This window comes from Rhodococcus sp. NPDC056960 (assembly GCF_042674125.1).
Classification (GTDB): domain Bacteria; phylum Actinomycetota; class Actinomycetes; order Mycobacteriales; family Mycobacteriaceae; genus Rhodococcus_F.
Window position 1 is genome coordinate 55,867 of sequence record NZ_JBHURF010000025.1, and the last position, 57,299, is coordinate 113,165.

Consider the following 57,299-nt stretch of genomic DNA (forward strand, 5'->3'; position numbering starts at 1 on the left):
CGGTGTTCCAGGACTGTGTCGAGGAGATGTCGGACGCGGGAAAGACGATCCTGCTGTCGAGTCACATCCTGGCCGAGGTCGAGGCGCTGTGCGATCGGGTGAGCATCATCCGCGAGGGCCGGACGGTGGAGACCGGCACGCTCGCCGAACTGCGTCACCTCACGCGGACGTCGATCACCGCCGAGACGCAGCGGCCGGTGACCGGACTCGACGCCGTCGAGGGTGTGCACGACGTGCGGGTCGACGGCCTGCACACCCGCTGTGAGGTGGACACCAGTGCGATCGACGGGGTGCTCCGGCAGCTGCTGCCGTTCGGTGTCCTGTCGCTGACGTCGACGCCGCCCACACTCGAGGAGTTGTTCCTCCGGCACTACGGCGACGAACTGGCCCGGGAGGGCGAGAATCACCGGCGGGCCGAATCCGGGACGCGGACACCATGAGCACCCGGACGGCACCGGCACCGGCACCGCCCTCCGAGTCGACGGGGCGGGGTCGGTACGCGGGCACTGCCCGGCTCGTGCGACTCGCCCTGCGCCGCGATCGCGTCCAGTTGCCGGTATGGCTGCTCGCCCTCACCGCGCTGCAGGTGTTCTCGGCCTCGAGCGTGCTCGGTCTGTATCCCACGGAGGCCGACCTGAGCAGCTTCGCGATCGCCACCGCGGCGTCGCCCGTCGCCCTGGCCACCAACGGTCTCGTCTCCGGCTACAGCGCCGGGGCCGTGCTCGCGTGTCAGATCGTCATGCCGCTGTCGCTGGCCGCCGCCTTGATGACCACGCTGCTGGTCGTGCGGCACACCCGCCAGAACGAGGAGACGGGCCGCGCCGAACTCGTCGAGGCCGCCGTGGTCGGACGCGCGGCACTGCTCACCGCCGCTCTGGTGGTCGCCGTCGGGGCCAACCTGGTGCTCGGACTCTTCAACGTCGTCGTCCTGGTGGCGCAGGGCCTGCCGCTCGACGGGTCCCTGGCGCTCGGCGCGGCGGTGGCGGGGGTCGGCATCGCGTTCGCGGCGATCGCCGCAGTCACGGCACAGGTGACGGACAGCGCCCGGACCGCGAACGGCCTGGCCGGTGCCGCGCTCGGGGTGGCGTTCCTGTTGCGCGCGGTAGGCGACATGACGGGCACGGTGACGGAGGACGGCACCCGGGTGACCAGCGGCTGGCCGACGTGGATGTCGCCGATCGGCTGGGCCGAGCAGATCCGGCCGTACGACGACAACGCCTGGTGGGTCCTGGCGTTGCCCGTCGTGTTCGCGCTGGTGGTCGGGTCCGGCGCATTCGCCCTCACCGAGCACCGGGACGTCGGCTCGGGACTGGTCCCGACCCGACCGGGGCCGGCCCGGGCGCCCCGTTCGCTGCCGACGGCGGTCGGATCAGCGTGGCGGATGCAGCGGACGATCCTGTTCTGGTGGGCGTTCGGCATCGCCGTGCTCGCGGTGGTGTACGGGGCGATCGGCAACCAGATCGACGACTTCCTCGGCGAGGGCGACCAGGTGGCCGACATGATGGAGCAGCTGGGCGGCGGCACCACGGACATGGTCGACGCCTACTTCGCCGCGATCTTCGGCATCATGGCGATCGCGGTCGCCGGCTACGCCGTGCAGGCGCTGCTGCGGATGCGTGCCGAGGAGACCGCCGGTCGGCTCGAACCCGTTCTCGCGACGGCGGTCTCGCGCCCGCGGTGGATGCTCGCGCACACCGGCCTGGTCGTGACCGGCATCGTCGTCCTGCAGATGGTCACCGGCGTCGCGAGCGGACTCGCCTACGGTCTGGTGACCGAGGACGTGCCCGGGAATATCGTGAGTCTCACGGGGGCGGCCCTCGTCTTCGTACCGGCGATCGCCGTGGTCGCGGCCCTGGTCGTGCTGCTGTTCGGAGGTGTCCCGGCCTGGTCGGCGGGGCTTTCCTGGGGCGTGCTCGCAGCCTGCTTGATCTTCGGATTCTTCGGGCCACTGCTGGGGCTACCCCAGACGATCCGGGACCTGTCCCCCTTCACCCACGTCCCCGCGGTGCCGGCCGCGGACGTGACCGCCACCCCGCTGGTGTGGCTCACGGCGCTCGCACTCGGCGTCGGTGCCACCGGGGTCATGTTGTTCCGCCGACGCGACCTCACGACCTCCTGACGGATCAGTGCATGTGGCTTCCGCCGTTGATGTCGATGGTCGTACCTGTCAGGTAGGCGGCATCTTCCGAGGACAGGAAGGTGATGACGGAGGCAACTTCGCGTGTGGTCGCGGTGCGTCCGAGGGGAATGCCCTGTGCGATGGCGGTTTCCTGTTCCTCGGTGCTGCCGACGCGGATGTTCGTGTCCACCGCTCCCGGTGTGACGGCGTTGATGGTCACACCGGTGTCCTCGAGTTCGCGAGCGAGTGACTTCGTGAAACCGAGAACCGCGGCCTTGGCCGACGAGTACGGAACCTTGCCGAATACTCCCCCGCCGCGCTGCGCGGACACCGAGGACATCGTCACGATGCGGCCCCAGCCCTGGGCGATCATGTCCGGCAGGAAGGCCTTGGTCACCAGGTAGGTCCCGGTTGCGTTCACGGCGAAGACCTTGTTCCACAGCTCGAGGGTGGTCTCGAGGAACGGGACCGGCGAGGTGATCCCTGCGATGTTGGCAAGCGCCCCGACCGGCGGCAAGGATCCGGCATCGACCTCGGCCTTGGTCGCAGCGTAGGCCGCCTGAACCGATGCTTCGTCGGAGACGTCGATGGCGTGACCGAATGCCGGCACGTCGTAGGCGCTGCCGATCTCGGCGGCAACCTTCGCCGACCGTTCCCCGTCGAGATCGAGAATGACTACGGCCCAGCCGTCTTCGGCGTAGCGTTCGGCCGTGGCGCGGCCGATTCCCTTCTCGGAAGTGGCGCCGGTGACGACTGCGGTGCGGATCGTGGTGCTCATGTGTGTCTCCTGGTGTCGTGATCAGTTGTCGTGGTTGAGAAGTGCCGTGATGGTGCGTGCGGCGTCAGCGGTCGCCGCGGGTCGTTCGTCGTCGGGGACGTCGCGGGTTTCGAGTTCGAGGGTGTAGTGCCCGGTGAAACCCGCGGCGTGCAGCGCATCGATGCCGGCGCCGAACGCGACGGCGCCGCGCCCGACACTGCAGTTGATGTTGCCCGGTTCGTCAACGACGCAGTCTCGGTCGAGAACGACCCGGCCGGGTGTGGCGTCCCTGATGTGGACGTGGGAGATGCGCTCGGCGAAAGTGTCGACGAATCGCACCGGGTCGCCGCCGGAGGCCACGATGTGACTGAAATCCATGACGATCCCGATTTCCGGATCCAACCGGGACGTCAGCTCCGCCGCCCGGTCCAGGTTGCAGCACAACCGGAACACGTGCAGCGATTCGGTCCACACGTCGAGGCCGTAGGGCTGGGCTCGCCCGAGGACGTAGGCCAGGTTGTCGGCGACGCGGTCCAAGTCCGCGTCGAGCCCCGCGATGGGTGCGTGGTCGAGTGCACCGTTCGGCAACACGAGCGCCCGTGCTGCCGTCGCCGCAGCCAGTTCCAGCAACCCGGTGAGGTGGCCGGACGTCGGAACGTCGACTCGCGGATCGTTCAGGTCGCCGACATCGCAGTTGATGGACCGGACGGTGAGACCGGACCGTTTCACCAGGTCCGCGACCTGGTCGACGTCGGACATGGTGAGCTCGATCGGAACGTGGTTGCAGACGCCCGGTAGGGAACCCAGGTCGATTTCACCGAAACCGAGTCGGCTGATCTCGGACAGCGCGCTTCCCAGGTCCAGGTGCCGGAACGAGATCGTCGAGCACCCGAGTCGAGCACCGATCATCGCCGTTCTCCTTCCGTCTCATCAGTGATGCGGCCCACAGTAGGTTCCATTCGGCCAACAGTCAACCGGCGACGGTTGACTGTTGACAGTGAAAGTGCAGTGGGTCACAATGGTTACTGTTGACAGTCGACGGTCACGCTGGACGAGTTGTTATCACTACCTCTGGAGGAGGGTTCCCAATGGGCGAAAACGCTCTCGAGATGCGCGGACCGGTCCACGGCACCAAGGACGCCAAGCGCGTCGCCGTCGGGTCCTCGGTCGGTGCCGTCATCGAAACCTACGATTTCATCGGCTTCGGCACCGCCGCCGCACTGTATTTCGGTACGGCGTTCTTTCCCGGCGAGAACTCGGTGACCGGCACCCTGGCCGCGTTCGCCACCCTCGGCGTCGGGTTCGCGGCCCGGCCACTCGGTGGCATCGTCGGAGGACACCTCGGCGACAAGGTCGGCCGCAAGCCGGTGCTCGTCGGATCACTGATTCTCATGGGAATCGCCACGTTCGCGATCGGTCTGCTCCCGACCTACGCCCAGGTGGGCATCATCGCCCCAGCCCTGCTCGTCGCCGTCCGCATCATCCAGGGCCTCGCTTTCGGCGCCGAGTGGGGCGGGGCGATCCTGATGAGCTACGAACACGCTCCCTGGCGTAAGAAGGGCAGATTCACCGGCATCGTGCAGGCCGGGTTCCCCGTGGGCCTGCTGCTGGCGAACCTCGTCTTCCTCGGCAGCGTCCACCTCGGCGGCGACTGGGCCTGGCGGGTTCCGTTCCTGTTCAGCATCGTCCTCGTCGCGGTCGGGCTGATCATCCGCTCCAAGGTCCCCGAATCCCCCGTCTTCGACGACGTCAAGGAAGCCGGCGTCACCGCCTCCCCCATCAAGGAAGCGATCAAGCACGACTGGCAAAACATTCTGCGGGGCATCGGTCTTCGCGTTGCCGAAACAGCGGGATACGCAGTGTCGGTCACCTACATGATCTCCTACCTGCACACCCAGAGCCTGGCATCGACCTCGGAGACGATCACCGCCCTGTGCATCGCATCCGGCATCGGCATCTTCGCCACGGTGGGGTGGGCAGCACTCACCGACCGCATCGGCCGTCGACCCCTCTACATCGGGATCTGCACATTCTCCGCGCTGTTCGGCGTTCCGATGTTCCTGCTCGTGAACACCGGCCTGTTCTTCTTCGTCATCGCGACGATCGTCCTGTCCTACGCGGTCTGCCAGAACGCACTCGCCGGCGCCCAGGGCGCCTGGTTCCCCGAACTGTTCACCGCATCCCGGCGCGCATCGGGCGCCTCGCTCGCCTACCAGATCTCGGCCATGGTCTCCGGTTTCACCCCGTTCGTCACCACACTGCTGTTCGTCTGGCTCGGATGGCTGGGACCGGCGCTGCTCTTCATCGTCTACGCGCTGATCGGACTCGTATCCGCACTCGCCACCAAGGAAACCTGGGGCCCGACCGAACGCCGGCTCGCCGAGGTAGCCGAACGCGGCGCCCCTAAGCCCTCCGTCGTCCCCACACGTGAAATGGAACATCTGTGACCACCACAACCGCCCCTGTTCGGAACCCGCAGGCTCGGATCGAGAACGCAGCCCGCTTCGCCTACCGCATGCGCCATCACGTCATCGACATGGGCGAAGCCCAAGGTCAGGGATACGTCGGGCAGGCACTCGGCGCGGCCGACATCTTCGCTGCCGTCTACGCCGACCGGCTGAACTACCGGCCCGAAAACCCGCACTGGGACGGACGCGACCGCTTCCTGCTCTCCACCGGGCACTACGCCATCGGCCTCTACGCCGCGCTTGCCGAAGCCGGCATCGTCGACGCCTCCGAACTCGACACCTACGGCTCCGACGACTCCCGGCTCCCGATGTCCGGAATGGCCAGTTACACGCCGGGGATGGAGATCTCCGGCGGATCCCTCGGCCACGGACTCACCGTCGCCGTCGGCATGGCACTCGGCCTGCGGTTGCAGAATTCGTCGTCCCGCGTCTTCAACTTTCTCTCCGACGGCGAACTCGACGAGGGTTCGACCTGGGAAGCGGCCATGGGCGCCCACCATCACCGCCTCGGCAACCTGATCGCCATGGTCGACATGAACGCGCTCCAAGCCGACGGTCCCACCGAAGGTGTGCTGGGCATCGAACCCGTTCACGACAAGTGGGCCGCCGCCGGATGGAACGTGCACCGCGTCGACGGCAACGACCCCGCGGCACTGGATCGGGCATTCGACTCCGCCTGTGCGTCCGCGGCACCCGTCGGCACCCCCTCGGTGATCATCTGCGACACCAAGATCGGATTCGGCGTCCCGTTGCTGGAGACCCGCGAGAAGGCACACTTCATGCGCATCGACGAGCACGAGTGGGCCATCTGCCGCGACCAACTGACGAACCGCTTGACCGACACCGCACACCCGCAGGAAAACGAGGTCCAGGCATGACCACCACCACTCCCCCGAAACTCAAGACCTCGGCGATGATCGCCTCCTTCGTCGACCCGGGCCAGCGCACCGCCACTGCACCGTTCGGGCACGCGTTGGTCAAGGCCGCCGAGGACAACGACAAGATCGTCGGATTGAGCGCGGACCTCGCGAAATACACCGACATGCACATCTTCGCGCAGGCCTTCCCGGACCGGTTCTTCCAGATGGGCATGGCCGAGCAACTCCTACTGGGCGCTGCCGCCGGGATGGCCGAAACCGGCCTGATCCCGTTCGCGTCCACCTATTCGGTGTTCGCCGCGCGCCGCGCCTACGACTTCCTGTGCCTCGACATCGCCGAGCCGAACCTCAACGTCAACATCATCGGCGGACTCCCCGGCCTGACCACCGGCTACGGTCCCAGCCACCAGGCCACCGAGGACATCGCGATCTTCCGCGGCATGCCGAACCTGACGATCGTCGACCCCTGCGATTCCCTCGACATCGAGCAGGCCGTCCCGCAACTCGCCGCATCCGACGGACCGACGTACCTGCGGCTGCTGCGAGGCAAGGTCGCGACCGTGCTCGACGAGTACGACTACACCTTCGAACTCGGCAAGGCGAAAGTCATCCGGCCCGGCAACGACGTCGTCCTCGTCTCCAGCGGCCTGATGACGATGCGGGCGCTCCAGGCCGCGAGCAACCTGGAGAAGCACAACGTCGACGTCGCCGTCGTCCACACGCCGACGATCAAACCGTTCGACGCCGAAACGGTACTCACCGAACTCGACACCCCACGTCTTGCGTTCACTCTCGAGAACCACACGAAGATCGGTGGACTGTTCGAGACGGTCGCCTCGGCGATCGTCGAACGCGGAATCGGAAAGAAGGTCGGCTCGATTTCCCTGCCCGACGAGTTCCTCGACGCCGGGGCGCTCCCCACCCTCCACGATCGGTACGGGCTCTCGACCTCCAGCGTCGAAGCCCGCATCCTCGCCGAACTCTAGGAGGGCGGCACGATGTCTCTGCAGTCCGACGAGAGAAGACCCTCCCGTAGACTCACTGTCGACAGCCAGCGGTTGACTGTCTGCAGTGAGGCGCAGGTGACGTCTCCGACGAAAGGAGTCTCCACGATGGGGCAACCCGGCGCTCTCCTCGGACTGCAGAAGACAAACCTCCGTCAGCAAGCCGTGGCGGCGCTACGCACGGCCATCACCAGCGGCGAACTCCGCCCACGCAGCGCCCTCGTCGAGACCGAGCTCTCCGAACGCCTCCAGATCAGCAGAGGCACCCTTCGCGAAGCACTTCGCCAGCTGCAGCAGGAAGGACTCGTGGCTACCGGGGCCCGTGGGCGCCTGCACGTGCGGCATCTCGACACCACGGAGATCAACGACATCTTCGCCGTCCGGGCCGCACTCGAGGGCCTCGCCGCGTCCATCGTCGCGGTGAGCAGCGATCGCCCGAAGATCACCGCAGAACTCCGCGGCGCGCTGGACGTGATGAGCAAAGCGCCCAAGGACGAGACGCTGGACGATCGCATCGAGGCCGACCTCGATTTCCATCGCCTGCTGTGCCGGTCTGCGGGCAACGAAACCCTGCTGCATTCCTGGACGAACCTCGAAGGCTCGATCCGCATGTCCATCATGTACGCCGGCCGTGACCGAGCGGTCGGGAACATGGACGCCGAACGCCACTACGAGGTGGTCGACGCCATCGACACCGGCGACCCCCATGCCGCAGCCGAGGCTGTGCGCACCCACATGGCCTGGGCTGCAAGCAATCTCGTCGCATAGCCCGGTGACAGGTCTCACCTGACGGGACGGCCCCCGCTCCCGCAAGAGATCGGGGGCCGTTCGCGTCGTCCAGCGTGTCGTTTCGGTCAGGCGAGCACAGCAGCAGGTGCGCCGCCCGGTGCGCCGGTGACTGCATACACTGTGCCGTCGCTGTAGTCGGTGACATACAGCGTTCCGGTGTCCGGATCGACGATCAGGGATCGGTAGGGCCCGTATGCCCCGGAGGTCGAGCCGTTCGGGTCGGTGACGAAGGTCCCGAGGACACCGTATGTCGCGGTGTCGACCACCGAGACGGTCCGGCCGTCCGCGCCGGAGACATACAGCAGATCGCTGTCCGCGCTGATCGCCACGTCTTGTGCTCCCTCGGGCAGCCGGACCGTCGCGAGCTGGGTCCCGTAGGTGGTACTGGACGGGTCGACGTCGATCACCGCGACAACCTCGTATCCGCCCGTCACACGCCAGAGCCGTCCGGTGCTGTCGGTGATGAACTGTCCGTTGGAGTAGCCGCCGGTGGCGAGTTCCACGGTGCTGACGTGGTACGTGGCATACGCACGCGTGCCGTCCGCGTTGACCGCGACACTGCTGGTGACATCGGTGAACTCGCTGCTCGAGCGGTTGAGGTCCCACACAGGCCCGATGGTGACGTCCGCCGTCCTGGTCATGGACTCGGTGTCGATCACGGTAACGGACGCGCCGCTCGTGCCGTACAGGCGACTGCCGTCCTCGCTGACGGCCAGATCGGTGAAGTAACCGAGGGGCTGAGAGTTGATCACCTCGTTCGTCGCGGTGTCGATGACCGACACCGTGCCGTCCTCACCGCTGGCGTAGAGGCGCGTCCCGTCGGGACTGACGGCCAACTCCTGCGCCAGGGTCCAGCCCTGGTAGTCGGGGGAGGTGGGAACCGAGATCGTGTCGACGACGGTGCCGGTGCTCGTGTCGATCACCGAGATGGTGCCGCTATAGGGGCTGTTGACGTACACCGACGTCGAGGCGGCCGCGATGTTCGACGACGCCCAGTCGACCGCGATCGGCGCCCCGACGACCGCGTTGGTGTCGCGATCGACGACCTGCACGAAGCCGTCCTCGCTGACGACGTAGAGCCGGTCGCCGACGAGAACCGCCCCGGTCGGGCTGCCTCCCGCCGGGATCGATGTCGAGTCGACGTCGAACACGCTCACGGCAGGCGCCGGAGTGACCGGGACGGTGACAACGATGTTCGTCGCCGCGTGGCCGCTGTCTGTGAGGGTGATGGTGAAGTGGTCGGCGTCCTCCCCCGGAGTTTGCAGCGCGAGGTCGCGGGCGGCGGCGGTCGGGGTGTAGGTGAAGGTCGGGCCGTCCGAGATGACCGATCCGGACCCGGGCGCCGCGTTCGTCAAGGTCACCGGATCGCCATCCGGGTCCCTGGGGTCGACGAGGGTGACGACGACCGCGCCGTCCGACGGCCGAGGCGCGCCGACCGTCCAACTCGCTGTGGGCGCGGAGTTCACGTATGTGAGCGACACAGTTCGCACCCGCCCATCGGCCGCATCGGTGACGAGCATCCGGGAACCGTCGGCACTCAGCACGATGGCGTGGTCGCCGGACTCGGCGGGCGAGTCGACGGAGAGTGTGGACACGACGGTGTTGGTGCGCGTGTCGATGACGGTCAGCGTGTCCGGGTTGGAGACGACATAGGCTGCGCTTCCGTCGGGGGTGACGCGTACGGCGGTCGGCTGGGAACCGACGGCGACGGTGGCGACGACGGTGTTGTTGGCGGTGTCGATGACCGAGACGGTGTTGTTGGCGCGGTTGGTGACGTACACGCGGGTGCCGGTGGGGTTGACGGCGACGGCGTTGGGTGTGGTGCCGGTCGTGACGGTGGCGACAACGGTGTTGGTGGCGGTGTCGATCACCGACACGGTGCCGCTGCCGCTGTTGGTCACGTACGCGCGGGTGCCGTCGGGATTGACGGCGACGGCGTTGGGAGTGGTGCCGACCCTGATGGAAGTTCCGACGACGGTGTTGGTGGCGGTGTTGATCACCGACACGGTGCCGCTGCCGCTGTTGGTGACATACGCGCGGGTCCCGGCGGGATTGACCGCGACGGCGCTCGGCGTGGTGCCGGTCGTGACGGTGGCGACGACCTTATTGGTGGTCGTGTTGATCACCGACACGTTGCCGCTGCCGCTGTTGGTGACGTACACCCGGGTCCCGGCCGGGTTCGCGGCGACGCCGGTCGGCGAGGTGCCGACTAACACCGTGCCGACGACGGCGTTGTTTGCGTCGAGCACCGAGACGCTCTTCGAACCCTGGTTCGCCACATAGGTTTTGGTGCCGGCGATGACCGCACCGGACGGGTTCGACCCGACAGTGGTGGACTGCGCGACCTGCATCCGTGCCGCCGAGACCGGCACCTGCACGGTCACCGGAGTGCTGGACTGCCCGGAGGTCACGGTGACGGTGAACGAGTCGTAATCGGCGCTGGGGTCCAGCGCGGCGGCCTGGCGCGCTACCTGGGTGGGGGTGTAGGTGAAGCCGCCGGTCGCGTCGACGGTGGCCGTTCCGCGGCTCGGCGGTCCCGTGACCGCGTAACCGAGTTGATTTCCGGACGCATTGATCGAGCCGCGCACCGCACCCGTACTGCGGTCGGGCACACCGACGATCGGCCCGGCAGTGGGTGCAGAACTCGTGCCGGTGGCGGCGGTGCTCGTGAGTGTGGATGCGGTGCGTGTGACGGCGAACGATTCGATCGGCTCGCCGGTCGTAACGGGGGCGGAAGCCAGCGCCGGGTTCGCGTCGGTGGTGAACACCTTCTCCTGCCGACGGCACCATGCCGCGGCCAGCGCCCAGAACGTCGGCGACTCCATCGGTACCTGTGGGTCGTTCGACAGGAAGGGGCGTAGCCCGAGGGCGCCGAGCACCTTCGTCACGACACTCGAGGCGACGTCCACCGCCGCACTGGGGAGAGACGGGGCCAATGCCTGCGTCGCGACCTGCGGCGCATCGGCAAGGGTGTCGGGTACTAGGCGCGTCAGGGCTGTCGTCGCGTCGATCGTGGTGTTCACGGGAGCCGTCGCCGGGACTGCTTCCGGAATCGCAGCCGGCGCATCCGGGACGGGTCCGCGCGCTGCCGGGACCTCCGCCACGGCGGGGGCGAGTGCCGTGCCGGAGTCGCCCGTCATCGGGGTGGTCGGGGGGTTAGGCGCGATAACGCTGTCCGCGGGTGCGCGGTCGCCACCCTGGACGGTTGACGATGACGAGGACCAATCCGATTGCTCGGTGACCGTTCGCGCCGGAGGCCGGTCGTCCCGCGCGAGCGCGGCACCGGACTCGTCGATCGTGGCCGGTGCCGTGACGGCAGAACTCGATCCGCCCTCCTCGGACTCGTCTGCCGTCGTGCCCGAATCCGGCATGCCACCGCCGGTCGCAGTCGACGAGCTGTCGGGTGCCGTGGGGTCGGGTTCCGTTGCGGTGTCGGGGATCGTCGCGCCGGACCCGTTCATATCGTCGCTCGAGGTGGCGGACGCGGATTCGGTGCCCGTGGCGGACTGGGCATCGGTGCCGGACGTGGAGTGCGAATCCGTGCCGGAAGTGGATTGGGAATCCGTGGTCGAGTCGCCGGTCGTCGACGATCCGGATCTGCCGCTCGACGAGTCCGAGTCGGTCCGCGATGCGCCGGATGACGTCCTGTCCGACGAGGTCCCGTCCGTGGATCGGTCCGTGGATCTCGCGTCGGACGGTGTCTGGTCGGAGGAGTCGGAACTCGACGTGGACGAGTCGCCGACGGACGGTGCTGCCACCGCCATTCCTGCCGGCGCGACCGCGAGCCCTATGCCCACTACCACCGCCAGCTCGCCGAGGTGCTTGAGGTGCTTGTCGTTATTCATGGTTACTCCTCCATGAGGACGCTTCGAACCGCAGTCCGGACGCACCATCCGGAGGCGGGGCCGACTTGTCGCCCCGCAGCACTTCTCGAGCTGCACGGGACAGCAATAATCGTCACGCTCGGTCGCGGATCTGAACCGCGTAGTCGACTACGCGATTTTCTGGTTACGGCGGCAACGCGCGATCAGCGCAGCCTGGCGTGGTAGCGGTGCCCTTCGACTGTGCGGATGGAGACTCCGAGGCGTTCGGCGATCTCTTTGTTGGTGAAACCCTGGGAAACGAGGGCGACGATTTCGCGCTGCCGCCTCGTGAGTGGGGTGGTTTCGCCGGCTCGGCGCAGTGCGGGGGTGTCGAGTCCGCGGTAGGTGCCTGCCAGCGTCCTGGCACGTTCGGTGGCTGTGAGTGCGGAACCGTGATGTTGCTGTTCGCGGAAGAGAGTTCCGGCTTGGGCGGAGGCATCGGTCGCTGCGACGATGTCCCCGATTTCTTCGTACCGTCGTGAGGCTTCGGCGAGTTCTTCGCCGTTGGCGCAGGTCAGACCGTTGGCATGCAGTGCGACGGCGTGGACGCGTGGCCCGTCGACGACGGCGGTGAGCTCGTTCAGCCGATGCGAAGTGGTGCGATCGCCGAATTGCGATGCGGCTTGCAGACACATGACTTCTTGGCCGAAGTGGCCGCGTTCGGCCGCGATCGCGGCCGCCTTTCGGGCGAGGCGGATTGCATCGGCGATCATCTCCTGGGCGGCCGCAGCCCATGCTTTGGCGAGGATGCACCCTGATCGGAGGAAGCCGTAAGGATTCAGCGTGTCGAGATCGCGCACCAGCTCCGCTGCGCGTTTCCCGTCCCCGCGATGCGATAACGCGAGAGTCAGGTAGACCCGGCAGCTGACGACAGCCGATCTGTCGTACGTGGTGGTGCGGAATTCACGATCCGCCCTGTTCAGAACCTCGAGCGCAGCGCTCGGACGACCTTGGGACAGGTCAACGTAGCTGTGGAGCAATGAGACGAACAATCCTATGGTGCCGGGAGTGTTCGCGGCGTACTCGACAAACTGCGTCATGACTTGTTCCGCGGCCTGAAGGTACCCCGCGATGAACATTGCTTCGATGTGGAAGTAGACGACCCCGTACTCCAGCGCGGAAGCATCACTGGATGTTGCGACCAAAGCGGAGGCCCGCTTGGTCAACGGAAAAACCTCGGCGGCATTTCCCGAGTAACCGTGGGCAATGACCAAGGCGCATGAGGTGATCACGAATGCCATATCGCTCGGCGCAGCCTGGAAGACCCCGTTTCCTGCGGCGATCGCGTTGTCAGGTCGGCCTTGCACCGACTCGAGGAGAACTTCGAATGCGGCCAGCTCGGATGACTTGTGATTGTGGGACGCGACCTTGGCGATTGCCAGTTCTTGCCTCGCTCGTTCGGGATCGCCGAGGCTCCAGCAGAGTGTGCCGACCCGCATAACGGACAGTCGCCGTTGCTCCTCGATCGTCAGCGCCTTCTGATCGAGCGCCTCGAGCAGGGTGAATGCATCCTCTGCCCGGCCGACGTAATTGAGCACCCAGTAGTGCAGCATCGCGCCTTGAAAGCCGCTGTCAGATAGATGTCCGGCGTCCGCGAAACGAAGGGCGAGGAGAGCATCGTGGAGCCGTAGTGCGGTGGCAGTGGCGGCGAGGTAAAGCCCCGGGTCGGGCCGCAGGTCGGATTCGAGCGTCAGCAATGCCCGTCGCAGCAGAGCTGCGGGTGTTGGATCAGCGCGGGCGGAGAGAGAGGTTGCGAGACGGCCGCGCAGGCGGCGCAGTTGTAGGAGGTTGCCGGTGCTGCGACGGACTTCACCGTAGAGGGGGTGGCTGAGGCGGACGGTGATATCGCCGTTGTCGCTGGTCATGTCGATGAGACCGCGGGAATGCAACTCCTTGACCGCATGTGGGCTGGTGAGGATTTCCAACACCGCGCCGTCAATGGGTTCGCCGATCGCGAGATAGTCGAGGACTTCTGCCGTGTCATCGGTCAGCGAACCGAGCTGGCCGGTAATGAGTTTGGCGAGCGTGGATGAGACGACGGGTTCACCGCCCCACCGCCAGGTGCCGCCGTCGCTCACGAGCCGTCCGGCGTCCCGTTCCTGGCAAACGAGATGCCGCAGGAACAGCACATTGCCGCGGGTCAGGTTCCACAGTTCGGCCGCCGTTGCGGGGGCGACCGGCCCGCCGAGCGCTTGCGAAAGCAAGCATTCAGTGTCGTTCTCGCACAACGGATCCAAATCGATCCTGTCGAGGAAACCGTCTTTCCAGAGGGTGGTGATGGTGTCGGGGGCCGGTTCTGTGCAGCGCAAGGTGAGCACGACCCTGGCAAGGCCACGCTGCACGAGTTGTTGGATGACGACGACGGACAGGTCGTCGAGCAGGTGAACGTCGTCGACGGCCACGACTACGGGCTTGTCGCCGGCAGTGAGTGCTTTGATGACGGTATGGATGACCATCATCGGGTCGGCCTGCGAGATCGGCGCCCATTGAGCAAACGCTCCCAACGGAAGCGTGCGGGCCGAGGCCGTAGCGGTGACCCACCGGACGGCGTGCCGTTTGGCAAGTACGGCAACGGCGGCACTCGCCAACCGACTCTTGCCAACACCGACACCGCCCGCCACAAGAACCCCAGAGTCATCACCAGGGCCTTCGACAGCCGCCCAGATGCGCCGCAGTTCCTCTTCCCTGCCAATCAGTGGCCAGACATTGTCCACGATGTAATCGTAGCTACTGCGTTGGTAGGCGCGCGGGAAATCATCGATCCCTGATGCTTGCTTTTCCAGCGGTAGTCGGCGTGACGGGCCCTCCGGCCTGAGCGAAACGGTAGCTGTCGCAATTGCCACTGCAGACAGCGGTCGCGGACTGGATTGCGGCGCAAGCTTTCCGGGCCGCCATCCCCGACCGCCGCGGCATTGCCATCATCGGCATGTGCGAAACCGCGCAAACCTGGTACCGGCACGACGATGACACGACCGTCGAGATGGCTGCCGTCGACGGCGAAACTACTGTGGATTCCGTTGACACACTTTGAAATTTCAACGAACACGCGCACCATCCGTCCTCGGGGACGGACGGTGCCTACAAACACTGGACCGTGGTGGAGACGAAATCCTCTGTGGTGGAGCAGGATACCTCCAACCTCGAGGTCGACCGCGGGAGGAGAGATTCGCGCAGCTAACCTGCGAGAGCAGAGACCGACGTGGCGACAGTGACCGTGTTGAAAACGAAGGCGATCACCGCATTCGCCGAGACGGTTCGCCGCATCCTTCCGGAAGTAACGTTGACATCCGTCGTTCCGAACGTCGTCATGACGGAAATCGCGAAGTACACGTAATCCGACCACTCCCCGCCACCAGCGCCCGGAAACTCGAGTGCGTGGCCGTCCTCGACGACGTTGTCCGCGTAGAAGGTGACGGCGTAGGACACCGCGACGGACATCCACGCCACCACGATCAGAGCTATCGCTACCCCCGCCCGGGTACCTGCCGGCAGGGTTCCGCCCCCATGGCCCGGTAACCACACCATCGCCACGATCAGCGCGGCGGCAGCAAAGAATAGGGAGACACCGGGCCCTGGGGCGGTGCCGAGGACATACCGTTGCACAACGGTGCCCCTGATCTCACGGGCCGCCCACCGGTGGATAGCCGAGGAGGCGGCGGACGAGAACGCGGCGACGGTGGCGATGAGATAAGTGCTCATGTACGCAAGAAGGACGACCACGCTGCCGTCCACTGCAGAGACTGCACCCCACCAAGCCCTTCCCGCCAGAAGAACCACAGCAGCACCAGCGGCGACAACGACGCCCAGGAGTGCTCGTCGACGCTCAGGCAACCACCCGCCCGCTCGCCGGGGACGTCCGGTCTCGGACTGCGATGTCATCATGACGTCATTATCGTGTGTGGGCATCTCGCGGTGGTAAGTCTCGATGCATCCGAAAGGTGTCTTACCAACAGCTTTCGCAAGGCCGATAATTCACCGACGACGACGCGATTCGAGCGCTGTTCGCATCTGCCGGGCGGCTCCGACGATGATGAGAGTCGACCGGCAGCGGCGCCCGCGGGATGCGGGTACGGCCGGGGCGTAGGCCGGCACGCATCGACGTCCCGGCCGCTTGCAACCGCTTCTCAGATTCTCGAACTATCATGCTAGACAGCCATTTACGTTCGATTGATTACGCCGTCTACATCAACCGAATCGCTTCACATCTATATGATGATCGGCAGACTTCGCCTTGCCGTTCGGCGCCGCCGGCAAGCGAGCCGGTACCGCCGCACACAGCACGCACACCGCCCTGCCAGGGTTCGAACCCACCGACCTCTCGACGAAGAGTGTGGGGCGAGCGGCCAATGCCAATGGTCGGCACGAGCGCAGCTCCGCCCGCTGCCTTGGCGCCTGGGGTCGACCCGGTTGCCGGCTTCGTCGCGATCATCGAGCGACAACTGACCACTTGACCAGTTTGCCCGCATCGTGCATTCTTGTGCTGTCAGTCACAACTATCCAAACGGAAAGTTTTCACGATCGGCCCGAGCACAGACGCGAGAGCCGATCCGAATCACTGGCCGAGAGCACACCGCCGGAATCGTGCTACCGCCTCTACCCGCCGATCAGGTGGAAGTCGCGGAGGGGACCGGACATGCGCTCGACCTGTGCGAGGGAGATCTCGAATGGAGTTTCGTGAGCGGTTGCTGATCGGTGGTCGCGGGGTCGACGCCGCATCCGGTGCCGAGTTCAAGACCTGACCGCCGCACACAATCTCGCCGCTTCGATCCGCGCCGGCAGCGTCTGGGTCAACCTCGCCTGACCACAAGAATCCCATCCAACCCCGTTCTTCCCGAGCTGCAAGGAATTTGACACCATGAGCACCCCCGCCCCCGCGTTCAGTTGGAACAAAGACGACTGGGCATCACTGAGTGAAATGGCCGACGGCTTCGACGAGTACCGGCCCGCCTACAGCCCGGCTCTCGACGGCCGCGTGATCACCCTCGACGGTCGATACGTCGATACCGCCGAACACTTCACGCTCACCCACAGTTTCCAGGGCGACGAGCTGCACTGGACGGTGCACGACACCCACGGCACCACATCCGGGGTCGAGACCTTCGAACTGTTCGAGATGCAACCCGGACTGTTCTACCTCCACTACCGCCGCAGCACCGAGGCGCACCCGGTGGTGGTCAGCGCCGCCGTCGACATGACCAGCGGCCAGGTCACCGGAGCGATCGGCACCCTCGGGCTCGAGCCCGCACCACACCGGGCCCGCCAACGCTGGTTCCAGGGCCAGATCGACGGCACCGGCGCGGACACGGCCGGGGCCCATCCGGCCACCGACGAGCTGATCGGCCGCCGAATCCGGTACGCCTACAGCAACGACGACGTCTATGACCACGTCTATCTCAACGAGAACCTCTTCACCTGGCTGTGTCTCGGCGGCGCCGAGCTCGGCGTCGGCGACACCGACAGCTGCACCTACTGGAAGCTGCGCGAGAAGACGTACCTGTTTTCCTGGTTGGAGAAGAACGTCGGCGTCGAGGGCATGGTGCTGATCGACCTGAACGCGTACCGCACCGTCGGCATCCAGTTCGGCATCGACCAACCGACCGGTGACCTGGTCAACATCACCATGGGCTCCTACGCGCAGGAATTCCCCCGAACACCCTCCGTCGAGGCGGCACACCCGGGGCCCGCCGCCGACCTGGTCGATGCACGCGTGTCGCTGTAACCACACATCGCGACGGCACCACCGCCTCGCCACGCTCGCCCCCCGAAGTTGGAGAAGATGTCATGCCGACCACCCCCTCACATCCTGCCCAGCCCAGTCCCCCGTACGACGGCGGTGCCCTCGCCGGTGACCCGCCCCGCGCCGGCCTGAAGCCGGGAAGGCTCGGTGTCGGCGCCATCGTCTTCTTCGTCGTCGCCGCCGTCGCCCCGATGGCCGCCATCGTCGGGGCCTCCCCGGTGGTGTTCTCCGCCATCGGGGTGGCCGCCCCGGCCACCTATCTGCTCGCCGCACTGCTGTTCGTCGTCTTCGCAGTCGGATATGTGGCGATGAGTCGCCACATCACCAACGCCGGCGGGTTCGTCGCCTACATCGCGCAGGGATTCGGCGCCCGCGTCGCCACCGCCGCGGCCGGCCTCGCGATCCTGGCCTACACCACCCTGCAAGCGGCCCTGTGGTCGCAGTTCTCCGTGTTCGCCCACGACCTCGCCGCCGACAAACTCGGTCTCGACCTCCCGGGTGCGGTCTGGATGTTCGCCGGACTGGCACTGGTCACCGCCCTCACCGTCCGCGGCGTCGATGTCAGTCTCAAGGTCCTGGGTCTGCTGGTGCTCTGCGAGGTCGCCGCCTTCGTCGTCCTGGACCTGGCCGTCATCGTCGGCGGCGGTGTATCCGGAAACTCCCTGGCCGCGTTCGACCCGTCCGCGCTCGCCGCCCCCGGCCTCGGCATCGCGTTCCTGTTCTGCATCACGTGCTTCACCGGATTCGAGGCAACCGTCGTCTTCTCCGAGGAGGCGAAGGATCCCCACCGCACCATCCCTCGGGCGGTATACTACTCGATCGCGTTCATCGGCCTGTTCTATGCGCTCACGACCTGGGCGCTGGGGAACTCCGTCGGCGCCGACGGAGTCGCCGAAGCCGCCGCCGCCGACCCCGCCGGGTTCGTCTTCGCCATCGCCGAACACGAGGTCGGATCGTGGCTCGCGACCACCATGGAAATCCTGGTCGTCACCAGCTTCATCGCGATGCTCATCGGCTTCCAGAACATGTTCGCCCGCTACCTCTACGCGCTGGGACGCGCCGGTGTGCTACCGCACCGTCTCGGCACCGCCCACCCGAAAACCGGAACCCCGGCAACCGCGGCGCTGGTCGTCGGCATCGGCCTCGCCGCCATTCTGGCCGGATTCACGCTGGCCGGAGCGGATCCGATCACCGTCACCTTCAGTTGGCTGCTCTCGCTCGGCACGGTCTCACTGATCGCGATACTCATCCTGACATCGGCGTCGATTATCGCATTCTTCGGACGAACCCGCCTCGAAACCAACGTGTGGAAAACCCGGGTCGCCCCCGGGGTCGCCCTGCTCGGCTTCGCCGTCGTCGCCTACCTCGCCGTCACCAATTACGACGTCCTCCTCGGCGGCCAAGGCGGCATCGCGCGGTGGCTGCTGCTGCTCATCCCACTCTGCGCGGCGCTCGGCTTCACCTGGGCATCGATCCGGCCCGGGATCAACTACCAGGCCGAATTGGTCTGATGCGGGTCACCGCCCGGCGAGCCCGGGCGGTGGACCGTTCACTCGGGCGTCGGAAGGGTTTTCAGGAACCGGCGCAGGTGCACGAGGGCGGCCTCGTTGAACTCCGGGTGGTCGAGAGTGATCTGCTGGAAGATCAGCCCGTCGGCCGCCGCGATGAACAGCTGAGCCATCGTGTCGTCGCAGTCGATTCCCCCGTGCGCAAGTTCGTCACGCAGAGCCTGCCGGTAGGTGCGGTAGAGCGATTCGACGTGTGGGCGCAGCTCCGGTCGCCGGCGCGATTCGAGGATGAGTTCGTATTGGAAAGCCTGGTCGTCCGGGTTGTCGTGGACGATCTGGATCAGACCGGCGAAGATTGCGTCGATATCGCCGGTCCCCGGTCGCGCACTGATCGAGGCGACACTGTTCTCCACCGAGTATTCGAGCGCCGCCTCCAGCAGGGCGTCGCGGGTACCGAAATGGTGTGCGACCAAACCATGGGTCACCTTCGCCTCCCGAGCAACAGCGCGATAGGTCAGATTGCGCAGGCCCTGACCGGCGACCACGTGCACCGCGGCGGTGAGAAGGGCACGGCGCCCTTCGCCGTACCGGGGCGAGGGACGGCCCGTCACAGAGTCAACAGCGGTCATATCTCCTCGATTCACGGGCGCACACAGATGTCGGCGCGGACGCGAGCGTAGTCACCGCGGCTGCCCGCAGCGACCATGAGCACCGGAAAAATGTCGATCTATCCACTTGACTAGTTGTACCGGAAGGCGCATATTCGTGCCAGCGATCACACCTATCCAACTGGATATTTATGCTCCTCAGGGACACAGGCCGGCTCTCCACACAACGTTCGTGGTGTCCACGCTGCCGACCACTGTTTGTCACCTCCTCGAAAGGCATCGCGATGTCCACCAGCGCTACCCCTCACCCTCAGGTTGCCCTCGTCACCGGCGGCGGCAGCGGCATCGGCGCGGCCACCGCGCAGACGCTGACCGCCGCCGGGTGGACAGTCCTCATCTGCGGACGCCGGGCGGCGGCCCTCGATCGGGTGGCCGACACCACCGGGGCCCACCCGATCGTGGCCGATACCACCGACCCCGCCGCGGCACGTGCCCTGGTCGACGACACCATCTCTCGCTTCGGCCGACTGGACGGGCTCGTGCTCAATGCCGGCATCGTCCGCCCCGGCCCGGTCGGGCAGTTGTCCGAAGACAGTTGGTCGGCGATGGTCGACACCAACCTCACCGCACCCTATCGACTGCTGCACCACGCCCTCCCGCATCTGATCGACACCCGCGGATCCGTGGTGGGTGTGTCCTCGGTCAGTGGCCTCCGCGCGTCCGGCGGCATCGCCGGGTACAACGCCACCAAGGCGGGGTTGACCATGCTGCTGCAGTCCGTCGCCGTCGACTACGGGCCGAAGGGGGTCCGCGCGAATGTCGTCTGCCCGGGATGGACTCGCACCGAAATGGCGGACGAGGAGATGGCCGAACTCGGCGCCGAGCGGGGCCTCGACACCGAACAGGCCTACCAGCTGGCCGCGGCGCTGGTCCCCCTCGCGCGCCCGGCCCACTCCGCGGAAGTAGCCGCCTCCATCGCCTGGTTGCTCTCCCCGGCCGCGTCCTACGTCAACGCGGCGGTGCTGCCGGTCGACGGCGGACACAGCGCGGTCGATGTCGGCACGGCCGGCTTCGATCCGCGTGTCTCCCTCACCCCGGTCACACCGAACACGCCCAACTGCCACGTCCACGATTGAAAGAAGAACAAATGGCTACTGCATTGCTCAACGGTCGCATCTACACCATCGACCCATCGTCTGGACAAGAGCCTGGATCTGCAGCTATGGCGGGCTCGCCGAATCTGGTGCGGGGTGCCACTCCGTGGTAGGTCGTCGGCCTCACGCTTGCTGTGCTGGTGTGATCAGTCCGGCGAGGGCGGCGAGCCGCAATGCTGCGTGAATGGCGAATTTCGCGTGACCGGTTGGTTCTTGGCCGAGTATCACCGTCGCACGCTCGATTCGGTAGTAGAGGGTCGTGCGGTGAATGTTCAGTGCGGTGGAGGTTGCGTTGACGTCGCCCTCTCGCTCCAGATAGGCGAGCAGGGTCGCGGCCAGCGGCATGCGGCGTTCGTCGATCAGCGATGCCACACCGCGGTGGATGGAGGCGACGCCGGTCCGATTCCACTCCACGGCGAAGAAGAGGCGGTATTCCCCGAGGTCGTCCCAGCCCGCGCGTCCATTGAAGTCGGGGACCCTGGTGGCGATGTTCGCTGCGTATTCGGCCTGCTGCAGCGAGGCGCCGAATCCGTCTCGCGATCCCAGCGGACCGCCGAGGCCGATGGCGTGCACGGCGACGTCGTGCAGTGTCGCGGCGCGGTGCGCCGCGGCGCCGATCTGTTCGAGTGTGGTGGCGGCGGACTGGTCCAACGAGACGAGCGCGACGATGTCGTGACCGCGCAGGTAGGCCACCGCGCCAGGCAGGTCGAGAAGGTCGATGAAGGTGTCGACGACACCCTCCTCGAGTCGTGCATCGCCGGCGTCGGCATCACGGTCGACCTCGGCGGATCGCCGCCGGCGATAGCTGACGACGCTCAGATACGTATGTTGCAGGTCGTCGATCTCGAAGTCGTCGCGCAGTTGCCGGAACAGCGCCTGGCGACGATTGCTGCCGGCACGTTGGATATCGCGCAGCATCTCACCGCCGGCGGCGACGTTACGTCGTGTCAGCTCACCGTGTCCGAGTAGGTGCGGTCGCATCTCGCGGGCGGCGTCGACTACCCGAGCGATGTCGTCTTCATCGACCGGTGGGTCGACGTCGATGAGCCATATCCGGGCCAGGACGTGCGCTCCGGCCATGAGGGGGATCATCACCCGGGGCAGCAGACCGTGGTCGGCGCTGCCGGGGATACGCAGGACCTCACGGGCAGCGGTCACGCCGTACTCGGCGAAGTAGCGCAGATGCTGTTCGGTCGGGCTGCGGTTGAGCAATGCCTGTACGCGCGCGTCGTCGACACGCCCGATCTGCGCACTGACGGCCAACGGTCGAAACGAACGGTCGTCGACGAACACCGCGCGATTCAGGCTGGCCGCGAGCTGGTCGGTGATCCTCTGCAGTTCGTTCAACACCGCAAATCCTTTCCGGTCACTCTGACCATCCCATCTCGTCTCGACGAGCACCTTCTCACCCGGTTGATTAGACATTTGTAGCAAAACGACTTGCGTTCGCGCTGGTAACGCTCGACATCACTCCGATGACCCGTGTCCCGTGTCACACCTACGTTTGGTTCAGGTTCACACCGCACGGCGCAGCGCACTCCGTTGGGAGCCGCTTGGGTGCGGACATCCACCCCGCTCGAACAAGGAGTGATCGTGCCAGCGACGAAGAAGGCATCATCGAATCAAGGCGAGACATCGGTGGCGTTCAAACGCCGTTTCCTGTGGCGGCTACTCGCGCTGCTCACCGGAGCGATGTTCCTCGACGGCTACGTTTTCGGGATCCTCGGTCCGGCGACCGGCGAAATGCGCGCCGAACTGGGACTTTCCCGCTCTGGGTGGGTTTGATCGCGGCGGGCACCTTGGTCGGCATCTTCGTCGGTGCACCGGTCGGTGGGTGGGCCGCGGACAAGTTCGGGCGCAAGCCGGTGCTGACGGTCGACATGGGCCTGTTCGTGCTGGTATCGGCGGTGCAGTTCTTCACCGATTCGGCGTGGGAGCTGTTGCTCGTGCGGCTTGCGATGGGTGTCGCGATCGGGGTTCAGTACTCGATGGGAGCACCGCTGCTGTCCGAGTTCGCTCCCGACCGGCTGCGTGGTCGGTTGCTCGGGTTGACCCTGGTCACCTGGTACGTCGGATTCATGGTCGCGTTCCTGGTGGGGCATCTGCTGATCGATGCGCGGATCGGTTGGCGGGTGACGCTGGCGACGACGATCGTGATCGCGCTGCCGCTGTTCCTCGGCCAGATCGGATTGCCCGAGTCGCCTCGGTGGTTGTGGAACCAGGGACGCCGGGACGAGGCCCTCGGTGTCTCCCGACGGTATCTGCTCGAGAACACTGCCGACGTCGAGCACGAGGACACCCGGGCGGGCAGCTTCGGCATGTTGTTCTCCCGCCGGTATTGGCGGACCACCCTGTTCACGTCGGGCTTCTGGTTCTGCGCGGTGACCCCGTACTTTGCGATCGCGACCTTCGCGGACAGCGTGCTGGCGGACTACGGACTCAGCGGCGGGATCGCGGGCGGGATCGGCCTCTCCGCGCTCTCGGTCGCCGGTGTGGTGGTCATGATGTTGCTGATAGACAGGGCCGGCCGCCGCGCGCTGGTAGTGCCGACACAGTGGTTGTGCACGATATTCCTCGCCGTCATCGGACTGTGGGTGGGGGCGCCGCCGATGGTCGTGCTGGCGCTGTTCCTTGCCTTCTCGTTCTTCACCGTGATCTACGGCGGGATGACCAATATCTATCCGGCGGAGGTCTTCCCGACCGAGATCCGCGGTATCGGTATGGGTTTCGCGGTTGCGGTCAGTCGAGTGGGTGCCGCCCTCGGGACGTTCCTGCTGCCGTGGTCCATGGCGAACCTGGGCACCACGATCAGCATGTTGATCGCCGCCGGTATCGCCGGGACCGGCGCCGCGTTGTCCCAGTGGTTGGCCCCCGAAACCAAGGGGAAGAGCTTGACCGAAGCCTCCGCCGGCATCAGCTAGCCCAATTCTCATCCAGCAAATAAGGAGTAGAAATGACCGAATTCGATTGGCACGCGGAACGTGGGGACCTCGAGGATCTTGCCCTGCTCGATCGTGAACCCACCGACGAGGGCATCGACCTGGTGGCGGTGCGGGGTCACCGGTTGAACCGGGTACGGTCCCAGATGGCCGAACTCGGCGTCGACGCGCTGATCCTGTCGGATCCCGTCAACATCCGCTACGCCACCGGGGCACGGAACATGCAGGTGTTCTCCATGCGGAACGCACCGTCGCGGTATCTGCTGCTGACCCAGAGCAACTCCATCCTCTACGAGTTCACCGGATGCCTGCACCTGGCCGACGGCCTCGAGACGATCGACGAGGTGCGCCCCGCCAAGACTGCGAGCTTCGTCGCCGCCGGACCCCACATCGCCGCGTTCGAACGCGCATGGGCGCAGGAGATGGCCGAGGAGATCACCCGCCTCGTCGGCGACCGCCCGACCGTCGGCCTCGAGCGACTCAACGCCGGTGCCGCAATCGAACTCAACGCCAAAGGCATTCGCGTCGTCGACGCCCAATACGCGGTCGAGATGGCCAGGGCGATCAAGTCCGCCGAAGAACTCGAGTGCATCAAGGCCTCACTCCGGGCAACCGAACGAGGCGTCGGCGCCCTCCGCGCCGCCATCAAACCTGGACTCACCGAAGCCGAGCTGTGGTCGGTTCTGCACCAGTCCATCATCGCGCAGAACGGCGACTACGTGGAGACCCGACTGCTCAACGCGGGAGGGCGCACCAACCCCTGGTTCCAGGAAACGAGCGAGAACATCATCGGCCCCAACGAGCTGATCGCGCTCGACACCGACGTGGTGGGATGCCACGGCTACTACTCCGACTTCTCCCGCACATTCCACGCCGGCCCGGACAAGCCGACCGAGCAGCAACGAACCCTCTACAAGGTCGCCTACGAGCAACTGCACCACAACCTGTCCATCCTGCGCCCCCACATGGGGTTCCGCGACTACGCGCGCGAAGCGTGGGACATCCCCGAGGAGTACTACGCCAACCGCTATTACCTCTCGGCGCACGGCTGCGGGATGACCGGCGAATACCCCTACCTTTACCACGAAGGCGACTTCCCGGCCGCCGGCTACGACGGCGAGATCCTGCCGGGCATGACGATCTGCGTGGAAAGCTACATCGGACTGGACGGCGGGGACGAAGGCGTCAAACTCGAACAACAGGTGCTGATCACCGACACCGGCACCGAACTCCTCTCACAATTCCCGTTCGAGGAAGACCTGCTGAAATAAGCCGTCGCGTCCCCCCGCCGACCCTGGATTCTACGGTCCGGGGTCGGCGATCGCTGACGCGTGGGGGGTGGGTCATAGAGCGGATCTTCGCTTGGCTCAGCAAATATCGTCGCGGGGCTTACCCATTCGGGTACTCGAAGCCCACAGTTGCCGATCCGAACGCCGGGCCGTTGAACCCGGGGAGGGCTGTTGTCATGACCGTTCAGTCGCCGAATCCTGATCCGGCGAACCACGCCCGGTGGAAGCTGTGCGAGACGGTGCTTTTCGATGGCCTCGACGGGATCGAAGCGGTCTCCGCAACCGAGGGTATGCTCAGCTCGTACACGTCCCGGCTCGAGCCTCGAGCATTGTCGCCGACCTGGCGTGGTCACTGCACCTGTCACCGGTGCACCGGGGTTGGATCGACCTCGCCGACGCCACCCCGCTGGTCGAATGCACCCGCGCTCTCACCACGCTCGGCCGGTATCCCCGGCACGACCCCGACGCGGTGATCCGCGAACTCGTCGCCGGAATCCGGCCCGATCACGCAGCACGAGCGCCGTTCTCGGCGAACGCCGGGGACGTCAACCCGTCCGGTTGCGGCTCAGCGTCCAGATGTTGACGGTGTCGTCCCTGCGGTAGTCGAGCCGATCGAGAACTGTCGCGGCGATCGCGAGGCCGCGGCCGCGTTCGGCGAGTTCGTCCGGGATTTCGACGGTCGTGAGATCCACCGACACCGGATCGCCGTCGTCCTCGAACCGGGCTTCGACCCGGTCCGGCAGCGCCCGGACCTCGAGTGTCATGGTCACGACGTCACCGCGAGTGTGCTCGATGATGTTCGCGGCGATCTCGGCGACAGCGGACTCGAACTCGATGCGGCGGCGGCCGTCCAGCGAGTCGTGCACCCACAGTTCCTCGAGAAGTTCGTGGACCTCGTTCAGGCTTTCCGGACGAGCGGTCGTGCGAATCCGTCGGGAGAAGGAGCCGAGATCAGCGGCCATCGAATGCGGCATCGACCGAGTCGTGTGTTCGGAGTACACGATTGAGGTTGGTCAGCGCGAGCACGGTCTCGACCTGCTCGGTAGGCTGGGCGATACGGAGGTCGCCACCGGCCTGCCGGGCGGCCTTGAGACCGGAGATGAGTGCCCCGAGCCCCGACGAGTCGATGAAGTCGGTAACGCTCAGATCGACCACCACGCGGTTCGTACCGCCGTCCACGAAATCGCGCAACAGGTCTCGCAGACGTGGAGCTGCAACCATATTCAGCCTGCCCACCGGACGCACCACAGCTACACCCTCTTCGGTGGTACGACTCTCGAACTCGATCATGCAGTTTCCTCCTGTCGGAATCCGCGATATCGGACCGCGGGGATGACGACACTCAAGATAACCAGGTCGAACGCAACCCAGAACAGGTTCACACCGACGCCGAGCACGGAGATGTCCCCGAGTACCAGACGAATCACGCCGATCACCGACGCGAGGATCAGTGCCGCCATCGCGATCAGCTGGTACCGCACCAGATACCACGGGGTCGCACCGTGTTCCTGCCGGGTCTTGGGTGTCACCGCGAAACCCAGCGGCCGACCCGCGTACACGTTGAGGACGGCCGTCCAGCACGCTTTGATCCACACCGGGAAGAGAGCGAGGCTGTACTGCTGGCCGCGCCAGGTGGGAGTGCCGCGGCTGACCACGAAGAACACCAACTGGTTGAGGGCGAGAAACGGGACGAGACGGCCGAAGAACTCCCAGCTGTACGCCTGCACGGGCATGACGCCGACGACGAGGTATACCACCGGCGCAGCGATGTAGACGACGGCGGCGAAGCCGGAGAGGTAACTCCACATCGTCGCCCAGTACATCAGTCGCTGCGCAAATGTGAGACCGCGCTGCAGCAGCGGATTGTCCCGGAACATTACCTGGATGGTGCCCTGTGCCCACCGCAGACGCTGGGTCAGCATCGTGCCTGCGTCTTCCGGTGCCAGACCGTGAGCGAGGATCTCGTGGTGGTAGGCGGTGTGCCAACCCAATTCGTGCAGTTTCATGCACGTCGCCATGTCTTCGGTGACCGAGATGGTGGCCATCGGCAACACCGGCTGCGCCTCGTCGTCACGGCCGACGTCGACCGCCCGGATCAGTGTGCGGACGGACTCGATGGCGCCGAGCGGTGACCATTCGCGCTCGGCCAGCCGCGTCAACGCAGCGTCGTCGAGTATCGCGATGGGGGTGTCGGTGTCGTGCAGGTCCGCTTCCAGCGCGGCGATGACCGCCAGGTCCTCGCGCATCGACTCGACGTCTGTGTCGACGATCCTGCGTGCGGCGGCGTCGACATGTTGCTGGAAGTCGTAGGTGACGTCGGCGATTGATCGGTTGGCTCGGAGCTCTTCCCGTGCCGAGTGCACGGCCTCGGTGACCTCGTCGAGGACGTCGGCGATCTTCGCCTGGTCACTGTTCAACTCGGCCCGGGCCTTCGTCACAACCCTTGCGGCCGTCCGCAATGCCCGCTGCACGTCGCGTTCGACGGCTTCGACGTATCCGGCGATGCCGAGCTGCATCAGGGCGTCGCGGCGCAGCACGGCGTTGGACCCGCAGAAGAAGGCCGCGTTCCAGCCGTCTTTGCCCTGTTGAATGGGACCGTAGAACAACGGGGCCTGACTGCCGAGTGGGTCGCTCGCGGGCACGTTCACGAAGTACTGCGGTGTCTGGACGAGTGCCATCTTCTCGTCGGCGAAATATCCGAGCGTGCGATCGAGGATTGCCGGATCGGGTACCTGGTCGGCGTCGAGGATGAGGATGAACTCGCCCTCGGTGAGCATCAGTGCGTTGTTCAGGTTGCCGGCCTTGGCGTGCCGGGGTTTGTTCGTCCAGGACGCCGCTCGGGTCATGTAACGCACACCGAGCTCGTCTGCGGCGGCGGCCAGTTCGGGTCGATCCCCGTCGTCGAGAATCCACGTGGTGTGTGGGTACCGGATCCGGTGTGCCGCGGTTGCGGTCGCGAGCACCAAATCGTCGGGTTCGTTGTAGGTGGTGATGAAGACGTCGACGGTGAGGTCGTGGGGCGGCGGCGACGGCGTGGGCCGCGTCCGCAGGCGCCACATCGTCAGCCCGAACAGCAGCGAGTCGAGCAGACTGTAGGTTTCGGCGACCACCAGCGGAACGGCGATCCACCACGCCGGCCAGTTCACCGAGAACAGCCATCGCCACACGATGTAGTTGAGACCGAGAAGGGCGGTGAGGACGATCAGTATCCGGAGGCCGGCAAGCCGCACGGGTGACACGTGTGTCTCCTCCTCAGCAGTCGTGACGTCGAAGGGCAACGACGGTGATGTCGTCGAGGGGCGGGGTGACAGCGGCGAGGTCGTGAACGGCCGCCAGCAATCGTGTCGGCGACGGGTGCGCAGCGGCGAACGCGGGCACCGATTCCCATTCGCCGTCGATGTCGCCGAGGTGATCGAGCAGACCGTCTGAGCAGATCATGAGCATGTCGCCGGGGTGCAGTGTGCTGTGTTGCGCCTCCCAGGAGTCGTTGTCGATCACTCCCAGCGGGAGTCCGGAACTGCGGAGCTGTTCCACGGTGCCGTCCCGCCTGACGATCATTGCGAGACCGTGTCCGCCGTCGACGTAGTCCAGTGCGCCGGAGTCGACGTCGATCCGCGCGTGGAACAGCGTGACGAATGTGCCGGTGCGGTCGAAGTCCTCGGCGAGTTGTGCCGCCACAGCAGCCACCGCCCGTCCGAGCTCGGGGCGATCCTCGCCGTATGCGGACAGCGCGTGAGTGACACCCCGCAATGCCGACCGGACCGATGCCGTGAGGATCGCGGCGCCGAGACCCTTCCCCATGACATCCGCGAGGCTGAACATCGCGCCGGGGCCGACCCGGTAGTAGTCATAGAAGTCACCACCCACAGCGAAGGCCTGCACGCACGACGACTCCACTTCGTACCCCGGCAGATCGATCTCGTGTCGAGGGAGCAGTTCACGCTGAATCCTGGCGGCACGCTCGAGCTCGTCGGAGTGCTCCAGTTCCCGCTGCGCCCATTCGGCGAGTTCGACGAACGAGGCCAACTGCGTCGAGTCCAGTGTCCGGGGCTCGGTGTCGTAGATGCAGAACGTCCCGACCGGGTGGCCACCGGGTCCGTACAGCGGATAGCCCGCATAGAACCGCACCCCGCCGTCCGCGGCCACTCCGGGCAGATCCGCGAACGCCGTATCGCGACGCGCGTCCTCGAGAATCACCATCGGATCCTCCGGGTGGTGATACGCCCGGGCGATCGTCGTCTGGCACACGGTCTGCGATCGCGGAATGTTCTGCATGTCGAGGCCTTGCGTCGACTTGACCCACTGCCTATCCCGATCGAGTAGCGACACCGCTGACATCGGAACCCCCAAGAGACGACGCGCCATTCGAGTGATCTGGTCGAAACGCGCCTCGGGCGGCGTATCCAGGATCGCCAGCTGTTCGAGTGAACGAAGCCGCGCTCTTTCGGTGTCTTCGGAAATTATCGGGATGTCCATGTCAGCGGTACTTCCTCCCCAATGCTTTCGCCAGAGCGGCAGCCGATTCCGGTGTGCTCGTCAGCCGCCAGTCGGCCTCCTTGTCGTGATCGAACCATATGAAACCGGACACGTCGTCCTGCGCTGTGAGGAAGTCGACGAGCGCGCCGATCCAGTCGGCCTTCGACCCGCCGGCGTCGGCGCTTCCTACCTCGGTGACCAGGATCGGCTTACGCGGCGCCAGGTTCCGCAGTTCATCCAGGCTCGGACCGAAGAGCTCGGCCGGTTCCACCCACGAACTCGAGGGCCGCGTCGTGCCCCAGTTGTATCCGTCCACACCGAGAACGTCGACGTAGTCATCGCCGGGATACAGGTCGGCCATGGGGCTGCTGCCCTCGAACCGAACGTTGGGCGCCCATACCCAGTGCACGTTGTCGGCGCCCTTCGATGCGAACAGGTCGTGGATGTGACGCCAGGCGGCGACATAGCTGCTCGGCTGCGTTCCCTGGGCCACACTCCACGGGTACCAGGTTCCGTTCGGCTCGTGGGCGAAACGGAGGTAGACCAGTTCATTCCAGGCGATCAGTTCGTCCGCCCACCGGTACAGGTAGTCGTCGTGGACGCCGGCAGCTATCGACGACAACGAGAACTCACTCGACCCGTACCGCCCCTCGTCGAACCACCGCCAGGGTTCCCAGGTAATCACCGGCACGGCGCCGACGTCCCGCACGGCCCGCAGGCCGTCGATCGGGGGCGGCGAGGTGAAGTCGGAGTACGACAGGACCACAGTCGGTGGTTCACCGACCACATTCGCGACACCCTCGAACTCCTCGACAGCCGTGGGGCCGCCCGGTGTGCTGACGCCGAACCGCAGGCAGGCACGTACCTCCATCGGGATCATCGGCCCGCTGCACCCGGATCGATCACCCCCGCAGGCGGACACCACGATCGTCATCACCACCGCAGCCAAACACAACCGAATCGGCCCCATGACGCCTTATTCTCATCATCCGCCCCGTACGTGCTGCTACAGCATTACCCGGCACAAGCAGAATAGTCCCACTTACAGATCCGTAGTGCCCGATGACATCCTGAGCCCCTCCTTCGACTCCGCGGATGTCCACGCCGGCACAACCCATCACCGGTGGTGTCGCACACCGGAGCGGTCGAAAACGAATGCAGTGCAGTCACTGAGCACCGCCTCGGGTGCCCGTCAGGGAGTTGGTCGGCCGACCTCCCCGCGCCAGGCACCGGTTTCGTTCCCCCGGCGTGGTCAAGGCCCGAATCCGAGGTCCAGGCATGGTCCGCGTCGACCATCTCCACCGGGCCGAAGAACGCGTCCCGCGGTGGCCAGCCGGCCGGTGGTGTCCTCGTCGTCGGCCATCGACATGGTGGCCATGACGGCGGCGGTGATCGTGCATGCCGACGTCGAGGTGGCAGTGCTCCCGCATCCAGTCGGTGCACTGAAACCCGGACACCCCGAGTTCGCTGACATCGATGAGGATCTGCATGCGGTCCAGGTCGTGCGAGGCCTGTTCACCGAGCAACCGGTCGTCGAGCACGGCGGTCCGTCGATATCGGCGATCCGCTCCCGCGTGTGGCGAGCCAGGGACAACGCCGAGCCGAGCAGGTCCGTTCCGTGCTCGACCGTCTGCCGTCGCCACCCGTCCATGGCCGCATACAACATCACGTTCGGGCTGGTCGTCGTCAGCAGGTCCGCATTGCGAGAGATGCGTACCGATCACTCCGGCGACGGTGGATTTGTGCGAGTCGCCTGAGACGAGCAGCCGCCGGGATCGTTTCCGGCGACGGCCATCATTGCCGCCTTCACCGACCGTGAGCTTCCGCAGGTCGAGAAGAAGGCCCGGTCGGCCCGGACCGCGTCGGCCACCAGTTGTTCGGCCCGGGACAGGTAGCCGTTCCTCGACCTTCGGTCGTCCAGACCGCCGGAGGCGAGCGCATCCGCGCGAAACGGGTGGCGCACCGTCACCAGGTCTTCTCGGAAGCACCTCTGCTCGGGTTCTCCGTAGTTCTACCCCGGAACAACGGGTTCCCCGCCGATAGACCCGTGGCGGCTGCAGCAGCTGCTGGTCTGAACTGGTGCAGCCTCGACGACTCCGATGCTCCGGCACATCGGAGGGTCTGCACTGGGGATACCCCGCATCGCGCCTCGCGAAAACACCGACACCGCTCGACGCGCGAGTTGGGTGCCCCGCAGAAGAGGCCTACGACGGCAGCCTCGGCGCGCCGGTTTCCAGCGCCGTCGGAACTGAAAAGGCTAGCCTCGTCGACCCGACCGCGGTGCGGTGGAACCGCTCCCGCCGTCGCCGAACAGATCGTCGCCGGCGCAGTGATCATGGCGCTCGCCGGTGGCGTGCGCATCCTTCAAATCCAGCACGCAGCGAAGCGGCAGCGGACCCTCACCACGAACCCGTGACGGTCGATTTCACACCCCCAAATGGGCTGAACAGGGGATTCACCCACCGCCGTCGACACCATCCGGCGCGCACCGAGTCCCTGATCGGTTGGGCGCGGCAGATTACACCCGCTGGTTCCGCGGGTGATCTGGTCAGTGGCGGGAGCGGGAGTGTTCGTCGGTCTGCATTGCCAGCACTGCGGCGAACCCGGTCAACAGCAACATCAGCAAGAGCAGCACGTTCATGTCTCCACCTCGCTTTCAGTGCGCGCGTGCCGGAGCGGACGGGAGCGCGGTGAGCGGAGATGTCCGGACGGTCGAGGCTGTGTTCATGGACTCCTCTTTCAAATGTGGTGCCGGGGTGAGGCACTCACTGCGGGACGTTGCCTGTGTCCACCCGTCACAGGTGATGTGATCTGCTTCACATCGATTGCGTGTTGATGTTGTACACCACTCCGGTTCGGCGCGCCAATCGGACTGCCTCACAGCGAGTCCGGCCGAGGCGAGTCGAGCCGGAAGCTTCAACCTCGACGATCGATCCATCACCCAGGCCAGCACATCCTCGTACCGGGGGCGACCTGATTCGGCCCCCGGCACGGGGCTGACCGACGCCACCTCACTGGCCGGGGCGGCGCTGGCCCGGACGCATCCCCGTTCGGATAGCGTCTCGGCCACTCGTGGCGAGTGTGGCAAACTTCCGGTGTCCGCCGAGCCAGCGCGGCAAAATAACGAGATGGCTCACGGATGCGCTGGGCCGGGGAGGTACCGGACATGAGTGATCTCGACGAGGTCGTCGGGGCAGGCGCCCCGCAGCGGGTGGGCAGTTTCCGGTTCTTCCTCGACGGTCACCGCTGGGAATGGTCCGACACCGTCGCCGCCATCCACGGCTACACCCCCGGACAGGTCAACCCCACCACCGAGCTGCTGCTCTCCCACAAACACCCCGACGACCACCCCCAGGTCGCCGCCCTGTTCGACAAGATGATCGTCGACGGGCAACCCTTCAGCAGCCGGCACCGCATCCTCGACACCACCGGCAAGATCCATCACGTCCTCGTCGTCGGCGACCGAATGCTCGACGAACGCGACCACGTGATCGGCACTACCGGTTTCTACATCGACGTCACCGACCTCCGGGACCGGGACCGACGCGACATGGTCGACGAAATGGTCATCGAACTCGAAAAGTCCCGGGCGGTGATCGAGCAGGCCAAGGGCGTGCTGATGCTCGCCTACACCATCACCGCCGACCACGCCTTCGACATCCTCACCTGGCACTCCCAGCAGACCAACACCAAACTTCGCACCGTCGCCGAACTTCTCGTCGCGACCGTCACCACCACTACCGTGCTCCCCGACGACGTGCGGGCACAGTTCGACCACCTGCTGCTGACCACGCACCGCCCCAACCGCAGATGATGTCGGTTCCGCAGCGCGTATTCGTCAGCAGGAGTGCAGTACCTGACTCAACGCGTCCCTCTCTGCCTTGGCCTCCCACAACCGGTAGATGCCTCTGGCAGCGAATGCGTTGTCTCGCCGATGAACTCGGTCATGCCTGGGCGGGAACCCGGGTGTCGTAGGGGTCCGCGGTGTCGCTGGTGCCGATCCAGTCGAGGATGTCCCCGGTGTGCTGCCCGAGAACCGGTGGCGGAGCGTGCTCGGTCCGCACCAGCGACTGGCCGTCGGCGTTCTCCATCCGCAGTGACGGGCCGGGCAGTTGCACGGGGGGTCGACGAGGAGGATGCGGGCATCGCGGGTGTCGACGTTGCGGTAGGCGCTGACGAGGGTGCGGTGGGCGAGTTCGACTATCTGCCCGGCCATTTCGACGCCCGTGGAGCCGGCGCCGACGACGACGAAGGTGAGCAGTCGGGCTCGTTCGACGGGGTCGTCGCAGACCTCGGCGCGTTCGAAGGCACCGAGTATGCGGCCGCGCAACTCGAGGGCGTCGTCGACGGTTTTCATCCCCGGCGCGTGTTCGGCGAAGTGGTCGTTACCGAAGTAGGACTGCTGGGCACCGGCGGAGACGATGAGGCTGTCGTATTCGGTGACGGTGGTGCGTCCGTCCTGAGTGGAGGTGACGGTCTGGTCGGTCAGGTCGAGGGTGGTGACTTCGCCGAGCAGGACGGTGGCGTCGGGTTGGTCTTTGAGGATCATCCGGGTGGAGGGGCGATCTCACCTTCGGAGAGGATACCGGTGGCGACCTGGTAGAGCAGGGGCTGGAACAGGTGGTGGGTGGTGCGGTCGATGATCGTCACGTCCACCGCGGTCTTGCGGAGCGCTTTGGTGGCGAACAGGCCACCGAACCCGGAGCCGATCACCACCACCTTGTGGCGTGATGTGGTGGAGGTCATGATGAAACGCCTTTCCGAGCCGCGCCGGCGGGCGCGGACCTGGTGGTGTGCGAATGTGCTGTGTCGATCGGGGAGCGGAGGCGGCTGGAGAGTTATTACGGCAGGTGGCGCAGTCCCCGTGGGGATCTCATGCCTCGCGTTCTGACGACACATCCGTCCTTCGTTGAGAAACCCCATCGAGACCCAGCGCCTGATATCGATCGAGTTGGTCCATCTCGGCGGCGGTCAGTGTGACTCCGTGAGCCATCGTGCGCTCACGGGCGGCGTAGCGACGCTGAGACGGCAACCGTGCGCCCTGACCGACGATCGCCTCGAACAAGGTTTCCGCCTGCCCGAATGGATCGGTCCCCCGGCCGGCAGCGAACTGTGCCGGGTCGAATGCGAGAACCAGTTCACCATGCGTCGGGATCAGCGACGTCGTGCCGATTGCATCCAACGCATCGCCGCTGGACCGGTCACCGATCAAGGCCCCAGCCATCAACTCGATCATGGTCGAGAGAGCTGAACCTTTGTGACCACCGAAGGGCAGCATCGCACCGGCCAGCGCGGCATCGGGGTCGGTGGTGGGCCTGCCGTCAGCATCGACGGCCCAGCCTTCGGGGAGTGGTTTGCCGGAACGCCGATGCAGCTCGATCTCGCCCCGCGCAGCCATGCTGGTCGCGAAATCGAAGACATAGGGTGGACCGTCTTCGCGAGGCCAACCGAATGCGATCGGGTTGGTACCGAGCAATGGCGCGCTTCCACCCGCAGGTGCCACCGTGGAATAACTCGGGCACATGGCCAGCGCGGCGAGGCCCTGTTCCGCTAGAGCCTCCACCTCGTACCAGAGCGCCGAGAAATGCGCCGCATCATTGATAACGAGGGCTGCAAGCCCGAACTGTCGCACACCCTCTACCAGATGTGGAAGCCCCAACTCGAAGGCCGCGCAGGCGAAACCACCGCGGGCGGTGACCCGAACAATCGCCGACTCGTCCTCCTGCAGCTTCGGCACCGCCGACGCAGAAACCTTCCCTGCCCGCAGCGTGGTGAGGCAACCCTCGAGGCGATGGATTCCGTGCGACTTTGCGCCGTCTCGTTCGCCTGCCACGATCACCCGCGCCATGGCGCCCGCTTGGTCGGCCGTGAGTCCGACATTTACGAAGATTTCCTCGACGCGCGCGCTGAGTGCCTCGAGTGACAGCGTCCGGGCAGTAGTCATTTCTTTCCATGTTCGCGCAAACGACTCATATGCAGAGGGCAGGAGCCGAACGGAGTCGACTCCGCGCTCCCCGACACCCGAGCGTCAGCGCAGGACGTCGCCGCCGGACAGGACGATGGTCTCCCCGGTCATGAAACCGGCGTCCGCGCTGCCGAGAATCGCGACCCACCGGGCGATCTCGTCGGGCTGGGCCACGCGTCCGAGCGGAATCGCCGCCGCGGCGGCGGCCATCCGGCCGGTGGCCTCGTTGCCGGGCGTGTTCACCCAGCCGGGGGCGATGGCGTTTACCCGGATGCCACGGGGCGCCAACTCCAGGGCAAGTTCCTTGGTGAGCATCACGACGGCGGCCTTCGACGCGCCATAGAGGAGTTGTCCGGGAGAGACGGTGAAGGCGTCGACGGAGGCGAAGTTGACCACCGCGCCAGGCGAATCCATGTGCGCGACAGCTTCTGCCGTGACGTTGAGGATGCCGAGCACGTTGACGTCGAACACCTTTCGGTACAGGTCCTCGGTGAAATCGGCGAGCGTGCTCGGTGGGTAGATGCCGGCGACGTTCGCCACGAGCGCCACCGCGTTTCCGGTGTCCGCGACGTGTGCGGCCACGGCCGCATGGACGTCGTCGCGCCGGGTCACGTCGACGGCGATCGTGCGCACGGTCTCGCCGGAGGCGTCGAACTCGGTGGCTACGCGGTCCAGGGCGAGAACGTCCCATCCCTCCTTGACCAGTTGCGCCGCGGTGGCGCGGCCCATCCCGCTCGCTGCGCCCGTGACGATCGCTGTCTTGGTCATTGCCATCTCCTTTACGCCCGAAATAGGCTCGATGCACGCTCGTATCGGTGGCGTGGTGACTCCCAGTTTCGAGCCCCGGAGCGAGCCCGTCTACGGCATACTTGCAGTGCCAGCCCAAGGGCTCTCCTATAGGCAGGCGTTCGGGCGGCATGCGACCGATGTCGATCGACTACGCCTCCGTGAAGAAAGAGGTTCATCCATGTCCGAGGGGCCCACCTTGCGCCAACTTCGGTACTTTCTCCGCTCCATCGAGACCGGTTCGTTCTCCGCCGCTGCCGTTGCCGAGCACGTGGCACAACCGAGTCTGTCCGAGCAGATCCGCCGACTCGAACGTAACGTGGGCGCCCAGCTATTCACGCGCACGAACCGCAACCTGCAGTTGACCGACGTGGGCCGGCTGATCATCCCGCTCGCCAAGCAGACCGTGCGCAGCGCCGACGACCTAGCAGCGACCGCGCGGGAAGCGCGCACCCTGACCGGAGGGGAGGTCTCGTTCGGGACGTTCAGCAGCGCCCATCGCTACCTGCTCACCCCGCTGATCTCCGAATTCCGGGAACTGCATCCCCAGGTCAAGATCAAGATCGTCGGCCTGAACTCGTCCGAGGTGGCGAATGCTGTCCGCAAAGGCGATCTCGAAGCGGGCCTCGTCCAACTCCCCATCGACGAACACCACCTCACACTGAGCGCTCCGGTCCTCGTGGACGAGGTGGTCTACGTGAGCGCCGATGCGAACCGCACCGCGCAACCAGTGACCATCGAGGACCTCGCCGCCGCCACCTTGATCCTGTCCGAAGCGCGCTGGCAGGTAGACGACCCCCTCCGTCACAGCATCGCGGCGCGAGCGGAGGCCGCGTCGGTGGAGGTGTCCCCCGCAATCGAGGTCGAATTTCAGTCAGCAGCAATGGAACTCGCAGCAGCCGGCGTCGGGGACACTTTGGTGTCGTATCTTGTCGCCCGATCGCACGAAAGCGCGAACAAGGTCACCTGGGTAGCTCTGGACCCGCCCTACGAGGAACGCTTCGCCTTTATCACTCACGCCGGGGGCGGCCTGTCACCTGCCACTCGCCAGTTCATGTCCCTCGCGCACCGCCACATCACCGCCCTGCAGAGCCTCGCGGCCACCTGGAGCGGAACCCGGGCCCCTCGCGATGCACCGAGCGGCCGCGTCAACGGGTAACGGACATACCCAACTGACACCGGGATTCGCCAGTTGGTGGCTCTCACCCGGGCGCCCGGTTCCCCAACGTCACCGTCACCGCCGGAGAGTTACTCGAGGTGTCGACCGGTGAGATTCTGAGTCGAGGTACATGTTCAGATGAACCCACGGTAGGGCATCTGATGGGTGGCGTTGTGCAACCATTTGATGAGTGTGACGAAATCGAAAACCGGGAGCTGCGTGGCACGTTGGATGGCGGAAGCGTAGGGCGGCATGTCACTGCATTCGAGCAGGATTGCCCCGATATCCGCTTCGTCGAGGAGCTCTAACGCGGCATTGACGACCTCGGTTTGAACGACTCCATTGTCAAATTGCCCTCGGTATTCCAGGATTGCGGAGAATTCCGGCGCGTGCCGCAAATCCTTTACGACCATGTCGTCTCGGCTATGAATCGAGCAGTTCTCGAGCAATGAATCGGTTATCGCAGCAGCGTTTGCCGTCAGGACGCCAATTTTTTGTCCGGGCTTGAGCATCCCTTTGATCCACGGCATTTGAACCAGGCTGGAGAGCGCCACCGGAATGTCGAGGGCTGCGGCCACAACCTTTTGAAAATTTCCGAAGAATCCACACGCAGATGAAAGGACTCTGATTCCTTCCTTTTCGATCATGTGTTCGCCGAGTCGGATGAGATCGTCGGCAATGGTGGGGTCGGCCGAGAAGAGTCTGTGCTGCTGAAGGCCCGGTACTGCCTTCATTCTCACCGGAAAATCGTACGTATACGCATTCAGGACATTCCCGGGAACCATGGGATAGTAGACGTCTTCGATGTAGACGATACCGACCGAGTACCCGCTTATCTGCTGGCCCTGCATCATCCTTACCGGAACGGCGTCGTTCTCTGGGGTGATGTACCCGAATTGCCGATTCTCGAGCCTTCTATCCATCGCTGTCATGCCCCATACTTTGAGTGGTCTCGATAAGAGTTGCGCCCGCACATCCTACGCATCGTCCAACGGCTATAAATCCGCTGCAATAATTCTTGACGCTCGAACGGACAGGTTCGAGTTGACGGTCCTTCAGCCACCAGTTTCCCATCGGATGCCGACCGGCGTCCATGGCGAAATCCTGAGAGCTGCTGAAGGTTATTCCTCCATGTGAGCCTCGGGCGAGTCATCGGCAAACGACCCGGGGACAGGCTGCCGGAACTCGCCGGGGCGATTCGAGAATGCGGCCGCCGACGGCTCGACCATCGCCCGGGAAACAGCGAGACGCGCTCGTCACGTGCATTCCAGCGGGCGGCTGCGAGGCGGTGACCATCCGAGTGAGGCACCACTGCACGAGGAGGTAGGACGCGAGTCGGTCCATAGTCCAAACCTTGGGCTGCTGTCGTCGGATCAGTCTGTACTGGCGGTAGTCAATGGTCAAAACTGTGACAAACAGCTCATCTACCCCCGGCTGGACGACAGCTCTCCGGCCCGGGAGGTGGGGATCGACACGAGGAGCACAGAAATGTCCACCGAAGATCCTGTTCGCAATACGACCTACGAGGCGAGTGATCGACATCTGAAACGGACGATTGGGCTGTTCAGCCTGATCGGGTTGGCGGTCTCGATCCAGGTGGGGTCTGGATGGCTCCTGGCGACACTGGCCGCGGTCGCCATGGCTGGGCCGGCAGCGATCATCGCGTGGATTGTCGCCGCGGTGTTCTTCGCGGTCATCGGGGTCTCCTGGATGGAGTTGGGCACCATGCTGCCGCGGTCGGGCGGCGGGGTGCGGTACCCCCGTCTGACACATGGGGCGTTCGTATCGTGGATCAACGGGTGGGGCTATCTGATTGCGGTGATCGCACTTCCGGTCATCGAGGCGCAGGCGGCCATCACCTACATCGGCGGCCACTGGCCCGAACTCGACCTCATCTCCACGGACGAGGGCACCACCATGCTCAAATGGCCCTTGGGGATCCTCGCCGGCATGGCTGCGCTGTTGTTCTTCTTCGCGCTCAACGCATTCGGCGCGAAATTGATGACCGAGTCGAACAAGTTCGTGACGATCTGGAAACTGGTGGTTCCGACCGTCACCTTCATTTTCATGTTCACCGCGTTCGACTCGAGTAACTTCCACGCTTTCGGCGGGTTCGCGCCGATGGGTGTGGGGGCGGTGCTGGGCGCGGTGGCCGGAGGTGGAATCGTGTTCGCCTTCTCCGGTGTGCGCCAGGTCGTCGACTTCGGTGGCGAGGTCATCAACCCCAGACGCAACATCCCCATCGCCATTCTGGTCGGCGGCATCCTCATCCCTCTCGTCCTGTTCCTGCTGCTGCAGATTGCGTTCATCGGCGCCATCGACTGGAGTGCCATCCACGTCCATCCCGCTGCTGGTGCCACCGAATGGGTTCCGATCACCCCGGGCGACTGGGGTGCATTGCTGGGCAGCGACTGGGCGTCGGCACCGCTGCTCTCCGCCGTCGGGGCCGCCGGCTTCGGCTGGTTCGCCTTGGTCCTGCTCTCCGACGCCGTCCTGTCACCCGCTGCCACCGGATGGGTGTTCCTCGGCATGGGCGGTCGGACTGCTTACTCGATGTCGGTCAACAGTGAACTTCCGCTCGGGCTGCAGAAGATGAACCGCTGGGGCACCCCGTGGGTCGCCCTGACTGTGTGTACAACCGCCGGGTTCTTCCTCTTCCTTCCCGTGCCGTCCTGGTACCAGTTCGTCGGCATGGTCGGAACCGCACTGGTGCTCAGCTACCTGATCGCCGGACCCTGTATCGGCGTGTTCCGTCGCCTGTGCCCCGAGCTGCCCCGGCCCGTTCGTGTCCCCGGTGGGCATCTGTTCGGCGTCGCCGGGTTCGTCTGTGCGTTGCTGCTCGTGTACTTCGCCGGCTGGGTGACGCTCATCAACGTCACCACCATCGTCCTGCTCGGCCTGCCCATCTACGCCGCCTACTCCTCGGTTCTCAACGGCTGGTCCCCCAAGGCCGCGTCGACCGTTCTCGCGGTCGCCTTCGGCGCCGCCTGGATGTATGTCAACATCGATGCCGGGTGGCTCGCCGCCAGAAACCCCACCTCGCACGGACACTGGCCCATCGGTCTCTACATGACCGTATTCGTACTGCTCACCGCCGCCTTCGTCACGACCCTGTGGGCAATCAGCACGCGTGACGGTCGCAAACAGATCCGGAGTGGTCTCTGGATCTTGCCCACGCTCATCGTCACCACCTTCGTGTCCTATTTCGGAGACAACGGACCCGCGCCCACCTTTACCAACGGGACCGACATGTTCCTCGTGGTAGCCGTCGCCGTCGCCATCTATTTCTGGGCAGTCCGCGAGGGTTACCGCACCCCCGAACTCGAACAAGTCGTGTACAACACGCTTCGAGAGGAGCGAGAGGAACAGCCCGAACCCGCAGTCTGACCACCCGCCCGCTCCCCCGGTCATCGCGAACGTGCCACCGCGATCTCCGGGGGAATCGGCATTCCACACCACGACGACAACGGTGATGATCAGTCCATGACCGAGACCTTGCCCGAACAGCTCGCCCGCTGTCAGCCCCTGAACGCGTTGCCGCCGGACGTCCTGGCCACTGCTGCGGCGGCCGCGACAGTCGATGTGTTCGAGCCGGGCGCCATCATCATGGACGCGTTCGCCGAACCGGCCAGCGAAATCCGAGCCATCCTGACTGGCGACGTCGCCATCTGGCACGACCCCCACCGCGTGAACGAGGCGGCCCAGGCTCGGTTCACCGTGGGCGACCTCTTCGGCTTCTCCGCGGCGCTCACCGAGAGCCCGGTCGGCCCCAAGGCGGTAGCCATCACAAACGCAACAGTCGCGCGCATCCCGTGGAACCTCGTGGCCACCGCGTTCACTTCCCCGACCGGCGCGCGCTTCCTGGCCGGACATGTATCTCAGGCCTACCTGCGGCCCAACGACCCGCCCTCGTATCTCGTCGTGGACGATCTGATCGGTATGGCTCCCGTAGTGGTGCGACCGTCGACGCCCGCCGCGGAGGTCGCACGGCAGATCACCGAGCAGTCTTGGCCGTGCGCAGTGGTGCAGACAGACCACAACGGGTACGGCCTGATCACCGAAGCCGCCCTACTGCGGAAGGTGGTGGTCGAGGGCCTGCCGCCGAGCACGCCCGCATCCGACCTGATGGTCTATCCGGCGCCCACCATCGTGTCGGGCGAGTCCACCACCGACGCCATCGCCCAGCTCATCGACACCGACGAACAATTCCTCCTCGTCGTGGACCGCGGAGGCTCGCTCCGGGGGGTCCTGGACGCATCGGATTTCGTTGCGGCACCATCGACCGCGGGTGTCAGCCTCCACGGCCTGATCAGGCGCTCAGCCGACATCGACACCCTGATTCAACGGAGTCGTCGGGTGCCGACGATGCTGGACGATCTGCTCGCTCGTGGCCTCGCCTCCGCACGGGTGATCGCCGCCTACTCGGGCGTCATCGACTCCATTATCCGGCGCGCCATCGTCCTGGTGTTCGCGCAGCACACCGAACTGTCAGTCGACGCCTTCACCTGGCTGTCCCTCGGCAGCAACGGCCGCCGAGAGGCGGTGCTCAGCTCGGATGTAGACGCCGCGGTGGCCTTCGACGATGCGCTGGACGAAACCGAGCAAGATCGATACCGCACGGTGTTCAGGGAGGTGATCGAAACGATCAAGTGCGCCGGACTCACAATCGACGGACACGGCGCCACCCCGAGCCGCCCGGCGTTCTCGCGGACGAATTCGCAATGGCGTACCGCAGGCCGGCGGTGGTTGGCGCGAGCGAACGAGGACGAGGGCGCGATCATGGGCTCGCTGCTCGTCGACGCACGCCCCATCCACGGCGATCCCGGGCTGCCGGAAGTGACTCGCGTATTCGGAAACTTCCGCCGTCACCCCGCGACCATGCAACTACTCCTCGACGAGTCCCTTTCGCACCGCGCGAAGCTGCACAGTATTCGCGCGGTACTCGGCCGGCGTACAGACCGCGTCGACATCAAGTCCCAGGCACTCTTGCCGTTGGTCAACATTGCGCGGTGGGCGGCGCTCGGCGTCGGCTCCACCGAACTGTTGACCACCGCCAGGCTGCGGGCGGCCGCCGGGTCGGAGTTCCTGCCCGAGAGACAGGCCAACCAACTCATCGAGGTGTTCGACGTACTGCAGCGACTACGCCTTCGATATCAGATCGCACAGATCCAGGAAGGGATTTCCGCCAACGACATTTTCGAGCGGCGGCGCCTGTCGCGCATCGATCACAGCGTCGTCAGTCAGGCGATCCGGCAGATCGCCGAGGTACAGCGGCGGATGGACCGTGTCGCCGAGACCATTCCCGTTCAGAAATTGGCGGCCCGGGTGGACAAGATGTGACGGAGCGTATTTGCTCCTACTGCCAAACGACCAGACACGATTCGTGCAACCCACGACGTGATTACCCAGCGGGCGGGGAGCAGTGCGCCGACCGAGGAGGGAGCGGCTATGACAAATCGCGTCGCAGTGATCGGCGATATCGGCGGACACGCAGATGAACTCCGCACCGAACTCGGCCGTCTCGGTGTGGACGAGAACGGCCGCCTACCGAGCGGCCTGGTCGTAATCCAGGTCGGCGATCTGATCCATCGCGGGCCAAAGTCCGACCGTGTAGTCGCCATGGTGGATGGATATCTCAAAAGCCATCCGACACAATGGATTCAGCTGATCGGAAATCACGAAACCCACTATCTCCGACCTCCACAGTTCAAGTGGACGGAGAAGCCGAGTCGCCGCACGTTGCGCACGATCAGGAGCTGGTGGACCGGGGCCAAAGCACATGTGGCGGTCGCGGTCCAGACGCCGGCCGAGTCGTTTCTCATCACACACGCCGGCGTCACCTATTCGTTCTGGCGTGACGTGCTCGACGCCGCCCCGACCGCTGCTCTTGCGGCGGAACGGATCAACCGGCTCGCTCGTGCAGACGACGACAGGATTCATCGCTGCGGGGCCCTCCTGGGCGCAAATTCGCCCGACTTGGTGGCAGGACCGATCTGGGCTGACTCCGCATTGGAACTCATTCCCAGCTGGACCGACAAGCGCAAGCCGTTCAGCCAAATTCATGGGCACACCACGGTGGTCGACTGGCGCGACACGCGAGCGGAGGAACTCTCGTCGACACCGGGCTGCTTTCACCGCGACTTTGTCGCCAAACACGAGATCGTCGATCTCGCGGGCGGGCGGCTGATCGGCGTCGATCCGGGGCACCTTTCGGATGCGACGCAACCCTGGAGCGCTTTGGTTCTGCCCTTCGCGGAGATGCCCCGGGTCTCGACCGACTAGCCCCCTGTCCCACTGTTCACCTGCGTATGATCGCCGGAATCAGGGCGCTCGCGGGTTGCCGCCGACCGCGGGGCCAGTTGCAATCAAGATGAGTTGTCCGTCGGTTCAGCGCGGCGCGCACTCCGATTCGGGTGCCGGAGCCGCATGCGGACTCGCGAACGTAATGCGTTGAGCATGGCGGCGCCGTCGTGCGGCCTCGTAGCGCTCGCGTTCGAGATCCGTGGTGAGCTGCCGCTGCGGTATATCGACCGGGGTGCCGTCCTCGTCTACCGCCACCATCGTGAAGTACGAACTGTTGGTGTGCCGTGTAGTGCCGTGCGGAATGCTCTCGGTGTCCACGCGAATGCCGATCTCCATCGAGGTGCGGCCCGTGTAGTTGACCGACGCCGAGAACGTCACGAGTTCACCGACCCGGATCACGTCGCGGAAATGGACCCGATCGACCGAGAGGGTCACGACATAGGTCCCCGCATAACGGGTTGCGCAGCTGTAGGCAACTTGATCGAGAAGTTTGAGCAGTTGTCCACCATGCACGTTGCCGCTGAAGTTGGCCATGTCGGGTGTCATCAGCACCGTCATCGACAGGCTCGTGGGCCGGGTCTCGGTGGAGTGCATATCGATTGGTGCTGTCATGTGTCGGCCTCCAGTGGCATAGGTGCGAATTTCCGACCGAGCGTGCGCGAAACCCGACGAGGGCGAGTTCGGCTGCCTTGCAAGGAACCACGCGTGGTGATTCCGTTGCGGCGCGCCGAGGGCAGGTCAGCAGACTGAGCGGGCACCATCGGCCCGGCAAGCGGGAGGCGAAGTCGGCATCTCATTCGTCTGCCACAATCCTCGCGCTCCCGCCGATTTCAGCAGGGACGGGGCGGGGTCAGACGACTCCTTGGGCGAGCATGGCGTCGGCGACGCGGATGAATCCGCCGATGGCGGCGCCGGCGACGTAGTTGTCGGGGTCGTCGGTGTAGGTGGCCGCGGTGGCGCGGGTGTGCTGGTGGATTTCCGTCATGATCCGCTCGAGCCGGGTTTCGGTCTCCTCCCAGGTCCACGATTCCCGGGCGGCGTTCTGCTGCATCTCCAGGGCGGAGGTCGCCACACCGCCGGCGTTGGCGGCCTTCCCGGGTCCGAAGAGGACCCCGGCGTCCCGGAACAGGGCGACCGCCCCGGCGGTGCAGGGCATGTTCGCGCCCTCGGAGACCGCGAGGACCCCACCCCGGATCAGGGTCGCCGCCTGCGCCTCGCCGAGTTCGTTCTGGGTGGCGCAGGGCAGCGCGACATCGCAGGGAACGTCGAAGACGGACCCACCGGTGACGTAGGTCGCGGAGGGCCGTTCGGCGGCATACGCGGACAGCCGCTGCCGGCGAACCTCCTTGACGTCCTTGAGCAGACCCACGTCGATCCCGGCCTGGTCGACGATGTAGCCGTTCGAGTCGGAGCAGGCGATCACGGTCGCGCCGAGCGCCTGGGCCTTCTCGATGGCGTAGATCGCGACGTTGCCCGACCCCGACACCACACCCCGCCGTCCCTCCACCGTCTGGCCGCGGGTGGCGAGCATGTCCCGCAGGAAGTAGACGGCACCGTACCCGGTGGCCTCGGTCCGGGCATGCGATCCGGCCCATCCGACGCCCTTGCCGGTGAGCACCCCGGCCTCGAAGCGGTTCACGATCCGCTTGTACTGGCCGAACATGTAGCCGAGTTCGCGGACCCCGACTCCCATGTCGCCGGCCGGGACGTCGGTGTGCTCGCCCAGGTGCCGGTAGAGCTCGGTGATGAAGGACTGGCAGAACCGCATGATCTCGGCGTCGCTGCGTCCGGCCGGGTCGAAGTCGCTGCCGCCCTTCCCGGCGCCGATACCCTGCCCGGTGAGGGCGTTCTTGAAGATCTGCTCGAACCCGAGGAAGCGGATGATCCCGAGGTCGACGGTGGGATGGAACCGCAGACCGCCCTTGAACGGGCCGAGGGCACTGTTGAACTCCACCCGGTAGCCGCGGTTGACCCGGACCCGTCCGGTGTCGTCGACCCACGGAACGCGGAACAGCACCTGGCGTTCGGGTTCGCAGAGCCGGTCGAGGATGCGGGCCTCGACGTACTCGGGATGCCGGTCCAGGACCGGGCCGAGGGTGGCGAGGACCTCCTCGACCGCCTGGTGGAACACGGCCTCGCCGGGGCTGCGGTGGCGGACGCTGCGCAGCACGGTGGTGACGTGGTCGGTAGTTGGGAGGGTGTCGGTGTCGAGAAGTGTCATGGCTTCCTTCATGATTCGGGTGGTCGTCGGGGTCAGGAGACGGAGGTGGTGGACAGCGACTCGAGCTGACGGAGCGCCGGCGAGGCCGCCAGGGCGGTGAGGAGCCGTTCGGTGTCGGCCATCTGGTCGTTCCAGATCGCCCGGACGATGTCGACCCGCAGTTCCGGTTCCTGGACGGTGGCGAAGTAGTTGGTCAGCGCCAGCCCCTGCGGTCCGGCCTCGGTGTGCAGGGCGATCATCCGGGCGATCAGCTTCGCCTGCACGCCGTAGACGGGGATCTGCGGTCCGCGGGGAGCGATCAGGCCGACGAAGTACAGCTTCTCGGCCCCCTCGGGCAGGATGCCGCCCGCGTACCGCACGGGCACGTTCGACCGCCAGGTGAGGGTATCGGTGTCGAGGAACGGGAGGCGGACGTGGAAACCCGTGGCCCAGACGATGGAGTCGTACTCGCCGGACGTGCCGTCGGAGAAGTGCACGGTGTTGCCGTCGAACCGGTCGATGCCGGGGCGGACCTGCACGCGGCCGTGGTGGATCCAGTACAGCAGCAGATCGTTGACGGTCGCCGCGCCGTCCGCGAGGGTCTTCGCCTTCGGGTCGGGCATGCCGGGGTAGTTCCTGTTCTCCCCGATCGACACCCGGGCGAGCAGCCGGCTGAGCAGGTCCTGCTCGTCCGGGGAGAACTCGGCGAGGAACGGCACTTCCTGGCGCGGGACGCCGAAGTACGTCTTCGGTTGGAAGTAGACGCCCTTGCGCATCACGATGTCGGCTTCACGGCGGTGCTGGGCGACGTCGGCGGCGATGTCGCAGCCGGAGTTCCCGGCACCGACCACCAGGATCCGGTTCCCGTCGAGGTCGCCGACATTGTTGTACGCACTCGAATGCAGTTGCTTACCCGTGAATTCGCCGGGCACGTCCGGGATCTTCGGACTCCACAGGTGACCGTTGGCGACCAGGACACCGTCGAAGATGCCCTCGTCGCCGCGCGAGGTGCTCACCCGCCAGCCGGCCGACCCGACCGGTCCCCCGCCGGCGGGCACCGGGGTCACCGACAGCACCTCGGTGCCGAAGGTGATCGTCTCGTAGTGACCGTGGTGGCGCGCATACGATTCGATGTACTCGCGAACCTGGTCGCGGCGCGGGAAGTGCGGGTACTCGGCAGGCATCGGGAAGTTCTCGAACATGGTCATGTCACGAGAAGTGATCAGATGCAACGCGTCGTAGTCGGTGTGCCAGTGCCCCCCGACCCGCTCGGTCTTCTCGAAACACACGACGTCGTGCCCGGCTTGACGCAGTTGCTGAAGGGCGGACACACCGGCCGCACCGGCACCGATGACACAGTAACGGGTCATTTTCTCTTCCCTCTGTTCGATGGGGGCTGAGCGCCCCGAAGTGGTAGTTCCCAGTCTGGAAAGAACCACGACCCTCGTAAATGGCGATCTCGCGCGATCAGCTCAAGGGATACCCTTTGACGGGGTGGTGAGGCACCAGTCGCTCAGACCTCCACACCCGGCCGACGCACCGCACTCGGCACGCTGCTCGTGGCCGCCGTCCTGGCGGCTTGGTGAGCTGTTGCCGACCGACAATCAGGCACTGGCGGAGGTGTCCCCCGCGCTGATCACCGCCACCGCAGGTCTCGAACTCGAAGACCCAGGTATCGCACTGGATCACTCTGCAACGCTGTCCCTGCCTCCACGGATCTGGCGAGATCCGGAGGTGTCTGTATCCAAACCCGTGTAGCCACAATAACTTTTGTCCATCAATAGCGGATCTCATGTCAACAAATGGCGCGGCATGCACAGTCCGACCACCTCACGCCGATCCCGGCCTGTTCTGCGAGCCGTCCACACGTGCACTTCTCGAGCTTCTTCTCCCATGCCCCGGGGCGACCCCAGGATTCGTCGGCGCGCTCGCGTGGCATCCGCCATCAGCGTCTCCGTGGGAGTGATCCCGCTCCCGCCGCCTCCCTTCTGGCAAATTTTGGCAAACGATTGCCAACAGCTCGTTTGCCCGCCTACCGTTCGAATACCCGCCACCGAAGTGGGCTGCATCACCGGAGCAGCCGTACGCGGTGGCCGCCACAGATAGCGGCACTCGCCGGTACCGAAGTTCGAAGGAGCGACTCACCATGACGATCGACGACCCCGTGCGGTCTCGTGCACACTCCACCTCTGTGAGGACACCGAAGAAGGCAGCCGCTGCGGCATGGATCGGCAGCGCGCTCGAGTACTACGACTTCTTCATCTATGCGGCGGCGGCCGCGTTGATCTTTCCCACCGTCTTCTTCCCCACCGGGAACTCGACCGTGGCCACGATGTCCTCGCTCGCCACCTTCGGTGTGGGCTACCTGGCTCGTCCGGCGGGTTCGTTCGTCATGGGACACATCGGCGACCGTCTCGGCCGCAAGCGAGTTCTCGTCATGACGCTCATCATGATGGGCGCGTCGACGTTCCTCATCGGTTGCCTACCCAGCTACGGCCAGATCGGTCTGCTCGCTCCGGCACTCCTCGTCGTCCTGCGCCTCGTGCAGGGGTTCTCTGCTGCCGGTGAGCAGGCCGGCGCGAATTCGATGTCCTTCGAGCACGCACCGGAGAATCGGCGGGCCTTCGTGACGAGCTGGACCCTCGGTGGCACACAGGCCGGCCAGCTGATTGCCAGCGCGGTCTTCCTCCCGCTCGCCGCGCTCCTTTCCGACGACGCATTGCACACCTGGGGTTGGCGGATCCCGTTCTGGCTGAGCGCGGCAATGCTCGTTGTCGGATTCGTCGTGCGCCGCACGCTGGACGAGACGCCGGTATTCGAGGCGGAGGCCGCCCACGACGAGATTCCCGACGTCCCGCTCGAGGCTCTGTTCCGTAGCCACTCCACCCAGGTTCTGCGTGTCTTCTTCGCCGCGACCATTTCCAACGTCGGCACGATCTTCGCGGTCTTCGCACTGTCCTTTGCCACCAATCCCGAATACGCGATCAACATGGACAAGTCCGTATTGCTGTGGACCTCGGCCGCGGGCAACGGGCTCGCCATCCTCACCATCCCGTTGCTGGCAGTGTTGTCGGACCGTGTCGGCCGCAAACCCGTCTTCCTCACCGGCATCCTAGGCTGCGCGATCATGACCACCGTCTTCCTGTGGTCCATCTCGATCCAGAACACGACGCTCGTGGTGATCGCCGGCACGGTCCTCATCGGCGTGGCCTATGCGGCAACTCTCGCGGTGTGGCCGTCCACCTACGCGGAGATGTTCCCCACCAAGGTTCGTCTGTCCGGCACCGCAATCGGCACCCAGTTCGGCTTCGCGACAGCAGGTCTCGCCCCGCTCGCCGCCGCCGCCCTCGCCACCCATTCGCCCGACGGCTGGATTCCGGTCGCGATCTACGCCGCCGTGATCTGCGCGGTGTCCGCCCTCGCCGTCGGCGCAGGGAAAGAAACACACCGCACGCCCATGGCGCAGCTCGGCAACCGCTGACCCTCCCCACCGGCAACACCCCGAAGAAGGACCTCTCATGAACACCACACCCCAGGTCGCGGTCGTCACCGGTGGCGCCGGCGGACTCGGATCCGTCATCGCCGCCGAACTCACCCGCGACGGATTCCAGGTCGTCCTCGCCGACCGCGATCACGAAGCCGCCGAAACCGTCGCCAAGCACATCCACCAGGATGGGGGCCTGCGCCCAGTCGCGCACGCTGTCGACATCACCGACGGCGCCGCAGTCCACACGATGATCGACGAGATCGACCAGCGCTTCGGCCGCCTCGACGTCATCGTCAACAACGCCGGAATCGAGCGCTTCAGCACTCTCGCCGACATGCCCGAAGACGCCTGGAACCAGACCATGGACGTCAACGTCAAGGGACCGATGCTGTTGTGCAAGTATGCCGTTCGGCTGTGGAAGCGCCAGGGATCGGGCAGCGTCGTCAACATCAGCTCCCGCGCCTGGATCGGCGGTTCGAAGAACACCGCCTACGCCGGCTCCAAGGCCGCGATCGTCGGGTTCACCCGCTCGATGGCAGCCGAACTCGGACCCATCGGCGTCCGCGCCAACGCCGTCGCCCCGAGCTTCGTCCGTACCCCGCTCAACGAGCAGCGCACCGACGTCGAACACCTGGAACAGATGATCGAGCAGTACACCGCGTTCACGCCGCTGCGTCGTCTCATCGACCCCATCGACGTCGCGTACGCGGTGGCGTTCCTCGCCTCCGAACGCGCCCGCAACATCACCGGTGAGGTCGTCCACGTCTGCGCCGGCTCCCAACTACCTCCCACCGTCTGATGGTCACCTCGATGCGCACACTGTCCCTGTCGCCGTTGACCGCCCTCGACACGTCACCACCCGAGCTCGTCACCGCCGCGGCGGCCGCCGGATTCGATGCCACCGGAATCCGGGTCTGCCCCGCGGCGGACGACACCGACTGGGGACTGCTGGACCTCACCTCGCCGATGCTCCGGGAGACCCGGCGCCGGCTCGCGGAGACCGGACTGCAGGTCCTCGATGTCGAGGTGCTGCGGATCCATCCGGCGAAGGAGGAAACCGAGGCGCTGCGAATCCTCGACGCGGCCGCCGCCCTCGGCGCCCGCCACGTCCTCGTCAACGGCAACGACCCCGACGAGGGCAGAACGGCAGACCGTCTCGCCGGCATCTGCGAGGCCGCCGACGCACGCGGACTGAAAATAGCGGTCGAGTTCATGATCTTCAGCGAGATCAAGACCATCTGGGATGCCCAACGGCTCCTCGACAAGGTCGGCAGCCCCACCGCCGGGATAGTGATCGATGCCCTGCACCTGCACAGGTCCGGAACCACACCGGAGGAACTCGCCGACATACCCCCGCAGCGTCTGGCCTACGCCCAGTTGTGCGACGGCCCGCGCACCCTGCGAGACGCATCGTGGGTAGGCCTGGTCAACGAGGCCCGCACTGACCGGCATCTACCCGGAAGCGCCGATTTTCCGCTGAACCGACTCCTGGCGAACCTGCCGGCCGAGATCCCGATCTCGGTCGAGGCACCGGTCGCGGCACTCGCCGAACTCCCGGTCACCGAACGACTCGAAGAGGCGTACCGTGCCCTGCAGAGCTTCCGCGACCGGTGATCATTGATTTTCGAACGAAATGCCTAGTTCGAGAACATATTTCGATTTGGTCGAACAGTTCCGCATCAGGCGGGTGAAATCGCAGGGCCGGTGGTCGATCGGATCACCAGATGCGCAGGCGCTGTCAATTGTGGAATCAGCTCACCGCGGTTCGGCCTGTCGGCCGCAAGAACGAGATCCACGGCGGAGCGCCCCACCATCTCGAGCGGTCCGGCCAAGGTCGTCAGCGGGGGTGTACAGAAGTCGGATCCGAAGATGTCGTCGAAACCGACGACGCTGACCTGTTCGGGAATACCCACTCCGCGTTCAGCGAACCGGCGCAGTGCACCGATCGCCAACAAATCGTTGTGTGCGATGACCGCAGTAGCGCCCGCGCCGAGCGCCGCGTCCGCTGCCGCCGGGCCTCCCTCGATGGAGGGCGGGAACGGACCGAGCAGTGATGCTTCCATCCCGAGTGTTGTCGCCCTCTCACGGACCGCGTTCCATCGCATTGCCCCGGACCAGGACTGTCGCGGACCGCCGAGGAAGACCAGCCGCCGATGCCCCAGCGAGTGGAGGTGCTCGACAACATGCCGGGGCCCGTCGACGTGGTCGGTGACAACGCTGGGCACGCCGGGGACCTGACGATTGACCAGTACAACCGGCTTGTTGTCGATCTTGGCCGACAACTTGTCGGTCGGTAAGCGGCTGGCGGCGAGAATGAAGCCATCGACGAAGCTCGAGATCCGGGCGATGACCTCGAGTTCACGCTCCGGCGACTGGCGAGTGTCCGCCAGGACGAGCGTGTAGCCGGCCGTAGCCGCCTGCTGCTCGGCACCGCGGATCAACCCGAAGAAGTGAGGATTGGTGATGTCGGAAACTACCAGCCCGACGGTGCGTGTCCGACCGGACTCGAGCGCCCGCGCAAGGGCATTGGGCCGGTACCCCAACCGATCGGCGGCCTCGACGATCCGCTCACGGGTGCGGGCATTGACCCGCGGTGGATTTGTGAACGACCGCGACGCAGTGGAAATCGCCACCCCCGCCTCCCTGGCCACATCGGCGAGAGTCGGAACCCTCTCGGACGTGCCGGTGTGCCGGTCTGTGTTCTTCATGGCTTCACTTCCGGCGCTCCGCATGGCAAACATTGGCAATCGATTGCCACGATGCTACTCCACCCGCATCCCGCCGATGAATGCTCCCAGCCGTCGGGATCGCGGTGTCTTCATTCCCGTCGCCGGGTGAGGTGTGGCCGGGCGTTGAGGGTCAGGAACTCGTCGTCGCCGTCCGTGTTCAGTCGTTGTCGCGTGGAGGTGGGGTGACTTCCACCCCGCCGGTGTCGTGTTCGGGGCCCTCGGCCGGGCCGCCTGCCGGAACACGCTGCCGGAACCGGGCGGCCTCACTCGGTCCGGTTGTGCCGTGCGGGTCGAGTTCACCGTGGTACGGACCCGGCTTCGGTCGGGACGTTCCGCCGGGGAAGGCGAGCCGCAGGATGGTCCGGTGCACCATGGACCACTGCTTGATGAGCGGTCCGGAGTTGTAGGGCAGTTGGTACCGTTCGCAGATTTCCCTGATTTGGGGGGCGATTTCGGAGTAGCGGGTGCTGGGCATGTCGGGGTAGAGGTGGTGCTCGACCTGGTACCCGAGGTTCCCGCTGATGATGTGGAACAGCGGACTGCCCTCGATGTTCGCCGCGCCGACGAGTTGGCGCACGTACCAGCCGCCCCGGGTCTCGTTCTCGACCTCTTCCGGACTGAACGTGTAGGTCTGGTCCGGAAAGTGCCCGCAGAAGATGATCCCGTGCGCCCAGATGTTGCGGATGATGTTCGCGGTGGCGTCCGCCATGAGGGTGGCCCAGAACGTGCGCTCCACACCCGGGATGGCGCGGTCGAGCACGTCGGCGACGGCGGACGGCCGCCCGGTCGGGCGCAGGGCTCGCAGCCGCCGCCCGAGGCGGGAGGTCTTCGGTTGGCCGATCCGCCCCCGGACGGCGAGTTGCGCCAGGCCGAACGCGCCGGCACTGACAAGCGGCCAGCCCACGTAGTCCTTGACGATCTGTGCCCGCGCCTTCCCGGCGATGCCCTTCAGGTCCTCCCAGACCTCCGACCATGGTTTCTCGCCGGCCCGCACGGCCTCGAGGTCCATGTCGTGCAGGGCGACTCCCCACTCGAAGAAGGCCATGAGCAGCACGTTGTAGAAGGGCTGCGCCAGGTAGACCGGGTGCCACTTCTGATGCGGGTCGATCCGCATGATCTCGTAGCCCAGGTCCTTGTCCTTGCCGCGGATGTTGGTGAAGGTGTGATGGATGTAGTTGTGTGAGTGCTTCCATGCCTTCGCGGTCGACGCGGTGTCCCAGTCCCACGACGAGGAATGGATGTCCGGGTCGTTCATCCAATCCCACTGGCCGTGCATGACGTTGTGGCCGATCTCCATGTTCTCCAGAATCTTGGCCATCCCCAGGCAGGCGGTGCCCGCCAGCCAGGCGGGTTTCGAGGCCGACCCCAGCAGCAGCACCCGGCCCGCCACCGCCAACTGCCGCTGGACGGCGATCACGGTCTTGATATAACGGCGGTCCCGCTCGCCGAGGTCCGCGTACACCTGGTCATGGATGGCGTCCAACTCCTTGGCCAGCGCCTCGATGGTGTCCTCACTCAAATGCGCCAGCGGGCTGCGGCTTCCGGTGTCGATGCTCATCTCGGGTGGTCCCTTCATTTCACAACTCGATCTCGATGTCACCTTCCGCGGTGTTGACACACGTCCGCACCACCTGCCCCGCGAGGTCGGCCACCTCACCGGTGCGCAGGTCCCGCAGCCGCCCCGACTTCAGGGTCCCGGTGCAGGTGTGACAGATCCCGATCCGGCACCCGTACGGGAGGGTGGCTCCGGCTTCCTCTCCGGCAACCAGGATCGGAGTACCCCCATCGCACCGGGCTTCAATCTCGCTGTCCAGGAAATGGATGGTCCCGCCCGCACCAGCACCCGCGGAGCCGCCGATGATCGGCTGGAACCGTTCGAGATGCAGCTTGTCGGGATCGCCGTGGGTGTTCCAGTGCTCGACCAGCGCGTCGAGCATCTCGCCGGGACCGGACAAGAACGCCTCCCGCTCTCTCCAATCCGGGCACAGCGCGTCCAGATCGGTCGGTTCCATCCGGCCTTCCGTCTCGGTCAGACGTACCTTCAGGCGGAAGTCCTCGTGCCGACGATCGAGATCGCGCAGGGTGGAGTCGAACATGATCTGCCCGGCGGTCCGGTCGCAGTGCACGGCCACCACGTCCCCGAGGGCGTTGCGGTGGTCGAGGTGGCGCAACATGCTCACGATCGGGGTGATGCCGCTACCCGCGCTGATGAACAGCAGACGGTCCGGCAGCGGTTCGGGCAGCGTGAACACGCCCTCGACCTCGCCGAGCCGGACGATGTCGCCCGGCTCGATCTGCCGGACCAGATAGGGCGAGACCGTGCCGGTGGGCACCACCTTCGGGGTGACGCTGATCAGACCGTCGTCCGCGTGCGGGTCGGACGTCAACGAATACGCGCGCCAGTGGTAGACCCCGTCGATGATCACACCGAGGCGCACGTACTGACCGGCCCGGTGCCCGGCCCATTCGTGACCCGGCCGGATCACCACCGTGGCCGCGGCCTCGCCTGCCGGTTCGATCCGCTCCACCCGCCCTCGCAACTCCCGCGTGGTCCACAGCGGATTGATCAGTTCGAGGTAGTCGTCCGGCAGCAACGGATGGAACAGATGCCGCACCGCCCGCAGGAACCGTCTCCGCGCCTTGGGAACCTTCGGACGCGCACCCCGCTCCGCCATGGCCCCACCGTAGAGCACCCGCGCTCGCACTGTCCGGCGGTTCGCCGAGGTTCGCCCAGGCAACCCAGGGCGGGAGAGTTGAACGCGCCGAGTTCGAGGCGTGTAGTAGGAGTGGGCGTCGCTTCCCGGCGGCGCACCCGAAATGAGAATCACCGAAGCGACCAGGATTCGCGCACGACCGAGCTTTGTCGGATTCGCCTATGGAGACGACTTCGCCTGGGTGCGGACGTCGACCCCGCCCTCGATCTCTTCGGCGCGACGGAAGGTACGACCGTGCTCACACAAGCGAAGAACAGGGACCCGAGGCGTCTTCTGGCGACGATTGTCACCCTCGGAGCACTTGCTGCGGTTCCCATGGTTGCAGTGGCACCACCCGCGGCGGCCGCCCCGGTGTCGGGGATCGTGCAGGTCGACAAGAACTGGCAACACCCCCGCGGAGGGGACGACGAGGACCAGGACGAGCAGGACGAGAACGAACTCGGCCCCTTCGGTGGTCTGTTCGGTCAATCCAATCCGTTCGGCGACCTGCTCGGCGGTCTGTTCGGTGGATCCAATCCGTTCGGCGGCCAGTTCGGTGGAACCAACCCGTTCGGTGGCCAATTCGGTGGCACCAACCCATTCGGCGGTCTGTTCGGCAGCAGCTGAGCCAGCCGGACAACACCGCCGCCGAGCGGGGACGCCCATCGCGGGGGACTACGCACCGCTCGGCGTCCGGGAATCCTGTCCGAGATTCGAGTCAGCCCGGGTTCGACTGCTGCTCAACACTGCCCGTCGACGTGGTTGCGGTCTTCGCCGACTGCCGGGTCGCCGAGCTAGCGGATTTGGTCCGCCGCGGGCGTGCCCGCCCCCTCGATGACTGACGCGGTTTTGCGGCCTCGTCCTCGTCCGCGGTCGGTGTGTCCTCGCTTCGTTCGCCCACGGACGCTGTCGGGTCCCCGGACGACACGGAGGCCGCCTTCGCTCGTCCTCGTCTCGCGCGCTTCCCGGGTGGGGTGGGCGAGACGGCCTCCGAGTGGTCGACCTGTCCGTCCTCGTCTTTTCCGGTGCCGGGTTCCTCGTCGGCGGTAGCGTCGGCGTCCGGTGGGTGGGCGCGGTCGCGACGGCGGATCCGCGTCAGTCCGGCCATCAGGTGCTCGCCGCCGGTCACGAAGCTCGCTCCGCCGGCCCGGAGGCGGTCCCGGAACGAACTGATATGCCCGCCGGCGGCTTCGGTCTCGGCCGCGGCGGCGGTCGCTGTGGCGTCGAGCAGTTCGCTGCGGGCCTGCTCGCCGAGCTTGGCGATCTCCGGGGAGGAAGCCAGCAACTCCGATCCCCGGGCGAGCAACTCACGGGGTCCCCGAGGGGTTCGCCCGCCTGCTCGGGCGAGCGTCACAGCCGTCGTCAACTGGCGTGTGCGCCCCAGCAGGTATCCGGCGCCGACCGCTGCGGCCAGTTCCTTTTTCGTTGTCGTTGTCATGATCGAACCTCTTGCTGTCTCTCGCCGGCGCGTTCAGGAGGGGCACGCCGGTGCGCGCGGGGCGTACTCGGCGACTACCCGGCGCTCGGGGCACCCAATCACCGGCGCCCGCGCAAGTCGGCGTGTGTCGGGTCAGTGGTGTGCGCGGCGGCCGGTGACTGCCCTGATCGCAAACAACACGATCACCGCACCGAACAGACACGTCAGGAAGCTGAAGAAGAGCCCGCCCCCTGCGACGTCGACGCCGACCAGTCGGAGGAGGAATCCGCCGAGCAGTCCACCGACGATGCCGACGACTATGTTGAGGAGGATGCCTTGTCGGGCGTCGGTGCCCATGATCTTGCTGCCGATCCAACCGGCCAGTCCGCCGATGATGATCCAGCCGAAAATTCCCAATCCAAGCATCGTGCGGTCCTTTCCGAGGCGTCAGTGCGGTGGTGACCTCAGAGGCGCTCTGTTTGGCGGAAAACTCGAAGGTGTAGCGGTGACTGCTGCGTCGCGATCACGACACGGCAGAAGCGGGTAGTGGACCAGGTGAGGTCTCGCCGGTGTCCTCCGGTTTCTCGGTACTCTCCGAGCCGCGAGGGTCCTTGTCTCCACGCCTGTAGCGTCGGATCCGCCGGTACGACCGTACGAAGCCCCTTGGTCCGACCTCGACTTCGTAAAGGCCCAGGATGTCCGTTGCGGGTGGGACTCTCCAGACTTCGACGACCTCGACCGAGACGGTCCATCCCTCGTCGTTCGGAATCACCGCGACGGCACCGTTGCTGGTCTTGTCGGTCAGGTCCTCGAGGCACTGGACGGCAATGGTGGCGGCTTCCTGCACGGTCACCGACAGCGGTGCGTTCGTCTGCATCGGACGACCCCGGGATTCGTCTGCGCTCATGTCCTCTCACCTCGACTTACTGATGTGACAGCGGACCGTTCGCGAATGCGGCGGGCCGGGGTGC

47 protein-coding genes and 3 pseudogenes (1 of these 50 running past the window's edge) are annotated in these 57,299 nt (G+C 65.8%); 23 read left to right on the plus strand and 27 right to left on the minus strand.

The features are described from left to right. Both ACFTWF_RS33150 and ACFTWF_RS33155 read left to right on the plus strand, forming a co-directional pair. A protein-coding gene (locus tag ACFTWF_RS33150; RefSeq protein ID WP_378465324.1) for an ATP-binding cassette domain-containing protein crosses the window boundary here: on the plus strand, positions 1-440 show its end. It extends 496 nt beyond the left edge of the window; only the last 440 of its 936 coding nucleotides appear in the window; its start codon lies off the left edge, out of view; the stop codon is at positions 438-440. Continuing rightward, complete coding sequence (locus tag ACFTWF_RS33155) at positions 437-2,119, plus strand: ABC transporter permease (protein WP_378465325.1); 1,683 nt, start codon at positions 437-439, stop codon at positions 2,117-2,119. Before ACFTWF_RS33150 ends, ACFTWF_RS33155 begins: the two co-directional genes overlap by 4 nt. 4 nt (positions 2,120-2,123) lie before the next feature. On the opposite strand, the gene ACFTWF_RS33160 is transcribed toward ACFTWF_RS33155, so the two are convergent. Both ACFTWF_RS33160 and ACFTWF_RS33165 read right to left on the minus strand, forming a co-directional pair. After that, positions 2,124-2,897, minus strand: coding sequence for an SDR family NAD(P)-dependent oxidoreductase (locus ACFTWF_RS33160; protein ID WP_378465326.1), 774 nt, complete (start codon positions 2,895-2,897; stop codon positions 2,124-2,126). A 21-nt stretch (positions 2,898-2,918) separates the two neighbouring features. After that, a complete protein-coding gene (locus tag ACFTWF_RS33165) occupies positions 2,919-3,785 on the minus strand; it encodes a sugar phosphate isomerase/epimerase family protein (RefSeq protein ID WP_378465327.1) in 867 nt (288 codons plus the stop codon). Positions 3,786-3,964: 179 nt separating this feature from the next. On the opposite strand from ACFTWF_RS33165, the gene ACFTWF_RS33170 reads away from it, so the two are divergent. The 4 genes from ACFTWF_RS33170 to ACFTWF_RS33185 all read left to right on the plus strand — a co-directional run bounded on the left by ACFTWF_RS33170 (position 3,965) and on the right by ACFTWF_RS33185 (position 7,994). After that, complete coding sequence (locus ACFTWF_RS33170; protein ID WP_378465328.1) at positions 3,965-5,323, plus strand: MFS transporter; 1,359 nt, start codon at positions 3,965-3,967, stop codon at positions 5,321-5,323. A gap of 68 nt (positions 5,324-5,391) precedes the next feature. Beyond that, positions 5,392-6,222, plus strand: a complete 831-nt coding sequence (locus ACFTWF_RS33175) for a transketolase (RefSeq protein ID WP_378465395.1) — start codon at positions 5,392-5,394, stop codon at positions 6,220-6,222. Next, positions 6,219-7,208 carry a transketolase family protein gene (locus ACFTWF_RS33180; RefSeq protein WP_378465329.1) on the plus strand — a complete coding sequence of 330 codons (990 nt, stop codon included), beginning with the start codon at positions 6,219-6,221 and terminating at the stop codon, positions 7,206-7,208. The genes ACFTWF_RS33175 and ACFTWF_RS33180 overlap by 4 nt, the downstream gene beginning before the upstream one ends. Positions 7,209-7,334: 126 nt before the next feature. Next, positions 7,335-7,994, plus strand: a complete 660-nt coding sequence (locus ACFTWF_RS33185; RefSeq protein ID WP_378465330.1) for a GntR family transcriptional regulator — start codon at positions 7,335-7,337, stop codon at positions 7,992-7,994. 86 nt (positions 7,995-8,080) lie between these two features. On the opposite strand, the gene ACFTWF_RS33190 is transcribed toward ACFTWF_RS33185, so the two are convergent. Beyond that, complete coding sequence (locus tag ACFTWF_RS33190) at positions 8,081-11,155, minus strand: Ig-like domain-containing protein (RefSeq protein WP_378465331.1); 3,075 nt, start codon at positions 11,153-11,155, stop codon at positions 8,081-8,083. Positions 11,156-11,252: 97 nt separating this feature from the next. Between ACFTWF_RS33190 and ACFTWF_RS33195 the strand changes: the two genes are divergently transcribed. Further along, complete coding sequence (locus ACFTWF_RS33195) at positions 11,253-11,876, plus strand: hypothetical protein (RefSeq protein ID WP_378465332.1); 624 nt, start codon at positions 11,253-11,255, stop codon at positions 11,874-11,876. A 166-nt stretch (positions 11,877-12,042) separates the two neighbouring features. Here ACFTWF_RS33195 and ACFTWF_RS33200 read toward each other — a convergent pair whose 3' ends face one another. The 3 genes from ACFTWF_RS33200 to ACFTWF_RS33210 all read right to left on the minus strand — a co-directional run bounded on the left by ACFTWF_RS33200 (position 12,043) and on the right by ACFTWF_RS33210 (position 15,598). Next, positions 12,043-14,592, minus strand: coding sequence for a LuxR C-terminal-related transcriptional regulator (locus tag ACFTWF_RS33200; protein ID WP_378465333.1), 2,550 nt, complete (start codon positions 14,590-14,592; stop codon positions 12,043-12,045). Then, positions 14,571-14,933, minus strand: a complete 363-nt coding sequence (locus ACFTWF_RS33205; RefSeq protein WP_378465334.1) for a hypothetical protein — start codon at positions 14,931-14,933, stop codon at positions 14,571-14,573. Before ACFTWF_RS33205 ends, ACFTWF_RS33200 begins: the two co-directional genes overlap by 22 nt. Before the next feature lie 119 nt (positions 14,934-15,052). Further along, complete coding sequence (locus ACFTWF_RS33210) at positions 15,053-15,598, minus strand: DUF1345 domain-containing protein (protein WP_378465335.1); 546 nt, start codon at positions 15,596-15,598, stop codon at positions 15,053-15,055. A gap of 1,135 nt (positions 15,599-16,733) precedes the next feature. Here ACFTWF_RS33210 and ACFTWF_RS33215 point away from each other — a divergent pair. Then, a complete protein-coding gene (locus ACFTWF_RS33215) occupies positions 16,734-17,597 on the plus strand; it encodes a MoaF C-terminal domain-containing protein (RefSeq protein ID WP_378465336.1) in 864 nt (287 codons plus the stop codon). A 62-nt stretch (positions 17,598-17,659) separates the two neighbouring features. Continuing rightward, entirely contained in the window at positions 17,660-19,126 is a 1,467-nt protein-coding gene (locus ACFTWF_RS33220; RefSeq protein ID WP_378465337.1) for an APC family permease, read from the plus strand. A gap of 38 nt (positions 19,127-19,164) precedes the next feature. Here the strand turns inward: ACFTWF_RS33220 and ACFTWF_RS33225 are convergent, their stop codons facing one another. Continuing rightward, on the minus strand, positions 19,165-19,752 hold the full coding sequence (locus tag ACFTWF_RS33225; RefSeq protein ID WP_378465338.1) for a TetR/AcrR family transcriptional regulator: 588 nt from the start codon (positions 19,750-19,752) through the stop codon (positions 19,165-19,167). 263 nt (positions 19,753-20,015) lie between these two features. Between ACFTWF_RS33225 and ACFTWF_RS33230 the strand changes: the two genes are divergently transcribed. Then, complete coding sequence (locus tag ACFTWF_RS33230) at positions 20,016-20,867, plus strand: SDR family NAD(P)-dependent oxidoreductase (RefSeq protein WP_378465339.1); 852 nt, start codon at positions 20,016-20,018, stop codon at positions 20,865-20,867. Positions 20,868-21,008: 141 nt separating this feature from the next. Here the strand turns inward: ACFTWF_RS33230 and ACFTWF_RS33235 are convergent, their stop codons facing one another. Further along, positions 21,009-22,235: a PucR family transcriptional regulator gene (locus ACFTWF_RS33235; RefSeq protein ID WP_378465340.1), complete on the minus strand. Its 1,227-nt coding sequence runs from the start codon at positions 22,233-22,235 to the stop codon at positions 21,009-21,011. Positions 22,236-22,478: 243 nt separating this feature from the next. Here ACFTWF_RS33235 and ACFTWF_RS33240 point away from each other — a divergent pair, with 243 nt between their 5' ends. The 3 genes from ACFTWF_RS33240 to ACFTWF_RS33250 are packed head-to-tail and all read left to right on the plus strand — an operon-like array spanning position 22,479 to position 25,095. Then, the gene (locus ACFTWF_RS33240; RefSeq protein ID WP_378465341.1) at positions 22,479-22,670 is read left to right on the plus strand and encodes a hypothetical protein; all 192 of its coding nucleotides are present in this window, start codon (positions 22,479-22,481) and stop codon (positions 22,668-22,670) included. Beyond that, on the plus strand, positions 22,661-23,806 hold the full coding sequence (locus tag ACFTWF_RS33245; RefSeq protein ID WP_378465342.1) for an MFS transporter: 1,146 nt from the start codon (positions 22,661-22,663) through the stop codon (positions 23,804-23,806). The genes ACFTWF_RS33240 and ACFTWF_RS33245 overlap by 10 nt, the downstream gene beginning before the upstream one ends. A 32-nt stretch (positions 23,807-23,838) precedes the next feature. After that, positions 23,839-25,095, plus strand: coding sequence for a M24 family metallopeptidase (locus ACFTWF_RS33250; RefSeq protein ID WP_378465343.1), 1,257 nt, complete (start codon positions 23,839-23,841; stop codon positions 25,093-25,095). Between the two features lie 563 nt (positions 25,096-25,658). Here the strand turns inward: ACFTWF_RS33250 and ACFTWF_RS33255 are convergent. The 6 genes and pseudogenes from ACFTWF_RS33255 to ACFTWF_RS33280 form a co-directional block, all read right to left on the minus strand. Continuing rightward, positions 25,659-26,075, minus strand: coding sequence for an ATP-binding protein (locus ACFTWF_RS33255; protein ID WP_378465344.1), 417 nt, complete (start codon positions 26,073-26,075; stop codon positions 25,659-25,661). After that, positions 26,065-26,403, minus strand: coding sequence for an STAS domain-containing protein (locus tag ACFTWF_RS33260; protein WP_378465345.1), 339 nt, complete (start codon positions 26,401-26,403; stop codon positions 26,065-26,067). The genes ACFTWF_RS33255 and ACFTWF_RS33260 overlap by 11 nt, the downstream gene beginning before the upstream one ends. After that, positions 26,400-28,352, minus strand: a complete 1,953-nt coding sequence (locus ACFTWF_RS33265; RefSeq protein WP_378465346.1) for a glycosyltransferase — start codon at positions 28,350-28,352, stop codon at positions 26,400-26,402. Before ACFTWF_RS33265 ends, ACFTWF_RS33260 begins: the two co-directional genes overlap by 4 nt. 13 nt (positions 28,353-28,365) lie before the next feature. Then, a complete protein-coding gene (locus ACFTWF_RS33270) occupies positions 28,366-29,589 on the minus strand; it encodes a PP2C family protein-serine/threonine phosphatase (protein ID WP_378465347.1) in 1,224 nt (407 codons plus the stop codon). Position 29,590: 1 nt separating this feature from the next. Further along, on the minus strand, positions 29,591-30,469 hold the full coding sequence (locus ACFTWF_RS33275) for a glycoside hydrolase family 26 protein (RefSeq protein WP_378465396.1): 879 nt from the start codon (positions 30,467-30,469) through the stop codon (positions 29,591-29,593). Between the two features lie 358 nt (positions 30,470-30,827). Beyond that, positions 30,828-31,549: pseudogene (locus tag ACFTWF_RS33280) on the minus strand (hypothetical protein); the annotation flags it as partial. Between the two features lie 357 nt (positions 31,550-31,906). Between ACFTWF_RS33280 and ACFTWF_RS33285 the strand changes: the two are divergent. Both ACFTWF_RS33285 and ACFTWF_RS33290 read left to right on the plus strand, forming a co-directional pair. Next, a pseudogene (locus ACFTWF_RS33285) lies at positions 31,907-32,005 on the plus strand (DUF1049 domain-containing protein); the annotation flags it as partial. Between the two features lie 750 nt (positions 32,006-32,755). Continuing rightward, entirely contained in the window at positions 32,756-33,403 is a 648-nt protein-coding gene (locus tag ACFTWF_RS33290; protein WP_378465348.1) for a PAS and ANTAR domain-containing protein, read from the plus strand. A 309-nt stretch (positions 33,404-33,712) separates the two neighbouring features. Here the strand turns inward: ACFTWF_RS33290 and ACFTWF_RS33295 are convergent. From ACFTWF_RS33295 to ACFTWF_RS33305, 3 genes and pseudogenes are all read right to left on the minus strand, one after another. Continuing rightward, positions 33,713-34,335: pseudogene (locus tag ACFTWF_RS33295) on the minus strand (NAD(P)/FAD-dependent oxidoreductase); the annotation flags it as partial. Between the two features lie 127 nt (positions 34,336-34,462). Further along, on the minus strand, positions 34,463-35,533 hold the full coding sequence (locus ACFTWF_RS33300) for an Ldh family oxidoreductase (protein WP_378465349.1): 1,071 nt from the start codon (positions 35,531-35,533) through the stop codon (positions 34,463-34,465). A gap of 84 nt (positions 35,534-35,617) precedes the next feature. Beyond that, complete coding sequence (locus tag ACFTWF_RS33305; RefSeq protein WP_378465350.1) at positions 35,618-36,322, minus strand: SDR family NAD(P)-dependent oxidoreductase; 705 nt, start codon at positions 36,320-36,322, stop codon at positions 35,618-35,620. A gap of 199 nt (positions 36,323-36,521) precedes the next feature. Here ACFTWF_RS33305 and ACFTWF_RS33310 point away from each other — a divergent pair, with 199 nt between their 5' ends. Further along, complete coding sequence (locus tag ACFTWF_RS33310) at positions 36,522-37,499, plus strand: LysR family transcriptional regulator (protein ID WP_378465351.1); 978 nt, start codon at positions 36,522-36,524, stop codon at positions 37,497-37,499. Positions 37,500-37,633: 134 nt separating this feature from the next. On the opposite strand, the gene ACFTWF_RS33315 is transcribed toward ACFTWF_RS33310, so the two are convergent. Continuing rightward, positions 37,634-38,431 (minus strand): aspartate/glutamate racemase family protein, encoded by a 798-nt coding sequence (locus ACFTWF_RS33315; RefSeq protein ID WP_378465352.1) that lies wholly within the window; start codon positions 38,429-38,431, stop codon positions 37,634-37,636. 556 nt (positions 38,432-38,987) lie between these two features. Here ACFTWF_RS33315 and ACFTWF_RS33320 point away from each other — a divergent pair. The 3 genes from ACFTWF_RS33320 (at position 38,988) to ACFTWF_RS33330 (ending at position 43,781) form a co-directional block, all read left to right on the plus strand. Beyond that, positions 38,988-40,886, plus strand: coding sequence for an APC family permease (locus tag ACFTWF_RS33320; protein ID WP_378465353.1), 1,899 nt, complete (start codon positions 38,988-38,990; stop codon positions 40,884-40,886). A 96-nt stretch (positions 40,887-40,982) separates the two neighbouring features. Continuing rightward, positions 40,983-42,839, plus strand: coding sequence for a putative nucleotidyltransferase substrate binding domain-containing protein (locus ACFTWF_RS33325; protein ID WP_378465354.1), 1,857 nt, complete (start codon positions 40,983-40,985; stop codon positions 42,837-42,839). A 108-nt stretch (positions 42,840-42,947) separates the two neighbouring features. Continuing rightward, positions 42,948-43,781, plus strand: coding sequence for a metallophosphoesterase (locus tag ACFTWF_RS33330; protein WP_378465355.1), 834 nt, complete (start codon positions 42,948-42,950; stop codon positions 43,779-43,781). Between the two features lie 105 nt (positions 43,782-43,886). Here ACFTWF_RS33330 and ACFTWF_RS33335 read toward each other — a convergent pair whose 3' ends face one another. The 3 genes from ACFTWF_RS33335 to ACFTWF_RS33345 form a co-directional block, all read right to left on the minus strand. Further along, positions 43,887-44,414, minus strand: coding sequence for an acyl-CoA thioesterase (locus tag ACFTWF_RS33335; protein WP_378465356.1), 528 nt, complete (start codon positions 44,412-44,414; stop codon positions 43,887-43,889). Positions 44,415-44,652: 238 nt separating this feature from the next. Next, the gene (gene gdhA, locus ACFTWF_RS33340; RefSeq protein ID WP_378465357.1) at positions 44,653-46,023 is read right to left on the minus strand and encodes an NADP-specific glutamate dehydrogenase; all 1,371 of its coding nucleotides are present in this window, start codon (positions 46,021-46,023) and stop codon (positions 44,653-44,655) included. Positions 46,024-46,055: 32 nt separating this feature from the next. Continuing rightward, complete coding sequence (locus ACFTWF_RS33345) at positions 46,056-47,372, minus strand: flavin-containing monooxygenase (RefSeq protein WP_378465358.1); 1,317 nt, start codon at positions 47,370-47,372, stop codon at positions 46,056-46,058. A 776-nt stretch (positions 47,373-48,148) separates the two neighbouring features. On the opposite strand from ACFTWF_RS33345, the gene ACFTWF_RS33350 reads away from it, so the two are divergent. Genes ACFTWF_RS33350 through ACFTWF_RS33360 form a run of 3 tightly spaced genes read left to right on the plus strand, consistent with a single transcriptional unit; the run spans position 48,149 to position 51,103 of the window. Continuing rightward, the gene (locus ACFTWF_RS33350; protein WP_378465359.1) at positions 48,149-49,483 is read left to right on the plus strand and encodes an MFS transporter; all 1,335 of its coding nucleotides are present in this window, start codon (positions 48,149-48,151) and stop codon (positions 49,481-49,483) included. Positions 49,484-49,520: 37 nt separating this feature from the next. Next, positions 49,521-50,288 carry an SDR family NAD(P)-dependent oxidoreductase gene (locus ACFTWF_RS33355; protein ID WP_378465360.1) on the plus strand — a complete coding sequence of 256 codons (768 nt, stop codon included), beginning with the start codon at positions 49,521-49,523 and terminating at the stop codon, positions 50,286-50,288. An 11-nt stretch (positions 50,289-50,299) separates the two neighbouring features. Then, positions 50,300-51,103 (plus strand): sugar phosphate isomerase/epimerase family protein, encoded by an 804-nt coding sequence (locus ACFTWF_RS33360; RefSeq protein ID WP_378465361.1) that lies wholly within the window; start codon positions 50,300-50,302, stop codon positions 51,101-51,103. A 65-nt stretch (positions 51,104-51,168) separates the two neighbouring features. Here ACFTWF_RS33360 and ACFTWF_RS33365 read toward each other — a convergent pair whose 3' ends face one another. The 3 genes from ACFTWF_RS33365 to ACFTWF_RS33375 form a co-directional block, all read right to left on the minus strand. Further along, positions 51,169-52,197, minus strand: a complete 1,029-nt coding sequence (locus ACFTWF_RS33365) for a LacI family DNA-binding transcriptional regulator (RefSeq protein ID WP_378465362.1) — start codon at positions 52,195-52,197, stop codon at positions 51,169-51,171. Between the two features lie 178 nt (positions 52,198-52,375). Further along, positions 52,376-53,776, minus strand: a complete 1,401-nt coding sequence (locus ACFTWF_RS33370) for a fatty acid desaturase family protein (protein ID WP_378465363.1) — start codon at positions 53,774-53,776, stop codon at positions 52,376-52,378. A 19-nt stretch (positions 53,777-53,795) separates the two neighbouring features. Next, entirely contained in the window at positions 53,796-54,893 is a 1,098-nt protein-coding gene (locus tag ACFTWF_RS33375) for a ferredoxin reductase (protein ID WP_378465364.1), read from the minus strand. A gap of 354 nt (positions 54,894-55,247) precedes the next feature. Here ACFTWF_RS33375 and ACFTWF_RS33380 point away from each other — a divergent pair, with 354 nt between their 5' ends. Beyond that, positions 55,248-55,538 (plus strand): hypothetical protein, encoded by a 291-nt coding sequence (locus ACFTWF_RS33380; protein WP_378465365.1) that lies wholly within the window; start codon positions 55,248-55,250, stop codon positions 55,536-55,538. A gap of 91 nt (positions 55,539-55,629) precedes the next feature. Here the strand turns inward: ACFTWF_RS33380 and ACFTWF_RS33385 are convergent, their stop codons facing one another. The 3 genes from ACFTWF_RS33385 to gvpO form a co-directional block, all read right to left on the minus strand. Further along, positions 55,630-56,349: a hypothetical protein gene (locus tag ACFTWF_RS33385; protein WP_378465366.1), complete on the minus strand. Its 720-nt coding sequence runs from the start codon at positions 56,347-56,349 to the stop codon at positions 55,630-55,632. Between the two features lie 132 nt (positions 56,350-56,481). Beyond that, positions 56,482-56,754: a GlsB/YeaQ/YmgE family stress response membrane protein gene (locus tag ACFTWF_RS33390; protein ID WP_378465367.1), complete on the minus strand. Its 273-nt coding sequence runs from the start codon at positions 56,752-56,754 to the stop codon at positions 56,482-56,484. Positions 56,755-56,851: 97 nt separating this feature from the next. Further along, positions 56,852-57,235 (minus strand): gas vesicle protein GvpO, encoded by a 384-nt coding sequence (gene gvpO / locus ACFTWF_RS33395; protein ID WP_378465368.1) that lies wholly within the window; start codon positions 57,233-57,235, stop codon positions 56,852-56,854. Positions 57,236-57,299: the final 64 nt, after the last annotated feature.

Coding starts and splice junctions, on each gene's coding strand:
- ACFTWF_RS33155 (WP_378465325.1), top strand. CDS start 437: ATGAGCACCCGGACGGCACCGGCACCGGCACCGCCCTCCGAGTCGACG.
- ACFTWF_RS33160 (WP_378465326.1), bottom strand. CDS start 2,897: ATGAGCACCACGATCCGCACCGCAGTCGTCACCGGCGCCACTTCCGAG.
- ACFTWF_RS33165 (WP_378465327.1), bottom strand. CDS start 3,785: ATGATCGGTGCTCGACTCGGGTGCTCGACGATCTCGTTCCGGCACCTG.
- ACFTWF_RS33170 (WP_378465328.1), top strand. CDS start 3,965: ATGGGCGAAAACGCTCTCGAGATGCGCGGACCGGTCCACGGCACCAAG.
- ACFTWF_RS33175 (WP_378465395.1), top strand. CDS start 5,392: ATGCGCCATCACGTCATCGACATGGGCGAAGCCCAAGGTCAGGGATAC.
- ACFTWF_RS33180 (WP_378465329.1), top strand. CDS start 6,219: ATGACCACCACCACTCCCCCGAAACTCAAGACCTCGGCGATGATCGCC.
- ACFTWF_RS33185 (WP_378465330.1), top strand. CDS start 7,335: ATGGGGCAACCCGGCGCTCTCCTCGGACTGCAGAAGACAAACCTCCGT.
- ACFTWF_RS33190 (WP_378465331.1), bottom strand. CDS start 11,155: ATGACGGGCGACTCCGGCACGGCACTCGCCCCCGCCGTGGCGGAGGTC.
- ACFTWF_RS33205 (WP_378465334.1), bottom strand. CDS start 14,933: ATGGTGCGCGTGTTCGTTGAAATTTCAAAGTGTGTCAACGGAATCCAC.
- ACFTWF_RS33215 (WP_378465336.1), top strand. CDS start 16,734: ATGAGCACCCCCGCCCCCGCGTTCAGTTGGAACAAAGACGACTGGGCA.
- ACFTWF_RS33220 (WP_378465337.1), top strand. CDS start 17,660: ATGCCGACCACCCCCTCACATCCTGCCCAGCCCAGTCCCCCGTACGAC.
- ACFTWF_RS33225 (WP_378465338.1), bottom strand. CDS start 19,752: ATGACCGCTGTTGACTCTGTGACGGGCCGTCCCTCGCCCCGGTACGGC.
- ACFTWF_RS33230 (WP_378465339.1), top strand. CDS start 20,016: ATGTCCACCAGCGCTACCCCTCACCCTCAGGTTGCCCTCGTCACCGGC.
- ACFTWF_RS33250 (WP_378465343.1), top strand. CDS start 23,839: ATGACCGAATTCGATTGGCACGCGGAACGTGGGGACCTCGAGGATCTT.
- ACFTWF_RS33255 (WP_378465344.1), bottom strand. CDS start 26,075: ATGGCCGCTGATCTCGGCTCCTTCTCCCGACGGATTCGCACGACCGCT.
- ACFTWF_RS33260 (WP_378465345.1), bottom strand. CDS start 26,403: ATGATCGAGTTCGAGAGTCGTACCACCGAAGAGGGTGTAGCTGTGGTG.
- ACFTWF_RS33270 (WP_378465347.1), bottom strand. CDS start 29,589: ATGGACATCCCGATAATTTCCGAAGACACCGAAAGAGCGCGGCTTCGT.
- ACFTWF_RS33275 (WP_378465396.1), bottom strand. CDS start 30,469: ATGATCCCGATGGAGGTACGTGCCTGCCTGCGGTTCGGCGTCAGCACA.
- ACFTWF_RS33290 (WP_378465348.1), top strand. CDS start 32,756: ATGAGTGATCTCGACGAGGTCGTCGGGGCAGGCGCCCCGCAGCGGGTG.
- ACFTWF_RS33300 (WP_378465349.1), bottom strand. CDS start 35,533: ATGACTACTGCCCGGACGCTGTCACTCGAGGCACTCAGCGCGCGCGTC.
- ACFTWF_RS33305 (WP_378465350.1), bottom strand. CDS start 36,322: ATGACCAAGACAGCGATCGTCACGGGCGCAGCGAGCGGGATGGGCCGC.
- ACFTWF_RS33310 (WP_378465351.1), top strand. CDS start 36,522: ATGTCCGAGGGGCCCACCTTGCGCCAACTTCGGTACTTTCTCCGCTCC.
- ACFTWF_RS33315 (WP_378465352.1), bottom strand. CDS start 38,431: ATGACAGCGATGGATAGAAGGCTCGAGAATCGGCAATTCGGGTACATC.
- ACFTWF_RS33320 (WP_378465353.1), top strand. CDS start 38,988: ATGTCCACCGAAGATCCTGTTCGCAATACGACCTACGAGGCGAGTGAT.
- ACFTWF_RS33325 (WP_378465354.1), top strand. CDS start 40,983: ATGACCGAGACCTTGCCCGAACAGCTCGCCCGCTGTCAGCCCCTGAAC.
- ACFTWF_RS33330 (WP_378465355.1), top strand. CDS start 42,948: ATGACAAATCGCGTCGCAGTGATCGGCGATATCGGCGGACACGCAGAT.
- ACFTWF_RS33335 (WP_378465356.1), bottom strand. CDS start 44,414: ATGACAGCACCAATCGATATGCACTCCACCGAGACCCGGCCCACGAGC.
- gdhA (WP_378465357.1), bottom strand. CDS start 46,023: ATGACACTTCTCGACACCGACACCCTCCCAACTACCGACCACGTCACC.
- ACFTWF_RS33345 (WP_378465358.1), bottom strand. CDS start 47,372: ATGACCCGTTACTGTGTCATCGGTGCCGGTGCGGCCGGTGTGTCCGCC.
- ACFTWF_RS33350 (WP_378465359.1), top strand. CDS start 48,149: ATGACGATCGACGACCCCGTGCGGTCTCGTGCACACTCCACCTCTGTG.
- ACFTWF_RS33355 (WP_378465360.1), top strand. CDS start 49,521: ATGAACACCACACCCCAGGTCGCGGTCGTCACCGGTGGCGCCGGCGGA.
- ACFTWF_RS33360 (WP_378465361.1), top strand. CDS start 50,300: ATGCGCACACTGTCCCTGTCGCCGTTGACCGCCCTCGACACGTCACCA.
- ACFTWF_RS33365 (WP_378465362.1), bottom strand. CDS start 52,197: ATGAAGAACACAGACCGGCACACCGGCACGTCCGAGAGGGTTCCGACT.
- ACFTWF_RS33370 (WP_378465363.1), bottom strand. CDS start 53,776: ATGAGCATCGACACCGGAAGCCGCAGCCCGCTGGCGCATTTGAGTGAG.
- ACFTWF_RS33375 (WP_378465364.1), bottom strand. CDS start 54,893: ATGGCGGAGCGGGGTGCGCGTCCGAAGGTTCCCAAGGCGCGGAGACGG.
- ACFTWF_RS33380 (WP_378465365.1), top strand. CDS start 55,248: ATGGTTGCAGTGGCACCACCCGCGGCGGCCGCCCCGGTGTCGGGGATC.
- ACFTWF_RS33385 (WP_378465366.1), bottom strand. CDS start 56,349: ATGACAACGACAACGAAAAAGGAACTGGCCGCAGCGGTCGGCGCCGGA.
- ACFTWF_RS33390 (WP_378465367.1), bottom strand. CDS start 56,754: ATGCTTGGATTGGGAATTTTCGGCTGGATCATCATCGGCGGACTGGCC.
- gvpO (WP_378465368.1), bottom strand. CDS start 57,235: ATGAGCGCAGACGAATCCCGGGGTCGTCCGATGCAGACGAACGCACCG.